Below are 48,310 nucleotides of genomic sequence, written 5' to 3'. Positions count from 1 at the left end.
TCCGGTGGTGTGGGAGCCCTGACGGGTGCAATCCCGTCAGGGCCACCCGATCTTTCCAAACACTGTCTAATCTTCCATCAGCTTCACCGCCAGGCGGCGCATGAACTGGCGTTCGGGGAGCAAAACGAGGCGTTCGTAGGCTTCGTCGAGATTGCGCAGGATGCGCAGGAGGGTGGCTTCGGCGGTGGCGGGCTCGTGGATGAGGTCTTCCATGCCGGGATTCGCGGCGGGGTGGTGTTTGGCCACATCGGCGGCCAGCATGAAGCGCCCGCGGTTGAAGCAATCGACGAGCCAGGTCTTGTCGCGGTATTGGACGCGGGAGAGGAAATGGCCGGGGAAATTGCAGCCTTCGATTTCGAGGCCGAAACGGTGGCCCAGCAGGCGGTAGAGGCAGCAGAGGCTGATGGGATTGCCCAAGCCGGTGTTCAGCACCCAGAACAGATTGCTGTTCGCGGGGGAGTAGTAGTCCTTGCTGTTGCCACGGAAACGGGTGACGCCGTTGTTGGAGGCAAAGAGCCACTGCGCCAGTTCATGGGCATCCATACGGCCTTTTTCGGCGAAGGCTTCTTCTGTGAGTGCATCCAGGCGTTTTGCCAGATCGGCGGACTGAGACTTCCAGCCGTTTAGGTAGGCGGAAAGCTGGCTGAGCCCCTCTTCAAGCTGCGCGTCCGGACCTTCCATCCAGCGCCAGCGCATCCAGGTCTCTTCGAGTTCGTTGCGGCGGGCGGGCTCGAGCAACTGCGCCACCAGCTTTTCCTCGTCGGCAGACAGGGGAGTCTCCAAGGTCTCGATGTGCTGCGGCAGCTCGCGGCGCATGCCGGTGAGCTCATGCCGCACCGCGTGACGGACGACTTCAGAGTCGTCGTCGAGCAGTTTGATGAGATGGCTCAGGTGAGCGGTAGCGGGCATTTGTAGGTGATAACACGTCCCCAACGCCGGAGGCAATCATGATCTTGCACCTAGAGGCGGATTTCCATCGCCTTGGCGGCGCGGTGGGCTTTGGCGCGGGCTTCGTTGATGGTTTCGGCGCGGGCGAGGGTGACGGCCATGCGGCGCTGGCCGCTGACGCTGGGCTTGCCGAAGAGGCGGACCTGGGTGTCGGGCTCGGCGAGGACTTGATCGAGGGCGCCGAACTGGACTTTGGCGGATTCGCCTTCGACGAGGACGGCGCAGCTGGCGCTGGGACCATGCTGACGGATGTTGGGGATGGGGAGGCCGAGGATGGCGCGGACGTGGAGGGCGAACTCGCTCAAATCCTGGGAGATGAGGGTGACGAGGCCGGTGTCGTGCGGGCGGGGGGAGACTTCGCTGAAGATGACGTCGTCGCCTTTGATGAACATTTCGACGCCGAAGAGGCCGCGACCGCCCAGAGCTTCGGTGATGGCACCGGCCATGTGTTCGGCGGCATCGAGGGCTGTTTTGGACATGGGGTGCGGCTGCCAGGACTCAACGTAGTCGCCCTTGATCTGGGTGTGGCCGACGGGGGCGCAGAAGGAGGTGCCGCCGGCGTGGCGGACGGTGAGCATGGTGATCTCGTAGTCAAAGTCGACGAAGCCTTCGACGATGACTTTGCCCTTGCCGGCGCGGCCGCCTTCTTGGGCGTATTTCCAGGAGTGGGCGATGTCATCAGCGGTTTTGACGACGCTCTGGCCCTTGCCGGAGCTGCTCATGATGGGCTTGACGACGCAGGGCATGCCGATTTTTTCAATGGCGGCGCGGAATTCCTCCTCGGTGGCGGCAAAGATGTAGGGGGAGGACTTGAGGCCCAGTTCCTCGGCGGCGAGGCGTCGGATGCCTTCGCGGTTCATGGTGAGCTTGGCGGCGCGGGCGGTGGGGACGACGCGGAAGCCTTCGTCTTCGAGTTCGAGGAGGGTGTCGGTGGCGATGGCTTCGATTTCCGGGACGATGCAGTCGGGTTTTTCGATTTCGACGAGGCGGCGGAGGGCTTCGCCATCGAGCATGGAGATGATGTGGCTGCGATGCGCGACCTGCATGGCGGGGGCGTTGGCGTAGCGATCCACGGCGATGACTTCACAGCCGAGGCGCTGGAGTTCGATGACGACTTCTTTGCCAAGCTCGCCGGAGCCGAGAAGCATGACCTTGGTTGCGGAGGAGGAAAGGGGGGTGCCGATGCGGGACATGGCTGCATTTAGGCTTGCAGTTGGCTGGCTTCAAATCGCATTTAGGATGAGTCATGTCCTTTCCCGGCCCTCCAGATCCATCGCGTGTGCAGCAGCTGCTGCTGCCGGTATGGCGTGCGTGGGTGGACCTGGTGTATCCGCCGCTGTGCTGCGTGTGCAAGGTGCCGGTGGAGGAGGGGTGGTTTTGCGAGGGGTGTGCTGATGCGCTGCCGCTGGTGGAAGCGCCGTACTGCATGGTGTGCGGTGAGGTCTATGAGGGTGCACTGACGAACGAGTTTCGCTGTGCGAACTGCAGCGGCCGGCGGCTGGAGTTTGAGTTTGCCGTGGCGGCCTGCCATGCTGAGGGGGTGATGCGGGAGCTGATTCACAAGTTCAAGTATGAGCGCCGTCTGCAACTGCGCGGGGCGCTGGCCCACCTGATGCTGCGGACCTTGGCTGAGCCCCGGCTGGCGCGGGAAGATCTCGCGGAGTGGCTGCTGGTGCCGGTGCCGCTGCACCACAGCCGGGAGGTGGACCGGGAGTACAATCAAAGCTGGGAGCTGTGCGAGCGGCTGTCGCGTTTGACGGGGATTCCTGCGGCGAAGGCGCTGCTGCGGACGCGGGAGACGGATTCGCAGGCGGGGCTGCACCGTGAGGAGCGGCTGAAAAACTTGCGTGGGGCGTTTGCCGTACGGCAGCCGAGGCGCTGGCAGGCTCCAGTCAACCTGCAGGGGCGGCGCATCCTGCTGGTGGACGATGTTTTTACTACGGGGGCAACGGCCAGTGAATGCGCGCGGGTCTTGCGACGGGAGGGGGGAGCAGAAAAAGTGGTGGTCATCACCACAACACGCGGCTAGGATTGCTTTCGCGTCCGACTTTGGCCGGGCCTGACAGTGTGAACGCCGGGTGGAATTCCTCCCTGCAACTCCTGCGACATGCAATTCGAGGAGGCGCACCCACAGGCCTGATGATGCCGGATGCCTTACCGACTGACCTACCATGGGATTTTTCAAAAAACGCAACGTTAATGATTTAGGCGAAAAGAAGCGCGACATGCCGGAAGGCCTTTGGACGAAGTGCCCTTCGTGCAATGAGAGCCTCTTTGAGCAGGCGCTGGCCAAAAACCTGCGGGTCTGCACGAGCTGCGGCTACCACTTCACCATCGCTTCGGATGAGCGCATCGCCAGTCTGGTGGATGAGGGCAGCTTTGTGGAAATGGACAAGAGTCTCGATTCCGTGAACGCTCTCGGCTTCAAAGGCTATCTGGACAAGGTCAAGGCCTACCAGGCGAAGACCGGGCTGACCGAGGCTGTCGTTACCGGGCGTGCCGTGATTGAGGGGATTCCCGTTCTGGTGGCGATCATGGATTTCCGTTTCCTCGGTGCCAGCATGGGCAGCGTGGTGGGTGAGAAGATCACCCGCGCCATTGAGGCCGCAACGGCGGAGCGCAAGCCGGTCATCGTTTTTTCCGCCTCTGGCGGTGCGCGTATGCATGAGGGTATTCTAAGCCTGATGCAGATGGCGAAGACGAGCGGAGCACTGGCGCGGCATGCCGAGGCACGGCTCTCCTACATTTCAGTGCTGACGCACCCGACGACGGGTGGTGTGACCGCGAGTTTCGCGACGCTGGGAGACCTCATTATTGCGGAGCCGAAGTGCATGATCGGGTTTGCCGGTCCGCGTGTGGTGAAGGAAACGACGCATGCGGATCTGCCGCCTGGGTTTCAGACGGCGGAATTCATGATGCAGCACGGGCTGGTGGATATGATCGTGGACCGCAAGGAGATGCGTGGGACGCTGGCCAGAGTGCTGCGGTATATGGGTGGGGCGAAGTGAACCCCGCGCAGTTTTTTGTGCGCAACTAAGTTTTATCGTAGAAGCCGTCCGGCTCTGAAGGGGGCTGGTTTACAATCCAAATGTGAGCCAGAGGACGAGGTGGAGGAGGCCGACGTAAACGAGCCAGGTTTGGGCGAGGCCATAGACGAGGCTGCCGCTGGTTTCGCTGGGAGTGTCGGTGGAGCGGCCAAACCAGCGGTTTTGATTGCGGAAGAGGAGGATGCCGAGGGGGATGAGGATGATCAGACCGAGGATGCCGATGATTTTCAGGCCGAGGAGTCCTTCTGGGCTCATGACTGCGAACAGGGGAGTGAGGTGGGGGGTCATGGGGCACCTTCTCACGTACTCGAATGGCGGCCAGATACAGATGGTGGGATAGGCGACCGGTACAGAGGTTTGCAGTGGCTGAACGGTTGTTGGGGAAAGGGGCGGAAAACTGGCCGGGCTGCTGGGAAGCCGCGAAGCGAACTCCGAACTAAGTGCACAGTGAATGGCGAAGGAAGAGCGGTGCCTGGACAACAAGGGTCAACGACCGGCCAATCCGATGGCGGGGCTCTTGGGCTTTGCGGAGCGGAATGATCGAGGACGAGTTCGAGGACGAAGGCTCAGGGGGCGAGTTGTCGGTTACTGAATCTGCCGCTTTGCGAGGGTGCCCAAGGTGCGGATGGCGGCGGCGAGGCGGGGAGACCAGGGCTCGCCGCAGGAGATGCGGATACAGTGGGTGTAGTGATGCTCCAACGAGAAGAGGTGGCCGGGGGCGATGCTGATGCCTTTGGCGAGGGCGCGGTCGTAAAGGGCTATGGCATCGACCTGAGGGGGCATGGTGACCCAGAGCAGGAAGCCGCCCTGAGGCATGGTGACGGTGGTGCCGGCGGGGAACTCTTCGAGGATGGCGCGCCTCATGTGGGTAATGTTCTCTTTATAGGTAGCGCGGACGCTGCGCAGCCAGTGGTCGTAGCCGCCCTCGGCGAGGAAGCCGGCGATGGCGAGCTCGGGAAGGGTGGCGGTGGCGAGGGTGTGGGTGAGCTTGGCCATGCGGACGGCGTGATAGTAGCGGCCGGGGATGACCCAGCCGACGCGGTAGCCGGGGGCGAGGGTCTTGGAGAAGGAACTGCAAAACAGGACGAGGCCGGAGTCATCGTACGACTTGCAGGTGCGGGCGCGTTTGGGGCCGAAGGGGAGCTCGCCGAAGACGTCGTCTTCGATGAGGGGGATTTGGTGCTTTTGGAGGAGGGCGACGAGTTGCTGCTTGGCGTCATCGGACATTGCGGCTCCCAAGGGGTTGCTGAAGGCGGGCAGGGCAATGCAGGCGTGCACGGGCTGATTTTTTAATACGTGCTCCAAGACATCGAGCCGCATGCCGTGCTGGGGATCGGTGGGGATTTCCAGTACACGCAGGGACAGGGCCTCAAGGACGTGGAGAATGCCGAAGTAGGTGGGGGATTCGACGGCGACGACGTCTCCCGGTTTGGTGACGGCGCGGAGGCAGAGCATGAGGGCCTCCGTGGCGCCGCAGGTGGTGATGATGTCTGCGGGGGCGACGACGGCACCGCCTTTGAGCATGCGTTTGCTGATCTGGCGGCGCAGTGCTTCGGACCCTGGCGGCAGATCATACATGACGCCACGCGCTCCTGCGTGGCGTGCTTTTTCAGCCAGTATGCGGTTGAGCTTCACGGTGGGAAGCATGTCTGCACCCGGTACAGCGCCGCCGAGGGCGATCAAGTTTGCCGAAACGACGGCATCAAAGAGGCTGGCGTGCCGGTTGCCGAGGCTGCCGGACATGGGGACTCGGGGAGGGCCGGGGAGATCGAAGAGGGCCTGTGGCGGGGCTTTGACGAAAAAGCCGGACTTGTGGCGGGGCTCGACGAGGCCGGACGATTCGAGTTCGACGAAGGCCTGCACGGCGGTGCTCATGCTGACGCCATGCTGATTGCAGATGGCGCGCAGGGAGGGGGTGCGCTCGCCCGGCCGGAGGACGCCGTCATGGATCATCTTGGCGACGGTGTCGGCGATGTGTTTGTAAAGCGGCTGCGGGGCCGCGCGGGAGGCGGGTGAGGGCATGGGGGGAGACTACGGCCAGTGCTGAAAATTGGTATTGTGCTATTTTTGATTTTGCCTGCCATTTGTGCCCTGATTTCGGGGGTGGTGGGCCAAAAGAGGCGGCTAGCCCGAGCGGGGTATGGGGAACTACCCGCAAAAATGGCTGTAAATGTGCCTTTCCGCATTTGCACTCGCAACGAATGGGAGCATTTTGCCCGCCCCCTACATGAGTGCTACATTGCCGTACCGCGCAAACGCGGATTTCCTCGAGTCCAAATATGAGGACTGGAAAAAAGATGCCGGTTCCGTCGAACCGCTTTGGTCGTCGTTTTTTGAAGGTTTCGAACTGGGCATGGCCCGGCTCGTGACAAAAGGCGCGGAGGTAGCCGGTGGTGGAGGTGCTCCGCTTTCGGAGAAGACGCTGAATTTCCGCATGCGTGTTTCGAACGCGCTGCAAAGCTTTCGTGCGCTGGGCCACACGGCGGCGCATCTTGATCCGCTGGATGCGGCGGGGCCGGAAGTCCCCGGGCTGACGCTGGCGGGCCTGGGCTTTACTGAGGAGGACCTGGAGGAGGAGGTGCAGACGCATCTGTTCCGCAACGGGCAGCCGATGAAGCTGAAAACGATGCTGGCGCAATTGCAGCGTACCTATTGCAGCAAGACCGGCTTTGAGTTCATGCACATTCATCATCCCGAAGTGCGTGCCTGGCTGCTGGAACGGATTGAAGGCCATGACATGGATGCCAAACCCGTCGTCCAAGACCAGCTTAACGCGTTGCGCTGGCTGCTTGAGGCTGAATCGTTTGAGCGCTTCCTTCACCGCCGTTTCGTGGGCCAAAAGCGCTTCTCCGTCGAGGGCGGGGAGTCGATGCTGGTGGCGCTGGAGACGATTCTCGAAGCCATGCCTGCCGCTGGCGGCAAGGAAATCATTCTCGGCATGGCGCATCGCGGGCGTCTCAGTGTGCTGGCCAATTTCCTGCGCAAGCCCCTCGAATACCTCTTCTACGAGTTCAGCGAGAACTACGTCCCGAACATGGTTTCCGGTGATGGCGATGTGAAATACCACCTCGGCTTTGAAACCGTGCGCCAGACCAGCGGCGGCGAATCGATCGGAGTGGTGCTCGCGCCGAATCCGAGCCATCTTGAAGCCGTCGATCCCGTCGTTGAAGGTATGGCGCGTGCCCGCCAGCGGGCGTTGAATGACACCAAGGACCGCAAAATGGTCATCCCGGTGCTCATCCACGGCGATGCAGCTTTTGCGGGTCAGGGCCTTGTGGCCGAAGTGCTGAATCTCTCGCAGCTTCCCGGCTACCGCACGGGCGGCACCATCCACATCATCGTGAACAACCAGATTGGTTTCACCACGATGCCGGAAGATGCCCGCAGCTCGGACTACTGCACCGACGTGGCGAAAATGATCGAGGCGCCGGTCTTCCATGTGAATGGGGACTGCCCGCTGGAAGTGATGCACGTGACGAAACTCGCGATTGAATTCCGCCAGACCTTCGGTCGTGACGTCATCATCGACATCGTCTGCTACCGCCGCTACGGCCACAACGAAACTGACGAGCCCGGATTTACGCAGCCGAACATGGCACGCGCCATCGCCGAGCATCCGTCCACCGCGACGCTGTTCCGCCTTGATCTGGCCGCTGCCGGTGTGCTGGATGAAGCCGGCTCCGCCGCGCTGCAACGCGAGCTGGATGATGAACTTGAGGAAGGTGTCACGACCCTGGCGGCGCGTGACAAAAACGCCGCAGGCGGCAATCCTTTTGAAGGCAGCATGGCGACGCCGCAGGCGGCCTATGATTATGAACCTGTGAAAACAGGGGTTGAGCTGGTGGCGCTGAAAAAGGTCGGCGAGGGTTTGCTCGAAGTGCCGGAGGAATTCAACCTGCACCCAACGATCGCGAAACGCTTCCTCGCGGCGCGCCGGAAAGCCATCGAGGCCGGAGAAGGCATCGACTGGGCCTATGCGGAGTCGCTGGCGTTTGGCACCTTGCTGACGGAAGGCCACGGTGTGCGCCTGAGCGGGCAGGATGTGCGACGCGGCACTTTCAGCCAGCGGCACAGTGTGTTTTATGATTCCCAGACCCGGGAGCGGCACATTCCGCTGAACAATCTTTCGGCTGATCAGGGGCGTTACTGTGTGTACAACAGCCTGCTGTCTGAGGCGGCGGTGCTGGGTTTTGATTACGGCTACTCGCTGCTGACCAGCAATCTGCTGGTATGCTGGGAAGCGCAGTTTGGCGACTTCGTGAACGGTGCGCAGGTCATCATCGACCAGTTCATTGCGAGTGCGGAGAGCAAATGGCAGCGCCCGAGCCACATCACGCTGCTGCTGCCGCACGGGTATGAAGGGCAGGGGCCGGAGCATTCCAGTGCAAGACTTGAGCGCTTCCTGCAACTCTGCGCCGGTGGCAACATGCAGGTGTGCAACTTCACCACGCCTGCACAGTATTTCCATGCGCTGCGCCGCCAGCTCAAGCGCAGCACGCGCAAGCCGCTGATCGTGATGACGCCGAAGAGCCTGCTGCGGCATCCGAAGTGTGTGTCCAAGCTCAGTGAAATGGCCGAGGGCACCACCTTCAAGGAAGTGCTGGATGACGAACATCTGCTGGCTGCGCCGGAGCGCATCACGCGTCTGATTCTCTGCAGCGGCAAGGTTTATTATGACCTGCTCGCCTTCCGCGAAGAGCACAAAATTAAGAACGCCGCCATCATCCGCGTGGAGCAGCTTTACCCGCTGAACTACGAGATGCTGAAGGAGATCGTGGCGAAATATCCGCGTGCGCAGAAGAAGTGGATCTGGTGCCAGGAGGAGCCGCGCAACATGGGCGCCTTCTACTACATCCGTCCGCGCCTCGAAGAGCTCTCCAACCACAAGGTGCGCTACTCCGGCCGGGAGCGCAGTTCCAGCCCTGCCGCCGGTTCCAAAGCCATCCACACTCTCGAACAGGAAAATCTGGTCGAGGGGGCGTTCAGCGTGTGATTCGTCCAGTCCAAGATTTTTTCCCAATACCCCGTCATGCCCTCAGACATTAAAATACCCGCACTCGGCGAATCCGTCGCCGGTGGTCAGATCGCCAAATGGCACTTCAATGAAGGTGACCTCGTCAAAACTGGCGACATCCTGCTCACCCTCGAAACCGACAAGGTCGCTGCTGAAGTGACCGCCGAAGCCAGCGGAGCGCTGCACATCGGCAAACAGGCCGGTGAAGATGTTGAGGTGGGCGCAGTGGTGGGTCAGATCGACGAAAACGCTGCCGCACCTGCTGCCAAGGCCGAAGCTCCCAAGCCTGCGCCAGCCGCTGCTCCCGCACCTGCTGCCAAGGTTGAAGCTGAAAAGCCTGCGAACGTGACGGAATTTAAAGTGGTGCCAAAGCCTGAGCCTACGCCGGCACCCGTGGCCAAGACTCCGGCTGCTCCGGAAGGCCGTGTCACGCGCAAGAAGATGAGCCCGCTGCGCAGAAAGATTGCGGATCAGCTCGTCACCGCGCAGCGCACCGCCGCGATCCTCACCACATTCAACGAATGTGACATGAGCAACGTGATGGCGCTGCGTTCGAAGCTGCAGGACAGCTTTGTGAAGAAGAACGGTGTGAAGCTTGGCTTCATGAGCTTCTTCATCAAGGCGGTGGTGGAAGCCCTGAAGGCGGTGCCGCAGGTCAATGTGCGTGTTGAAGGTGAAGAAATCGTGCAGCAGCACTTTTATGACATCGGCGTGGCCGTGGGTACCGAGCGTGGTCTGATCGTGCCGGTGCTGCGTGATGCGGATCAGCAAAGCTTCGCGGAGCTGGAGAAGGATATTCTCGGATATGCGGCCAAGTCCAAAGAGGGAAAAATCCAGGTCAGCGACCTTACGGGCGGTGTTTTCACCATTTCCAACGGCGGTGTGTACGGGTCTCTGCTCAGCACTCCGATCATCAATCCGCCTCAGAGTGCGATTCTGGGAATGCACAGCATCCAGCAGCGCCCGGTGGCGGTGGACGGTCAGGTAGTCATCCGCCCGATGATGTACCTCGCGCTCAGCTACGACCACCGCGTGGTCGATGGCAAGGAGGCGGTGGCGTTCCTGATTCGCGTGAAAGACTGCATTGAAAACCCGGCGCGCATGCTGGTGGGAGCGTAATACTGCGAGAGTGCAGATTATTGCTGAACATTGCTGCTGCCATGCGTTCTCATCTTGAGCGAAGTTGTTTTTAAATGGCACTTGATCCCCCCAATACAAATCCAATGCCCGAGGCGCCTGCGCCGAAAGGCTGGGGTGTGTGGCTGCGGAACAAGTTCCTGGCCGGCCTGGCGCTGGCGCTGCCGCTGATCATCACGTTTTGGATCTTGTTCTTCGTCTATGACTTGCTGCATGCGTGGAGCAAGCCGGTGCTGGCTCAGGTGGTGAATTTGGTCAACGAGTTCTCCGAAGAGCCGTTGCTGGACATTGCGGATCCGAATCTGGACAGCCTCACCAACTTCATTGGCTTCCTGTTTTCGGTGCTGGCCATTTTGGGGCTTGGATTCATGGCCACCAACGTGATCGGCGTGCACATTGTCACCGCCGTTGATAAACTGTTGCTGCGCATTCCCCTGGTTGCGGTCATCTACCGGCCGCTCAAGCAGGTGATTGACGCCTTTCGCAGCCTGGGAGGCGGGACGAAGCAGAACTTTAAGCGGGTCGTGTACATCGACTACCCCGTCCCTGGGATGCGCATGATCGGTTTTGCCACCGGTCAGTATTGTGATCCGCAGACGGGAAAGGCGATGACCTGCGTTCTGCTGCCCACGGCGCCGAGTCCGATGACCGGCTTCCTTCTTGTGGTGGATTCGGACAAGATCACGGATGCGCCTATAACGATTGAAGAGGCGATGAAGATGATCATCTCCGGCGGGCTGGTTTCGCCGCTCAATGGCATGGCGCCGCTGAATCAAAAGCCCACCACGACACTGGTGCCCGAACCGGTGCCGGAACCTGAGCCTGAGTTCGAGCTGCCTGCTGGTCTTCCGCGTGCGGAGGATTTTGACGCTGGCGACACAGAGATCCTGGCGCAAGCCATGGACATCAAGAGTGGAAAACGCTGGCTGCGTGCCCTGCCATGGAAGAAACGCTGACCCCAGTGAGCATCGACTGGAAAACATGGCAGCCCGGGGTTCGTGCGACCCTGATGTTCGTCATTGATGAGGCAAAGCGTGAAGTGTTGCTCATTCGCAAAAAGCGTGGACTGGGCGCTGGCAAAATCAATGGACCTGGCGGTAAAATAGACCCCGGTGAAACCTCGCTGCAATGCGCCGTACGTGAAACGCAGGAGGAACTGGGCGTTACCGCTCTGAATCCTGCCCACCACGGGGAGCTTTGGTTTCAGTTCGTGGATGGCCTGTGCATGCACGTCGATGTTTTTGTCGCGACCCAGCATGAGGGAGTGGCGGTTGAAACGCCCGAGGCTGTGCCCCTCTGGACCTCGCTGGATGGGCTGCCATTTGATGAAATGTGGGCCGATGACGTCCACTGGCTGGCGCAGACTTTGGTGGAACGCCGGCGTTTCATGGGGAGATTTGCTTTTGATGACGACACCATGCTGTCCCACGAAGTGAAGTGGCTGTGATTTTCTGATTCCAGAGCGGTGATGATCAAGGGTATGATTGCGGCATGAAATGTCTTTTGCTCCTGTGCGGTGTTCTTGGACTCCAGATGACTTGTGCGGCCGCGCCGATTGAACCGCCGAACATCGTGCTGGTGATGGCGGATGATCAAGGCTGGGGTGACATGGGCTACAATGGGCATCCCCATCTGAAGACGCCGAATTTTGATGCGCTGGCGAAGGAGGGGATTCGATTTGACGAGTTTCATGCTGCCGCGCCGGTGTGCTCCCCAACGCGCGGGAGTGTGATGACGGGGCGTACGCCCAACAGGTTTGGCTGTTTTTCCTGGGGGCATTCGTTGCGACCGCAGGAAATCACGATTGCGGAGGCGCTGAAAACGGCTGGCTATGCAACCGGCCACTTTGGCAAATGGCATCTGGGATCTGTGCAGAAGGCCAGCCCGGTCAGCCCCGGAGCCAGTGGATTCGATGAGTGGGTTTCCGCGCCCAATTTCTTTGATCTTGATTCGGTGCTCAGTGTGCAGGGCAAGGCCACTCAGTTTCAGGGGGACAGTTCAGACATCACCGTGGATGAGGCGCTGAAGTTCATCCGGAGTAGCGCGGCCAAAAAGCAGCGATTTCTCGCGGTGGTCTGGTTTGGTTCCCCGCATGACCCACACCAGGCGCTGGAGTCAGACCGGGCACCGTATGGGGGGCTTCCCAAGAAGCAGCAGCATTTCTATGGCGAGATCACTGCCATGGACCGCGCGTTTGGCAGGCTTAGGGCGGAGCTGAAGGAACTCGATCTGCGGGAGAACACTCTCTTATGGTATTGCAGCGACAACGGGGCGCTGCCGAAGGTCGGCTCCACGGGGGGGCGCCGGGGTTTCAAAGGCCAGATCTACGAAGGTGGCCTGGCGGTGCCCGCTTTGCTGGAATGGCCGGCGGTGTTTCATGAGCCCAAAGTCATCAAGGCGCCCTGCGTGACCTCAGACATTTATCCCACCGTGCTGGCACTCACGGGCGTGAGCATGGAAAAGCAGCCTCCTTTGGATGGCATCGACATCATGCCGCTGCTGACGGGGCAGGAGCAGAAACGTTCGCACCCCATAGGTTTCTGGGACTCGGGGGACAAAGGCATCAGGACGCCGTCCAAAGAATGGATGGACGAGCTGCTCGTGGAACAGACGAAAGGTGAAGAACCTGCGGATCCGGCACGTCTGCGCGCAGATGCGGCGGCAATCGGTGAACCCGTCTCTCTAACTGAGTTCCCCGGGCATGCCGCTTGGCTGGACTGGCCGTGGAAACTTCATCGGATCGAAAACAAAAAGAGCCATGACGTGAGCTGGGAGCTTTATCATTTGGCCAGGGATCCTGATGAGAGCACTGTGCTGCTGGCAGAGCAGCCCGAACGAGTGCCTGAAATGCAAAAAAACCTCGAAGACTGGCTCGAAAGCGTGGCACGGAGCTTGAATGGAGAAGATTATTCGGGTGAAAAAGGCGTGGTTGAATAAAAGTGCCCCCGCCCTGGCTCTTTCGAGGCTCGTCAGCAAACGGGCAAGGGGTCAGATAAAGTCCTTTTAGTACACGCTTGCCAGTTCATTATTGAGTGCTAATCAGTGAGCGGAATTGAGAGTATCAATCTAGAAACATTCAGAAATGTAAGTCATCAGCAATTCTGGAATTTCAAAATTATTACATTTAATTCTAAAAAATATCTTGCGGCAGTAAGATATTTCGTGTTACTATAACTTCAATTGCGGGTATAGCTTAGTGGTAAAGTTCCAGCCTTCCACGCTGGCCATGTGGGTTCGATTCCCACTACCCGCTCTGAGGATAACCACGTCAACATCTGTAAATATACATTTAACTGCCGCCTATGAAAACTGTCCCCTTTTCACGTCTTGTGGGCATTACCGTTAGTGTTTTATTGCTGACGCTTTCAGGTGTTTCGGCGCAGATGACGACGAATTGCACTGAAATTTCGAATGATGTGCGGATCGCTGTCGAAAAGGACCCCTCCAAAGTGCTCATGGTTGTGGAAGATGCACTGGTTATCAATGAAGGCTGTGCGGGAGACATTGTGAGAACGGCGATCATTGCCTCCAAGGCAGACGCAACGCTGGCTAGTCAAATCGTTCAGACCGGCGCTTCAGTGGCACCCAAAATGGCTGCCGTGATCAATGACGCGGCTCTCTCTGTGGTGCCTAGTCTTGCGACGGTTGCACCCGTGTCTGAAATCGAGCGACCCATTATGGTGTCTGCCAAGAATCCCAAAAACCCCATCTACGTTGATAAGAATCCTATCATTCCGACTTCGGAACCGGATTTCTACATTCCATCCAACATCCGTGGAGTGTTCCTTATCATGCCGCCCATATCCGGCCCGCTGCCGCCACGGATCATCACCATTCCGGTGTCTCCTTCCACTGCGCTTCCGTGATCTTCCGAGATCATACAAAGCCGGACATCCAACCCTGATATTCGAAATCTCTCCTGATTTTCATGCGCTCTAAACTAGTAATGCTTATACTGGCCGTCGCTGCCCTCAGCCCAGCCGCATTGCGTGCGCAGGGGTTGGTGGGTATCCAAAACTACTCGGCGGATTTTAGAAACGAGGAGCCACTGACCTTCTCTTTGACCGGCAGTTCCGGTTATGATGTGCTTAAGTACAAGGTGCCTACGGCCCAGTTGAGCAACATTGAGTCTTGGTACGGGCAGGTCGGTGCCGCGGCGTCCTATACCCATGCCGACCAGACCACGCCTTACAGCTTCAGTCTTGAGGCCAGCGTGCTGGAATATGTGAATGGGGTGCCGACTTATGGCAGCACTTTTTACAATGGCCGGGCGACCTTCAATTTTGAGCACCAGTTTTCTGAGCGGCTCAAGATGAGCAATAATTTCTATCTCACGTACGGGACCAATCCCAACAGTGCGTTTGGCTACGGTGCCACCAGCGCGCTGTGGAACGGACAGTTTCTGTATGGCTATAACAACTTCAATGTCAGCTACGCATGGTCGCCGCGGTTCTCGACCACAACGTCCTATACGTTTGACGGGATCGCCTACGAGAACTCTGCGGTGGCCACCTCTCAGGATCGCTACTCGCATCTGATTGCGCAGCAATTTGCGTATAAGGTTGGGAAACGGACCAGTCTGACGGCAGAGTATCGCTACCGTCTGACGGATTACACCAAGAGCGGGTTCCAAAACTACCGTTCACATTTCGCCCTGGTTGGAGTCGATCATGCGTGGAGCGAGAACATGTCCACATCAGTGCGAGGCGGTGCGGAACTCTACGAAAACGCCCAAGGGCGGCAAACGAAGCCTTATGCTGAAGGCGCACTCAACTATGCAGTGGCAGAACAGACACAGATCCGCTGGTTTGCGATGCTGGGTTTCAATGGCGCTTTGATCGGCAACTACCGCAGCAGCTATGGGGTGAACACGGGAGTGCAGGTGAACCACCAAGTCTCCAAACGCTTCAGCGTCAACGGTGGGGTGAGTTATGCGCATTCGGTACTTTCGGGCGGACCCATTCCGGATCAGACGCAAGACTCGGTGTTCCTCAATGCAGGCATTGGCTATCAGCTGATGGATAACCTCAATCTGAATGCCAATTATTCTTTCTCCACGCAACTGTCCAACGACCCTGTGGTCGAATTCAATCGTAATCAGGTTTCAGTCGGAGCCACGGCCACCTTTTAGTCCCAACAGCCAAAACGACAATCCGCCGGCGGGCAGATTCGGACCCCACGAATCTCCCGCTGGCGGCATTTCAAGACCGCTTTCTTAACCTCTCCTAATAATTAAAACCGAGCAGTCATGAACGAGTCCGGCACCGAACTGCAGAAGCATGCGATGGACACCTGGCAGGTGGTCAAGAATCGCTTTGGACTCATCTCGCTCTCGTTCATCCTCATCTTCGCGGCTGCGGCGGTGCTCACTTACATCATGCCGCGCAAGTATCGCGGTCATGTCGAAATGACCATTGAGCGCATCACGCAGGACATCAATGTCTTTGACCGCAATCGCAGCGACGGTCTGGCCTTCACGCAGGAATACATCAAAACCCAGTTCGAGACCATTACCAAGCCGACGACGCTATATCCGGTCATCGAAAAACTCGAACTCGCCAAGAAGTGGGAGCTTCCCAATCGCCAGGCCGCACTGGGGAAATTGCGCTCCAATCTGGAAACGCAGTCGATGCTGCGCTCAGATTTTGTCACCATTGATTACTACGATCAGGATGCGCAGCTTGCGGCCATCATTGCCAATGAAGTGTCCAAGAGCTACATGGAACAGCGCAACAACATCGAGAGCGGCAAGAAGCAGAAGGCCCTTGATGTGCTGCAGCAGCAAATTTCCGATCAGGAGTCCCTTCGGGGGCAGGCGCAGGTGCGCTCTCAGGAAGCCAGGCGCAAGGCCGGCATCGTGGGCGACTGGATCGTTGGCGGTGGGAGTTCGCTGAATCCTGGCGGTGAGATGCGCAGTGAAAAAGACTCGATGGTCATCTCGCGCGAGCAGGCGCTCATGATCGCCGATCAGGAAATTCTGACCTTGCAGTCGGAGATCGACCAAGTGAGCAAGCTCTCTCCCGACGAACTCATTGATCAGGCGTCAGGACTTAAACTGGAAAATCAAAACATCACAGCCATCACCATGAAACTGCAGGACCTTAAGGTCGCGCGTGAAGGATTGGTCAATGAAGGGCGGGGACGCCTGCATCCGCAGGTGTTGAGTGTGGACAGTCAGCTGGCTGAGTACCAATCGCTCATCGTGGGTGCTGCCCAGTCGCACGTGAAAGGCCTGCAAAACCGGCAGGATGCGTCGAGGAAGAAGCGCGAAGCCCTCAAGGAATACAATGAGGACGCCAAGCAGGAACTGCAAAACATGTCGTCTCTTTACACCGAGTACAAGACGGCCAAGGACGAAGTCACCTACTTGGAAGAATTGCTAGTGAAAATGCGCTCCCGCTATTTCGAGGAAAAGGCGGGGATCGAACTCGTGAAATCGCCCGCGACCATCTACTCTGAAGCAGAGCCGGAAGGGAAGCCTGCCAAGCCCAATGTGCCGCTGCATCTCGCCCTGGGTGGTGTGCTGGGTCTCATGTTTGGTCTCGGCCTTGCCTTCTTCCTCGAATACATGGACACCACGGTGAAGAACCTGGATGACGTGGAGCGCTATCTCGGCGTGCCCGTTTTGGCGGTGGTGCCGAAGGATGTAGGGGTGCTGCACCGGTCCAGTGGTTTCAATCCTGACGCAGAAGCCTACCGCATTCTGCGCACGAACATTGAATTCAACCGCAAAACGCCGGACGCCAACTGCCTTAGTGTTGTCAGCGGCGGGGCAGGGGAGGGGAAATCCACCACCATGGTGAACCTCGCCTATGTCTGCGCCCAAGGCGGATACAACGTGCTGCTGATCGATGCCGATTTGCGTCGTCCCAGCCTGCACACGCATTTCGACGTCAGCCACGCCACAGGCCTCACCAACTACCTCACGACTGATATCCGGCTGGAAGATGTGGTGCTGCGCACGCCGGTGGAGAATCTATTTTTCCTCCCCAGCGGCCTGCTGCCGGCAGACAGCGCAGGACTGCTGAATTCCCAGCGAATGGTGGATTTGATCACAGAGGTCAAAAGCCGCTTTGATCTGGTCTTGATCGACTCGCCGCCTATCCTTGGGGTCAGCGACGCCTCCGTGCTCGCCAATCTGGCTGACATGACGATGATCGTGGTGCAGCACCGCAAGCTGCCGCGCCAGATGCTGATGCGCGTGAAGCAGAGTGTCGAAAACGTGGGTGGCAAGGTGGTCGGGGTGGTCCTCAACAACGTCGATCTCCGCAGCGATGCGCAGTACCAGTACTACACCAGCTACTACACCTACTACTCGCCGACGAACACGCCCAACGGCGGTTCAGGAGGGAAATCCCGCCGCCGCAAGATCAAAGCCGAAACCACCGCCACCGCATTGGGCAGCTCCCAGACAGGCTCGCGGTTGGATGGGGACGATGTCTTCTAATTCCACTTAAAACGACTGTATGAACACACGCATTCTTTCCTGCATTCTCGCTGTTGGCGCCTTGGCCACTGCGCATGCCCAGAACGGTGAAATCGCCCTCAAGGCTACTAATCGCGTTACGATCTCCATCGGCGGCATCCCCGACAACGAAGTGCCGCAGATCAGCAAGGTGTACACGATCAGCGACAACGGTACCGTCAATCTGCTCCATATTGGGGAAGTGCGCGCCTCTGGCCTCAAGCCGTCCGCACTGCAGCGCACGATTGAGCAGACCTACATTGCGCGTGAAATTTACACCCGGCCTACTGTGACCGTGACCACGGATGACAGTGCCAGCACCGCGCGGATGATCTATGTCGTGGGAGGCATCAAGGGTAACGGAACGGTGCCGTATAGCTCCAGCATGACTGTCCTGAAAGCCATCTCTGCAGCCGGCGGTTTCTCGCCGTTTGCCAAGCCCAGCAAGACCAAGCTGATCCGCAATGGTGTGACCACCGAAATCAACCTCAAGGACATCAGCGCAGACCCTTCTCGGGACATCAAGCTGCAACCTGAAGATCAGATCATCGTGCCGGATTGAGGAATCGAAGGTTGTTTGGTAGAGAGGGATCGACTTGATCCCTCCGTACTTCACCCGTCCCAAAATGGGGATCAAGATGATCCCCTCCTACGAGTGGCAATAATCCACTAGAGTCCGAGATCCGTCACCGCTCCATGGCTCGCATCACTTGTGAGCTTGGCGTACTTGGCGAGGACGCCGCGGGTGTAGCGTGGCTTCGGCTGCTTCCATTTCGCGAGGCGTGCCTTGAGTTCAGTGGCGGGAATGCCGAGGGTGATGGCGCGCTTTTCAGCGTCGATGGTGATGGGGTCGCCGTTTTTGATGATGGCGATCGGGCCACCCACGAAGGCTTCGGGGGTGACGTGGCCGACGACGAAGCCGTGGCTGCCGCCGCTGAAGCGACCGTCTGTGATGAAGGCAACGTCTTTGCCGAGACCCTTGCCCATGATGGCGGAGGTGGGGGAAAGCATTTCGCGCATGCCGGGGCCGCCTTTCGGGCCTTCCATGCGGACGACGATGACGTGGCCTTTCTTGACCTTGTCATTGAGGATGGCTTGCAGTGCGGTCTCTTCGGACTCGAACACGATGGCCTTGCCCACAAACTTGAGACCTTCCTTGCCGGAGATTTTGCCGACGGCACCGCCAGGGCAGAGGTTGCCTTTGAAGATGACGAGGTGGCTGTCTTTCTTGAGAGGATCACTGAGCGGGCGGACGATTGTCTGGCTCTTGGGCCAGACGATCTTGGAGTTCTTCATGTTCTCCTTCATGGTCTTGCCGGTGACGGTGAGGCAGTCGCCGTGCATGAGGCCTTCGTTGATCAGGATGCGGATGAGCGGAACGGTGCCGCCGATCTTCACGAGGTCATTCATGAAGTATTTGCCGCTGGGTTTGAGGTCGGCCAGCACGGGGGTCTTCTTGCCGATGCGCACGAAGTCTTCGATGCCCAGTTTCACGCCGGCGCTGTGCGCCATGGCAATGAGGTGGAGAACGGCGTTGGTGGAGCCGCCGAGGGTGATGATGAGGGTGATGGCGTTTTCGAAGGCCTCCTTCGTCATGATGTCGCGAGGGGTGATGCCCTTCTTGATCATGTGCATGACGGCGGCGCCGGCGTCGAAGCAGTCGATGAGCTTTTCATTGCCGACGGCGGACTGGGCACCGGAGTTGGGAAGACTCATACCGAGGGCCTCGATGGCGCTGGCCATGGTGTTGGCGGTGTACATGCCGCCGCAGCTGCCTTCGCCAGGGATGGCGTGCTCTTCGATGTCGATGAGCTCCTTGTCATTGATCAGGCAGTTGGCGTGTTTTCCGACGGCTTCGAAGACGGTGACGATGTCTGCGTCCTTCTTCTCAGGGCCGACACAGCCGGGGAGGATGGTGCCGCCGTAAACGAAGACGCTGGGGCGGTTTAGACGGGCCATGGCCATGAGGCAGCCGGGCATATTTTTGTCGCAGCCGCCGATGGCGACGAAGCCGTCCAGGCCTTCGCAGCCGACGACGGTTTCGATGGAGTCCGCGATGACCTCACGGGAGACGAGGGAGTACTTCATGCCCTCCGTGCCCATGGAGATACCGTCGGAAATGGTGATGGTGTTGAAGATGATGCTTTTGCCACCGGCAGCGTCCACGCCTTTGGCGGACTCGATGGCCAGGCGGTCGATGTGCATGTTGCAGGGGGTGACCATGCTCCAGAGGGAGGCGATGCCGATCTGCGATTTCTGGAAGTCAGCGCGCTTGAAACCCACAGCGTGGAGCATGGCGCGGCTGGCGGCGCGATCCACCCCATCGACCACGATGGCGCTGTGTTTGCGATGGAGGTCTGACTTTGCGGCGGAGGCTTTCTTGGGCATAAAGGGGTGGTGTTGAGAAAACGCAAAATGGCAGGCCTGAACCGTCACGCAAGCGGCCTTTAAAGCAGGCTAGGCGCAGGATTTGGCAAACATGGGGTGGCCATGCGGCGACTGCTGTTCAACGGTGGACCGATGAGGTGTCTGCCTGCAGCTTTTTTGATCATGCTGGGTTCCCTGCTGCATGCGGAGGCGGCCGATGGTGGCGTGGCGCTGGACTTCAATCTCTACATGCAGGGGAAGTATGTGTATGAGCGCAACTGCATCGTCTGCCACGGTCCGCGTGGCGATGGCAATGGCGAGCTGAGTCCGACGCTGAAACCGAAGCCGCGCTCGTTTCGTGAAGGCATGTTCAAATTCCGCACCACGCCGTATGGGATGCTGCCGACGGATGCGGATCTGCGGAGGACGATCACGCATGGGCTGAGTGGGACCGCGATGGGCATGTTTGGCCATTTGCAGGCGGACGAGGTGGAGGCGGTGATCGCGTATGTGAAGTCGTTTTCGCGGCGCTGGAAGAAGCGGGAGAACCATGCGGATGCTTTGAACTTTTCTCCGCCACCGGAATGGTTCAAGGCAGCAGATACGCTCAAAACTCATGCGCAGGCGGGGCAAAAGCTTTTCGGGGTCAACTGTGCCGCCTGCCATGGTGAAAAGGCGGATGGCAAAGGCCCTGCGGCGGTCAGCCTGAAGGATGTATGGGGGGCGCCTGCCGCGCCGTCCGACCTGCGGCAGGCGCATCTGCGCTGCGGGGACTCTCCCGCCGATATCTTCCGCGTGCTGGCCACGGGCTTGAACGGCACGCCTATGGTGAGCTTTGAGGCGACGCTCAATGAGGAGCAGCGCTGGGACATCATCGCCTATATTTTGAGCATTCGACTTCCTTCAGGGCCGGTGCTGTAGCCTGACTGAGTGATGTCTGATGAATCAGCATTTGCCTCGGCAGGCTGATCCTCTAGCCTTGAGGTTGTATGAGCCAAACCTCCCGTACTCCTGAAAGCATCGAGACATCCTTCGCCCCTTTTCGTCAAAAAATGCAGGCGGAAGGCCTGAGCGAGTCCGCCATTCGTGCGTTTCGTGGCAGCTATGCGGCGCTGCTGGCGGGTGAGACGGGGATGATTCCTGAAGACACCATTTCACCGGCGCAGGCCCTGCCCTGTGCGGATGCGCTTCCACCTCCGGCAGTGGATCGTGCGGCGGAATTGCTCAAGCAGACGGTGGTCATCAAGCTCAATGGCGGTCTCGGTACGGGCATGGGACTGGAGAAGGCGAAGTCGCTGCTGCCAGTGCGTGGCGAGGACACGTTTCTCGATTTGATCGCCCAGCAGATTTTGCTGCTGCGTTCCCAGACTGGTGGTGAAGTGCCGATGTTCATGCTGATGAACAGTTTTAGTACTTCGGCAGATTCGGCGGAGCATCTCGCGAAACGTTTTCCGCAACTGGGCGGACGCGAAACGTGGGAGCTGATGCAGAACAAGGTGCCGAAGGTGCTGGCCAGTTCGCTGGAGCCGGCGACTTCACCTGACAGCCCTGATCAAGAATGGTGCCCGCCGGGGCATGGCGACATCTATGCGTGCCTTGCGGGTTCGGGCTGGCTGGAACGTCTGCTCGGCAGTGGCGTGAGGTATGCTTTTGTGTCGAACTCGGACAACCTGGGGGCCACGCTTGATCCGGCGATTCTCGCGTGGTTTGCGGACAGCGGCATGCCGTTTGTGATGGAGGTCACGCGCCGTACCGAGTCGGACAAAAAGGGCGGGCATCTGGCGGTGCGATTGAGCGATGGGCGCTTTCTGCTGCGTGAGTCGGCGCAGTGTCCAAAGTCAGATGAGCATCTGTTTCAAAACATTGATGAGCATCGTTATTTCAACACGAACAACCTGTGGATTGATCTGCAGGCGCTGAAGGCTGCGCTGGAAGCGAATGATGGGCTGATCCCGCTGCCGCCGATCATGAACAAGAAGACGGTGGATCCGCGTGATGCAGCTTCGCCTGCGGTGGTCCAGCTGGAAACGGCGATGGGAGCGGCGATCGAGTGCTTTGCTGGAGCTGGTGCGATTGAGGTCTCGCGGGTGCGGTTTGCGCCGGTGAAGACGACGAGTGATCTGCTGGCGGTGCGCTCTGACGCGTACGAACTTACCGAGGACTTCTGCCTGCGGCTGCACCCGAGCCGCAACGGACAGCCGCCGCATCTGCATCTTGATCAAAAACTCTGCAAGCTGGTGGACGGGCTGGCGCAGAACTTCCCACACACACCCAGCCTGCTGCATTGCCGCAGCCTGCTGGTGCATGGTCCGGTGCAATGCGGTGCCGGTGTCGTTTTTAAAGGAGATGCGGTGATTCACAACCACACGCAAGCGCCGGTGAAACTGCGTGCGGGTGTGCATGAGGGGCCGATCAGTGTTGGCTGAGTGGGCGGTAAAACATGCCGCGCATTCCAGCTCGTTAACTGGCAGGCAGAAAAGTGAACGGATTTTCTCTTTTATGCTTTCCAAAGATCTTCGCCATAGCTCCAGCCATCGCGCACAGGTTCCTTGATCCAGGCGTCGAATTCGGGTGCGCCTTTGACCGTCATGCTGGCGGAGTCCCATTCGATGGTTTTGCCGGAGCGGATGGCCAGCACGCCGGTGTTCACGAGTTCGGTGAGCGGGCAGGCGTAGTCGAAGTGGGAGCCTGCGTGTGGGATGTCGCCACGGATGGCGGCGAAGAGCTCGCCGATGGGCTCTCCAGCGACGGAACGCAGCAGCGGCTTGCGGCGCAGGATGTCGATCAGCGGTGTCATGCGTTCACGCGGCCAGAGCTGCGGGCTCTGCACGCGCATGCCATCTGAGAAGAGTGTCTCCTTACTGCCTTTCATGATCATGCCGTTGTCCGGCAGACCTTTCGTCATGCCCGGCAGCGCCTCGGGAAGCAGGCCACCTTCATACCAGTGAATTTGCACGGCAGGCATTTCGCCGCGTGCGGCAAAGTGGAATATGATGTGGGATGCCGGAGCGGTATAGGCGCGGTGCTCCCACTTTTCCTGCTCCACGACTTCGACTTTCTCCGGCATGCCTAGCTGCAGCGTCCAAAACGGGGCGTCGAGGCAGTGGCAGCCGATGTCGCCCAGGCCGCCGCAGCCGTAATCCCACCAGCCGCGCCAGAATTGCGGCAGATACTCCGGACTGTACTCGCGCGGTGCCACAGGTCCCTGCCAGAGATCCCATGAGAGACCTTCCGGCACGGGAGCCGTTTTCGCGGGCTGCGCTGGCGGTGGATTGATGAAACCCACCTTGCCCTTGGGCCGGTCCGTCCAGCAGTGGACTTCGCGCACTTCACCGAGGACTCCGGCTTCGAACCATTCCTTCACCAGCCGGATGCCTTCCCAGCAGTGGCCTTGATTGCCCATGACGGTCTGCACGCCGTATTTTTTGGCGGCCTTTTGCAGGGTGCGCACCTGCCAGATGTTGTGCGCCAGCGGCTTCTGTACAAAGACATGCTTCTTCGCCTCCATGGCGGCCATCGCGGCGGCGAAATGCGTGTGATCCGGGGTGGAAATGAGGACAGCGTCGATTTCGCTGCCTTTCTTGTCCAGCATCTCGCGGAAGTCGGTGAACTTGGGGACCGTCGGGTGCTTCTTGGCGATCTCGGCGGCACTGCGGCCGCCGAGATCGCGCCAGTCCACATCGCAAAACGCCACGATTTCTTCATCGCGCGAGCCGCTGACTGCGCCATTGCCCATCTGGCCGATGCCCACGCATGCGACGCGGATTTTCTGTTTTGATTCAGCCGCACGTAGGATATTCGGCCCGGCGATGGCGCTCAGGGCGGCGGTTTTAAGGAAATGGCGGCGGGGAAATGTGGACATCACCTTTTAACGGCGAATGAGTGGTCAGATTTCAACAGTTCCCGCGTTAAAAATCTGTTCATGAAACCTTGGTGGCTCCTTATCCTCTTCTCTCCGGCTGTTTTCGCCGAGCTGCCTCAGCCGCTGCCTGCGTTTCTGGATCAGCATTGCGTCGATTGTCATGATGCGGACATGAAGAAAGGCGGGCTGGATCTTGGCGCGCTGCCATTTGATCTTGCGAATGCGGATGCGTTCCAAAACTGGCAAAAAATCTTTGAGCGTGTGCGCGATGGTGAAATGCCGCCCAAAAAGAAGCCGCAGCCAGCGAAAGCTGACGCGGAGAAATTTCTCGCGAGTCTCAAGCCTGCGCTGTTGAAGGCAGATGCTGAAGACATTGCCGCCAACGGTCGGACTCGCAGCCGCAGACTCACGCGCACGGAGTATGAGAACACGATGCATGATCTGCTTGGCATCGACATGCCGCTCAAGGTGCTGCTGCCGGAAGACCGTGCGTCCTATGGATTTGAAACGGTGGCTGCAGGGCAGCAGCTCTCACAGCACCTGTTGGCGCGGTACCTTGATGTGGCCGACCTCGCGCTGACCGATGCTTTTCAGCGTGCGCTGAAGGGCGACGAAACTTTCAAGGAGCACTACACGCCAGAAATGCTGACCAAGAATCGCGGGGGTAACTATCGCGGGCCGGACCTGCGTGATAGCAGGAGCATCACCTGGCCGATGACCTTGCAGTTTTTTGGCCGCACACCGACGTTTGTGCCTGAGAGCGGGTGGTATCGCATCACGCTGCACGATGTTCAGGCCATCAATCCGGGCAGCGACGGCGCGGTGTGGGGGACGCTGCGCTCCGGTGAGTGTGAATCGAATGCGCCCATGCTCTACATGATCGGCCTCGTGGAGGCCACAAGCACGCCACGAAACATGGTCTTTGAGGGATGGATTCAGGAGAAGCATCGGCTCGAACTCAAGCCCAACGACGCCACCTACAAGCACCCTCAGAGCGGTGCGAAAGGGGGCAATGTGTCCTTCGTGGGACGTGATCTGGCCAAGGAAGGTTTTGCAGGCATTGCGCACACGGGCATCGACATTGAGCGCATCTATCCCAATGCGGATCGTGCGGCGTTGCGGAAGAACCTGTTTGGCGAGGCCGATGTGCAAACGGCGGATGCGGCCACAGTCGACAAACTCGTCACCCGCTTTGCGCGGCGTGCTTTCCGCCGGCCTGTGACGGAGGAGCTAGCTGTCGCCTATCGTGACATCGCCCGCAAAGCGCTCGCTGATGGAGATCCGCCAGCCGAGGCGCTGCGCAGCGCCTATCGTGCCATTTTGTGCTCGCCGCGTTTCCTGACTTTTATTGAAGCTCGGGGGACGCTGGATGATCACGCCATTGCCTCGCGTCTCAGCTACGCGCTCTGGGTGTCCATGCCGGATTACAAGCTCATCCAACTCGCGAACGATAAGCAGCTGCATGATCCGCAGGTGCTGGCCCAGCAGGTGGACCGCATGCTGGCGCATCCGAAGTCGAAGCGCTTTGTGACCAGTTTCACGGACCAGTGGCTCAAGCTGAAGGAGATCGACTTCACTACGCCCGACTCACGTCAGTTTCCCACGTTCGATTCCGTGGTGCAGGAATCCATGTTGCAGGAGACGCGCACCTATTTCGCCGAGATGATCAAACAGGATCTGAGCATCACGAATCTCGTGGAGTCGGACTTCGCCTTTCTCAATGGCAGACTGGCGCGGCACTATCGCACCGAAGCGGCCGTCAAGACCGGCGAAGGAATGCAGAAAGTGGCGCTGACTGACAAGGACATTCGTGGCGGACTCGTCACGCAGGGGGCGATTCTCAAAGTCACGGCTGACGGCACCAGCACTTCGCCGGTGGTGCGCGGGGTGTTCATCAATGAGCGCATTCTGGGCAATCACATCCCGCCACCCCCGCCCGGCATTCCTGCCATCGAACCCGACATTCGCGGTGCCACCTCCATCCGCGATCAACTGGACAAGCACCGAAACAATGAGAGTTGCGCGAGCTGCCACCAGACCATCGACCCGCCCGGGTTCGCGCTCGAAAACTACGATCCTGTCGGCGTCTGGCGCACTGGCTACGGCAAAAACAATCGCGGAGCCAAAGTAGACCCGACTGGCGTGACACCCGAAGGGCAGACCTTCACTGACATTCATTCCTGGCAGCACATTTACACGCAGCATGCCGATCAACTTGCGCGTGGTTTTGCCACGCATTTCCTTACCTATTCCACCGGCGCTCCGCTGCGCTTCAGCAACGAGGATGCGCGTGAGAAAGTGATTTCCGCGACCGCGCAAAACGGATACGGAATGCGCTCTCTAGTTCGCGCTGCAGTTCTGAGCGAGATTTTTCTTAGCAAGTAACCGTTCCCATTCCCATCATGAAAAACGTCTATTTCAACTTTGGCGCCAGCATCTCCCGTCGTGCCATGCTGCGTGGTGCGGGCATCTCGCTGGGGCTGCCCCTGCTGGAGGCCATGACGCCGGCGTTTGCGGCGGTTAAGGAATCAAAGCAGGCGAAGCGTTTTGTCGGGGTGAGCATGGCACTCGGGCTGCACAATCCGAATCTCGTTCCTGAAGGTGCCGGACGTGACTACAAGCCCTCGCGCTATCTGAAGAGCATCCAGGATCTGCGCAACGACTTCACGGTGGTGTCCGGCTCCTCGCATCCGGGCGTCAATGGCGGGCATACGGCGGAGGGCAGTATTTATACGGCCTGCCCCAATGCGCGCGGTGCCACCTCACGCAACACCATCTCGCTGGATCAGCTCATGGCGAAGCAACTGGGCCACGAAACGCGATTTCCTTCGCTGGTGCTAAACACGAACAGCCAGACCAGCCCGTCCTACACGGAGAATGGCTCCATGATTCCCGCTGAGAACAATGCGATGCGTTTGTTTACGCGTCTGTTTGTCAATGACACGCCCGCCGAGCAGGAGAGGCAGGCGGAGCTGATTCGCAGCGGGCGCAGCGTGATGGATGTGGTGGGAGCTGAGGCGAAGATGCTGCAGCGCGAACTCGGGGCGGGGGACCGTGACAAACTCGACGCGTGGTTTACGAGCGTGCGCGATCTCGAAACGCGGCTGGCCGCCAATGAAGCCTGGACGCACAGGCCCAAGCCGAAAGTCGCGATGAAACCGCCGGGTAAAATTCCCCGTGACAACGAAGTCGCGGTGGATGGCATCTTTTTGGACATCATCCACATGGCGCTGGCCACGGACAGCACGCGATTTGTCACGCTCCACATCACTGGCAACAACGTGCAGGGCCTGGAGGGTGTGGAGGAGAGCTATCATAACCTCAGCCATCATGGCATGGATGAGGAGAAACTCGCGCAGCTCGCCATCGTGGAGCAGGGCGTGGTTGATCAGTGGGGGCATTTCCTGCGCAGGCTCAAGGGCGACAAGCTGCTGGATGATACGATGGTGCTGCTCACCTCCAATCTGGGCAACGCCTCCGCGCATGATAACAAGAACATGCCCGTGCTGTTTGCCGGTGGCGGGTTCAAGCACGGGCAGCACCTGGCGTTTGACCAGAAGGACAACTACCCGCTGCCGAATCTCTACATGAGCGCGTTGCACCGCCTTGGGCTGCAGGATGAGCGTTTTGCGACGAGTGAGTCGGAGATGGACGGTCTGGCTGCGGTGTAAGCGGTGCGATGCGCGCCTTTGCGTTTGACCGGCGGACGATTGGGCGGCAAAAGTCGCGTCCCCCTTGGCGCTTTCGGAAGCGCCGCCACCTCTAAAACTCGCATACTTATGGAAACAACTCTCGTCTCAGTCGGCTCCCACGTGCCCGACTTCGAAATGGAAACTTACGAACCCTCGCATGGTGATTTCGGCAAGGTCTCCCTCGCTGATATCAAGAAGGCTGGCAAATGGACCGTCCTCGTGTTCTACCCGGCTGATTTCACCTTCGTCTGCCCTACGGAACTGGCCGATCTCGCTGATCAGCAGGTCAAACTTGCCGAACTCGGCGCGCAGGTGGTCGCCGTGTCCACGGACACCAAGTTTGCCCACATGGTGTGGCGCAACACCGAAGGCCTGATGAAGAACGTGAAGTACACTCTTGCATCGGACACCACCGGCGCGGTGAGCCGTCTCTTTGGCGTGTATGACAGCGGCACCGGCCTCGCCCTACGCGGCACCTTCATCATCAACCCTGAAGGCAAGCTGGTCACCTCCGAGGTGAACTTCTACAATGTGGGCCGTGATGCTGGTGAACTCGTCCGCAAAATGGAAGCCAATGTGCACCTGATGGCGAACCCTAGCGAGGCCTGCCCTGCCAAGTGGACTCCGGGCTCCAAGACGCTCAAGCCGGGCAAGGACCTCGTCGGCAACGTGGCCGCAGCGATGGCTTCTTAATCGGTCAAGCCGATGTTTTACACAGCCTTGCGGACGCAATCCGCAAGGCTGTTTTTATTTTCCACTGCTCATTGCACATCAATCATGGCAGAAGTCCGAGCCGTGGTGCGTTGAGTGAGGCATGAAATCTGCCGCAATTCTTTTCGCCCTGTTGTTTTCGATTGTCTCCGCCAGTGCGGAGATCACGATTGGCAGGTTTGACATGGCATCGATCCGCGACACCGGGACGCTGGAAACGAAGGTGATTGCGGACTGGCATCTAAATCCGAAAGATGCGTCGATTCGGCAGAAGCTCGTCGAGATCACGGTGTGCGAATGGTGGCCGGGGATGAAGGTGCGGCTGCCGGTGACCTTTCTGGCTCCCGCCACTGGGGTCTGTACGAACGTGATCATCGAGAACACGGGACTGCAGTTGAAGCCTGCTGCTGCGGCAGGTGCGAAACTGCGTCTGCTGAAGGAGAATGGCGTTGGCCTTGTTTTCATTGGCATGGTGCCCATTGATGGGATGGAGCCGGTGGGGAAACTTCATCTGATGATGGAGGAGCGCTTCATCCAGACCAAGGACACGCGTTATACGCCGGCATGGATCTGGGGGATCAGCGACATGCGTGCGCTCACCGCAGCCGTGGCCGAAAAGGATGTGTTTCAGCCGAAGAAGGTGCTGGCGACCGGGGGCTCAAAGCGCGGGGTGGCCACTGCGGCGGCGGGCATTGCGGATGACCGCGTCACCGCGATCATGCCCGTTGTTGCACCTGTGATCGAGAGTCCTGGTGGTCCTTACGTTGAAGGCATGCTGCCTGCGGAGATCACGAAGATGAACGAGGACTTCATCGCTGCGATGACCGATCCGGTGGGGCGCGAAAAGCTGCTGGTGCGGCAGAAGGCGCGCTCGGACGAACGCATCACGATGAAAATGGTGCGCGATGCCGGCTGGAGTGATGCCGAGATAAAAAGCGCGTGCAATGCCGCCTGGGAAGCCTGCCGCACGACGAACTACCTCGAAGAGTTGAAGAAGCGCGGCACCGAAATTTTCTACAACCAAGGCTCCAATGACAACGTCAGTCCCGGTCTCGTCGAACTTGGCCGTCGCTTCCCACAGCTGCCCGTTTACATCGTTCCAGGTGGCCAGCATGGCGGCGCGAAGGAGGCGGGCTTTGTCAAATCCGTCGGCGGACTGCCGGAGGTAGATGAGAATCTGCGCGCCTTTGCCCTGCATCACTTCTTTGGCACACGGCACATGGTGGCACCGCCGCAGGTCGGCACGCAGTGGGACAAGGCGACGCACCGGCTCGCGGTGAAGGTCGTTTTTCCTGATCACAGCGAGCCGCAGGACAATGCCGTGTGGTGGTCGGTGAACCGCCATCCTGATTATTCCATTGCCATGGAATTTGATGAATGGGCATCAGCCCCGCTGGAAAAAACCGGTGCGGCCACCTACAGCGGTGAAATCAACGTCGAGGGTGATGTGAATATGCTCGATGTCATCACCGTCCACGCCCAGGAGGAAAGCGGCTCCACGCTGACCGTTTCTAGTCCTGAGATACGTCTCGAATAAGAGGCTCAGCGCATGCGGCCCTGAGCGGGCTTGGGGCCTGAGACGCCGCCGAGTTGATTGCGAAACTCATATGCGTCACTGCGATAGAGCGTCTCTTCATACCAAAGGGGGACGCCGCCTTCGAGAAAGCCGGTGGCGATGACCAGCAGGCATGCGGTGTTTGGCTTGATGCCGAGTGCCGAGGCTTGTGCGGGTGAGGCGTTGACGGCGCGGATGGATTCGTCGGCGCCGGAGATGGTCAGCCCACACTTGGTCGTCCAGAAGTCGTAGAGTGAGCCTTTGGCATAGGCCTTGTTCATGCCGGCGCAGAAACGTGCGGTGACATGTCTGCGTTCATAAATGACGGGCTGAGCATCCGCCAGACGAATGCGTTCGAGATAAAACAACGGTTCAGAAGAAGCTGCTTTCAGTGCTTGAGCTGCTGCGGGTGCCTCGGCAGCAGAGAGCTTTTGCAGGGCGATGACCTGCGTGCCGGGCTTCTTTCCTGCGGCTTTGGCCTTTTCGGTGAAGCTCACGAGATGTTGCAGATCGTAATCCAGCACGCTGCCGCGCACGAAAGTTCCCGCGCCGTGGCGGAACTCCAGCAAGCCGGTGGAGACAAGACTGCTGAGGGCTTTGTTGGCGGTGGGGCGGCTGGTGTCGAAGCGTTCGGCGATCTCGCGTTCGGTCAAAAATTTGGCACCGGGGACGAACTGGCGGCTGCGGAGGAGTTTCCGCAGCTTTTCGATCAGTTGTTCGTGAAAGGATGCTGATTTTGCCACGGCGAGACTTTGCGAACAAACCGGGCTTTGACAAGTGGCTAAGCCAATTTAGGAATTGGCTTAGCCACTTATGAAATACAGCTACTCCGACCTCGCCAAGATGATCGACCACAGCCTGCTGCATCCGACGATGACGGATGCGGATCTGGAAGCGGGCTGCAAACTGGCGGCGCAGTACCAGGTGGCCTCGGTTTGCATCAAGCCCTACGCGGTGAAGCAGGCGGTGGAATGGCTGCGTGGGTCCGGTGTGCTGGTTGGCTGCGTGATCGGATTTCCGCATGGCAACAGCGCCACGGAATCGAAGCGCTACGAGACTGAACTGGCCTGCAAAGACGGCGCGAACGAGATCGACATGGTGGTGAACCTTGGCAAGGCACTGGGAGGTGACTGGAGCTACGTGGAGTCGGACGTGAAAGCGGTCTGCGACGAAGCGCACAAGCACGGGGCGAAGGTGAAGGTGATTTTTGAAAATGATTATCTGACCAACGGCGGTGCGGGTCTCAGCAGCGACGACTTCAAGCGCAGGCTCTGCGAAATCTGCGAACGCGCCGGGGCCGATTGGGTGAAGACGAGCACCGGTTACGGCTTTGTGAAGCAGGTGGATGGCAGCTACAACTACAAAGGAGCGACTGAACATGATCTGGCTCTGATGCGTGCGAGTTGCGGACCCAAGGTGCAGGTGAAAGCGGCGGGTGGGGTCCGTGATCTCAATGGGCTTATCAAGGTGCGTGACCTCGGCGGAAGCCGCTGCGGTGCGACGGCGACGGCGGCGATGATGGACGACTACCGCAAGCGGGAAGCGGCTGGCACGCGCGATGCCGCTGGTGGTAAAATTGGCGCCGGGGGATATTGAGCGGGGCGAAAAATAATTGTTTACAGATGTAGGCGTTATTGCTTACAGTTGTAAACATGAGCAAAAAACATGTTCAAAAAACCGCGCCTCCGGCACCTGAGGCTGTCGCTATCACCGAGGCGGAGTGGGACATCATGGAACTGCTGTGGGAGAAGTCCCCGCGCACTTCCCAGGAGATTGCGACCCTGCTGGAGGAAGGCAGGGGATGGAAGCGGGCGACGGTGGTGACGCTGCTGGCGCGGCTTACCGCGAAAGGTGCGCTGGCGACAGAGCCGCAGGGGAACCGCTTTCTCTACACGCCCGCCGTGGTGCGCTCCGCGTGTGTGGAGGATGAGACGCGCAGTTTCTTGGACCGCATGTTCGGCGGCGCGCTGCAGCCGCTTGTCGCGCATGTGGCCGAGCATCATTCACTGACGAAGAAGGACATCGCTGAACTCAAGGCACTGCTGGACCAGATCAAACCCAACTCCTAAATTTTTTATGAATGCACTCATCGAATTCGTCGAACTCTGGCTGCAATCTCTGGCGCTCTTATCATCGAAGGGCACGCTCCTGGCACTGGTCGCCGGGCTGGTCCTGCTGGTGCTGCACCGGCACCTTTCACCCGCATGGCGGCATGGGCTGTGGCTGCTGGTGCTGCTGCGCTTCATGGTGCCGGACCTTGGTCATTTCTCCTTCTCTCTGCATGGGCTGGCCGATGTTCCGGCGCTGTTTGAGCCAGCGCCTGCGGTGGTTGTTGAGGAAGAGGTGGCGGCGGAGGAGCCTGCTGTGAGAGTGCTGTCCCTCAGCCCTGCTGTGCCTGTGCCGGAAATGCCAGGTGTTGTCAGACCTGTGGTGCAGCTTCCTGCGCCCATGGCGGAGGCTCCTTCCTGGTCTTTGCAGAGAAGGCTTTCCATTTTGTGGCTCTGCGGAGTGGCGGCGGTGTTCAGCGTGATGATCGTGCTGCATCTGAGGTTGCAACGCCGGATTCGCCGAGATGCCAGCGAGGCCTTCAGCGAAATCAGCGACCTTTTAGAGGAGGCCTGCCGGCTTGCCCATGTCCGGCATGTGCCGAGGCTGATGGTGACGGATGCTGTTCGCGCGCCTTCCCTTTTCGGAGTGCTGCGACCTGTGATCCTGCTGCCCAGGCAGGTCGCGGTGGGGAAGGATGCGGCTGCTTTAAAGCTCGTCCTTCTGCATGAACTTGCACACCTCAAAAGACATGACCTGTGGGCTCAGATTTTTTCATCCTGCGTGATCGCCCTGCATTGGTTTAATCCGATGGTGTGGATCGCAGCAAGACGGCTGCGCGCCGAGGCAGAGATGGCGGCGGATGCGCATGCGCTGCGCTGCACCGATGCCAGCGAGGCACACCGGTATGGGGAGATGCTGCTCGGTTTTTCACGTTACGCGACCGCCGGGTGGATGGTGTGGCTGGCCTCCGCCACGCTGCTGGGCATCTCGGAAAATAAGAAGGATCTGCGCCGCCGCATCGAGGGTCTCATGGACATTGCACGGGGACGACGAACACGGTGGGGGATTGGAATGGCGGCCTTCATGGTGATGGCGGTCATCGGTCTGAGCAGTTCACCTGCGGAAGAAGGAAAGAAGCCTAGCAAGGCTGACGATGATTCGGCGACGACGAGCGTGACTGGCATCGTCGTGGATGACGAAGGCAGGCCGGTGAAGGGGGCGAAGGTTCGGATGTCCATCAACATGCGCAGCGGATCGGACAGGAAAGAACAACTGACGGGTGAAGAGGGGAAGTTCAGTTTTGAAGAGATCTTCAAGTCAGCCTCCTTGAATCTGCGCGCCGAGCACGGTGACTTTGCCGAATCAAACGTGCTCATTTTCCAAGGGATCACGCAGAGCGAAGAACGTCGCCTCGTGCTGCCCCAAGTCTCCTGGATCGTGGGTAAAATAACGGACAAGCGCGATGGCAAACCCATCAAAGATGCACGCGTGTTTTTCGGCATAGAAAACAAGATGACCTTCATCAGCCGTTTTGAGTGGAAGCATCCTTTCGCCCATACCAATGAAGCGGGGGAATACCGGCTTGCTGTGAAGGTGCGTGATTTGAATGAGATCATCGTGCGTGCATGGGCTCCCGACATGGCTGTTCAGTCCAAGGTCATGAAAGTTACGGAACGCGAGACGACGTTTGACGCAGCCTTGGAGGCGGTGGAGCGCATCCAAGGCAAGGTGGTGAATTTTGTGGGTGAGCCTGTCAAAGATGCCATGGTCTGGGTGGTGGAGGATGCGGTGAGGCTGGTGGAGAGCTTCAAACCAATCACGCTGGAGATGATGCGGTCGAGAGACCGGGTGAACATGGCCTCTGGCAATTTCTTGATCAGCCTGGACTACTCGAAAGAAGACGGTGCAATCAGGTTGCCTGATGTGGAACCCGTGCTGAAGGACAAGCTATGGATCGTGGCCATGCATCCCAAGGCAGGCTTTGCACGGATGCGGGCACGAGATCTGAAGCCGGGTGTTGTCTTCAAACTGGAGCGCTGGGCATCCATGAGCGGACGCATGCTCCGCAATGACGGCAGCCCGGTTGCGGAAGCGACGGTGGTCATCAATGCCAGAGGAGATGCCGATCTCGTTTCCAACCCCGAAACGCTCAAGATCACTCACAGCATTAAATTTACCACGGACAAGAATGGTGGCTACAAGATCGACCATCTGCTGCCGGGAGCGAGCTTTAGCGGAGTCGCGATTGATGGAGTAGGGATCAAAAAAGAATATCTGTCGACCACGCAGGTGACAGTAGGGACAGGGCCGCAGAGCGCCAGACAGATGATCCTCGGAAACTTCCTGCGCCAAAGCCAGGTGGGCGGGGTTCGTGCTGTCCAAGGCCGGATCATAATGCCGGAAGGGTATGGATTCCGCAGCGATGCCTACTCCATTTTCTTTAACATCACCAGCAATGGGATGCCCGTGCCCAGCATGCGGCAGCCGGACCCGGATGGACGCTTCATCACCGAGGCGCTGCCGCCTGGGAACTATGAACTCAATGTCAGCGTCATGCCAAGAGGGCCCGGCATGGATCTGCCGCGAGATGCTGGAAGATGGATGCGCTTCCAAGTGGAGGCGGGAGGCAATGCATCACCCATGCGACTTGAAGACATTATCCTGGAGAAAGAGGATCTCACTCCCAAGCCGCGTGCGGATCCATCTGCTCTATCACAGCCTGCCGTCTTCGTTGAAGGGGCAAACGGCAAAATCGAGATCACGACGATGGATGCCGATAAGAAACCTGTGGCAGGAGTGAAGATCGAAGTCCTCGATTTTGTCGATCATGCCCAAGCTCCCATGGGCCTGGGCAAGGCGCTGGCTCAGGCCGTGATGGCAACCAGTGATGAAAAGGGCAGAGCCACGCTGATGTTTCCACGCATGCCAGTCCCTGGTCGCCAAGCATCCGGAGTGCAGATCATCGGAATCGCGCCGGATGGGTCCAAGTCTCGCAAAACCGAGCTGATGGATGGCAGAAAGGCTGAGGTCCGGATTTATCCTGAGACAGCGGTTAATATCACGATCGCGAACCCGATTGTGAAATGGTCAGCCAACAGCAGTGCAGGGATGATCGCAGAGAACCAGCTTCTTCAGGGGGGAGAACTGAGGACGCAGCTGGCACTGGAGCATGGCACCCACTTTCTCCTGCAAGGCACGACGGCGGAGGGCCAGGTGCTGTTCTCCAAAGCTATCGGCGCGAGCAAGGCTCCTGGTCGGGAAGTCAAAATGGCGGTGACACTCCTGCCTGGAGTCGAGATCGAAGGAAAAATCGAGGGAGTACCGGCTGACTATGACGGCACCGGCGGTGTGGTGGCGAGGGTGTATGTCAAATCCGAAGGAGAATTGAACCAAATTGCAAAAGGTTATCCGCCCACTGTTCCCTGGACGGTCTGGGCACCCGTGGGACGTGATGGCCGTTTCCATTTTACGGGTATACCGCGTGGAATGTTGAACCTGGCGGGTCTCGGCAAAGGCTGGACCACTCGGGGTCCTCTCAGTATAGACAGCTCCACTCTCGTCAACATCGCGAACTCGACTGTAAAGGAAAGTGTCACCCTGAGCGCGAGGCCTTGTGTCACAAGAACCATGCGTATTCTTCTTCCAGATGGCAGTCCAGCCGCTGGAGCCACCGTTCAATTTGAATGGCCTGGACTTAGCATGATGGGCTATAGCCGAATGAATATGCATGCAGAAGACGCGGAGAAGTACGCGCAGTTTAAAAAGGAACCATGGACTGCCAGGCAGGCCGTGGCGGATGATCAAGGCCTGGTCACCCTGGGGAACCGGGTGTCAGGCAAGACCCATTGCCAGGTGTTCTGGACCGATCCGAAAACGCTGCACCCGCACTCAGGAACTGCCTATTATTCCATTGAAGAACAGGCGACGAAGACGCCTTTGGATATCCAGGTGACTGAAAAGTAGAGACCTGCCTTTCTGCTGGCTGATCCGGCTCGTACGTGTCTTGTGGTCAGAAAATGCCTGCTCACGGCGTTTTTATTCACCGTAATGATACGCCACGCTTTTCTATTCTGCCTTGCTCTGCCCGCCACTGGATTCGCCGTCGATTTCAACCGTGACGTGCGGCCCGTGCTCGCGCAGCATTGTTTCAAATGCCACGGCATGGATGAACACGGGCGCAAAGGCAAGCTGCGGCTGGATCTGCGTGACTCGGCCATGGGAAAAGGCAAGTCGGGTGAACTCGCCATCGTGCCGGGCAAGCCGGACGCCAGCGAACTCATCAAGCGCGTCTTCTCGACCGATGAGGATGAGGTCATGCCGCCGCCGCACACGAAGGCCTTCCTTCCGGAAAGTGCGAAAAATATTCTGAAGGCATGGATCGCTGAAGGGGCGCCGTATGAGGCGCACTGGGCCTATGTACCGCCGAAGCAGGTGCAGCTGCCCAAGGCCGGCATTCATCCTATCGACGCTTTTATCCAAGATCGTCTGAAGAAGGAAGGCTTGCAGCCCTCGGCTGAGGCGGATCGCTACACGCTCGTTCGCCGTGTCTATCTCGACCTCATCGGTCTGCCGCCGACACCTGCGGAGGCGGATGCGTTTGTGAATGACAAGTCGCCTGATGCCTATGACAAGCTCGTGGATGCGTTGCTCGCATCCAAACAGTACGGCGAGCGCTGGGCGCGGCGCTGGCTGGACCTCGCACGCTACGCAGATACGAACGGCTTTGAGAAAGATCGCCCGCGCCAGATCTGGCCCTACCGCGACTGGGTGGTGCGTGCGTTGAACGCTGACATGCCGTTTGATCAGTTCAGCATCAAGCAACTCGCCGGAGACATGCTGCCGAATGCGACGCCGGAGGATCTCATCGCGACCGGGTTTCATCGCAACACGATGCTCAATGAGGAGGGCGGCATTGATCCCAATGAGTACCGCTTTTATGCGATGGTGGACCGAGTTGGCGTCACCGGCACGACATGGATGGGGCTGACGATGAACTGCTGTCAGTGCCACACACACAAGTACGACCCCATCCTCCACACCGACTACTATCGCACGCTGGCGCTGCTGAACAACGCGAGCGAACCCACCTATTTCATTCCAACGCCTGAGATTGAAGCGCAGCAGAAGGCCCATGCCGAGAAGATTGCCCAACTCGAGGCCGAGCTGCCCGCGAAGTTCCCCGGCGGTACGGCTGCCATGGAAAGCCGTTTTGCGGGATGGTTGGAAGGCGAATCCCATCGCGCATCGAAATGGGAGGTCATTCGCCCCACAGGCATGAAGACCACCATGCCGCATCTGGAGCAGGAGGCGGATGGCTTCATCCTCGGCAGCGGTGACATCTCGAAGAGTGATGTCTATGATCTGAGCTTCAAGGCACCCATCAAGGGTGTGCGTGCTCTCCGCATTGAGGTGACCTCACATCCCAGCCTGCCGAACGACGGTCCAGGACTCACCAACTACGAAGGACCGCTCGGCGGCTTCTTCATGAGTGAACTGCAGGCTTCGCAAAACGGCAAGGGCGTCAAAATTGCCCGGGCTGAAGACACGAACGATGACGAGGATGATCGCATCAGTGATGCGAGTGCTCCCAAGGCAAAAGCTAAAGCCGCAGCGAAGCCGAAGAAAAAGAACAACGCCAGCGCCACGCTCGATGGCGAGATGTCCAGCGGCTGGCAGGTGCTGGGCGGTTATGGCGTGCAGCATGCGGCGGTGTTCCATTTTGATCAGCCAGTCGATCTCACAAGCGGCTTTGATTTGAAGATGCTGTTTGAAAAGCACTTCGCCTGCCCGCTGGGACACTTCCGCATTTCCGTCACCACCAGCGACCACGCGGAGGCCACGGGACTTCCGGCGGAAGTCGAGGAGGCGCTCGCCAGCGATGACAAATTAAAACGGGCCATGTTGCTGCAAAGTTTTCTCGAGAGCGCCCCTGAAATGGAGAAGGCCGCCAAGCCCTTGCTGATCGCCCGCAAAACGCCGCCGCGTGGTCAGGCCACGCTCGTGATGAATGAGCGCCCCGCGAACAACCCGCGCATCACGCACCGCTATCATCGTGGCGAGTACCTGCAGCCGAAGGAGGCGGTCTCACCCGGCGTGCCCGCGTTCCTGCCTGCGCTGCCGAAGGATGCGCCTGCGAATCGTTACACTTTTGCGAAGTGGCTGTTTGCACCTGAAAATCCGCTCACCGCACGCGTGACGGTGAACCGCCAGTGGCAGGCGTTCTTTGGTCGCGGCATCGTGAAGTCGCTCGAAGACTTCGGTTATCAGAGTGATCCGCCTTCGCATCCGGAGCTGCTCGACTGGCTTGCCGTTGAGTTCGTGAAGCAGGGCTGGTCAGTGAAGAAGCTGCATCGACTCATCGTCACCAGCGCGACTTATAAACAGGGCAGCCGCATTACGCCTGAGCACGCACAAAAAGACCCTGAGAACATCCTGTTCGCACGTGGCGCACGCTTCCGGCTCGATGCCGAGGTCATTCGTGATTCCGCGCTGAAAGCCGCCGGGGTGCTGTCACCGAAGATGGGAGGTCCGGGTGTCTATCCGCCACAGCCTGTCAGTGTCACCTCGGAAGGCACCTATGGCAAATTTGAATGGAAGACCAGCGAAGGGGAGGATCACTTCCGCCGCAGTCTTTACACCTTCACCAAACGCACGGCACCGTTTGCGATGGCCACCACCTTCGATGCGCCCACCGGTGAATCCTGCCTTGCCAAACGCGAGGTCTCCAACAGTCCGCTGCAAGCCCTCACGCTGCTCAATGACCAGATGTTCATGGAAGCCGCGCAAGCGATGGCGAAGCAAGTCATCGCTGAATCCCAGAGTGATGATGAGCGCCTGCAAAACATCTTCCGCCGCGTCGCGACCCGGCCTGCGGCACCCGACGAACTGGCGATGCTGAAAGCCTTTTTGCAAAAGCAGCGCGACAAGAAACTCGCCGATGAAGCGCTCTGGACCGATGTGAGCCGCGCTGCACTGAACCTCGACGAAGCCATCACGCATCCATGAACACTTCCAACATCACCCGCCGTCACTTCTTCCAGGACTGCGCCGTCGGCACCGGCAAGATCGCGCTGGCTTCATTGCTGGCGGAGTCGGCCTATGGCGCGGGGCAGAGTCCGAATCTCTCCGCGCCAACACACTTCCCGCCGAAGGCCAAAGCGGTCATCCACATGTTCATGGCGGGCGCGCCTTCGCAGCTTGAGTTGTTCGACAACAAACCCATGCTCACGAAATACGAGGGCAAGCCGTTGCCACCTTCGATCATCGGTGGGCAGCGCTATGCGTTCATTCGGCCTGATGCAGCGGTGCTGGGGCCGCGCTATCAGTTTGCGAAGCACGGGCAGAGCGGTGCGGAGCTTTCCGAAATGCTGCCGCATCTAGCCTCGGTGGTGGACGACATCGCCATCGTAAAATCCTGCCGCACGACGCAGTTCAACCACGCACCGGCGCAGATTTACATGAACACGGGCTTCTCTCAGCCGGGGCGGCCCAGCATGGGCTCATGGATCACCTATGGTCTCGGGGCCGAGACGCGGGATCTGCCGTCGTTTGTCGTGATGAGCACCGGCAGCGGCATCAGCGGCGGGGCGGCCTGCTGGAGCAGCGGCTTTTTGCCCAGCCTGTATTCCGGCACGCGCTTCCGCAACACGGGCGATCCCATTTTGAATGTGAGCACGCCGCAGGGCATCGAGGCCGGCACCCAGCGCGACACGATTGAACTCATCAACGCGATGAACCACCGCCGCCTCAAACTCGATGGCGACAGCGAAACGGGCACGCGCATCGCGAATTACGAAATGGCTTACCGTCTGCAAAGCTCCGCACCAGAACTGATGGACCTTACCAAGGAGGACGAGGCCACTCTGAAAATGTACGGCTGCGATCCGAAGGTCCCGTCTTTCGCCCGTGCCTGCCTGCTGGCACGGCGCATGGTCGAGCGCGGCGTGCGCTTCATCAATATCTACAACGAAGGCTGGGACGCGCACAGCGATGTGGCGGGCAATGTGAAGAAGAACTGCGGCATCACTGACCAAGCCAGCGCCGCGCTGGTCAAAGACCTCAAGCAACGCGGCCTGCTCGACAGCACGCTGGTTGTGTGGGGCGGTGAATTCGGCCGCACACCGATGGTCGAAGCCAGCGTCTCTCTCGGTCGCAGCCTAGGGCGCGACCACCATCCGCAGGCCTTCAGCATGTGGATGGCCGGTGGTGGCATCAAAGGCGGGGTCACCCTTGGTGCGACGGATGAGATGGGCTTCAACATCGTCGAAGACGAAGTTCACGTCGCCGATCTGCAGGCGACGATTCTTCACTGCCTGGGCATTGATCACGAACGTCTCACCTTCAGCAAAGCGGGGCTCGACTTTAAGCTGACAGGCGTGGATCCGTGCCATGTGATCAAACAGATTTTGGCCTAGCATGATCCCAGCCACCATCGTTCAAGGGCACCGCGTGGCCTCCGGCTTGAATGGCAATCCGCGCTTCCCCGGTGGCACGCTGCGCATGCAACTGCCATTCTTTGCGGCGCTTGGACTTGATCTGAGCGCGTTTTATCCCGGAACTCTGAACGTAAGCATTGCACCGCTGAGCTATCGTGGGGTGAAGCCCCGGCATATGTTTCGTGCGCTGAAGTGGCATCCTGAAGATCCGGCGGAGGATTTTTCGTTTTTCGATGTCACCGTGCATCGTGAGGACGCTGAGCCGGTGCGTGGCTTGATATACCACCCGCATCCTGAGACGAAGCCGGTGCATTTTCAAAAGCCGGATGTGCTGGAACTGCTGCTGCCGTGGACGGAAGGGCTGGGTTATGGCACAAAAATCAGATTGGAAGTGCCGGAGGAGCAGATGATGTTCGGGCCATGATGAAGTTCCTTTTCCCTCTGATTTTACTCAGTTCGGCAGTGCTGGCGGACACCCAGGCGGACATCGAATATGCGAAGGTGGGTGAAACCTCGCTCAAGCTGGACCTGCATCGTCCGCAGGGAGAGAATCCACCGTTGATCGTGTATGTGCATGGCGGCGGATGGCGGGCGGGATCCAAGAAGGACGTGCCGATCGCCGATTTATACGACAAAGGCTTTGCCATCGCGAGCGTGGAATACCGGCTGTCCACGCAGGCGGTGTTTCCCGCACAGGCGCATGACATCAAAGCAGCGATTCGATTTCTGCGGGCCAACGCAGGGTTGTTTCACCTCAATGCGACCAAGATCGCCATCATCGGCTCCTCGGCCGGAGGTCATTTGGCAGCGTTGGTTGGCGTCACCAACGGGAGCAAAGAACTCGAAGGCAAGCTCGGTGAGCATCTGGATCAAAGCAGCAATGCGCAGGCGATCGTGAGTTATTACGGCGCTTCGAATCTGGCAACGATCCTCTCCCAGAGTACTCCGCAGGGCCTCGATTTCCGCATTCCTGCGCTGAAGCTGCTGCTGGGAGATACACCGGACAAAAAGCCCGCACTGGCGAAACTGGCGAGCCCGGTGGACCACCTCGACAAAAATGACCCGCCGCTGCTGCTCATTCATGGCGATGCCGATCCGCAGATGCCACCGCAGCAGTCGCAGGAACTGGCCAAAGCCTATCAAGCCCTGGGCTTGCCAGTGACTTTACTCCTGCTGCCCGGCAGCCTGCATGGTGGCTCGGAGTTTTATAACGACGAGCGCACCTCCCTCGTTGCCAAGTTCCTCGACAAGGTGCTGCGTTGAGTCAGAGTGCCGGTTCATGCCGAAACCACTCATAGCAATCACCATGGGCGACCCTGCGGGGGTCGGTCCTGAAATCTGCCTGCAACTGCTCGCCAACGAGGAGGTGTGCTCACTTCTCACGCCCGTGGTGTTTGGTGATGCACGGCTGCTCTCTCGCTGCGCACGGCAGACGGGTCTCCCAGCTCCGAAACGCATCATCAGCGAGATCGAATGGGCGGAGAAATGTGCGGGTATCGACGAGCCGGCGGTGCTCGATCTCTTTGGCTTTGATGCGGAAAATTTCACGCCGGGCGTCGTCAGCGCCAGGACGGGTGCCGCAGGCTATCGCTACGTGGAAAAGAGCATTCAGGCCGCTTTGGCGGGACAAGTCGCCGCCGTAGCCACAGCACCGCTGAACAAAGAAGCGCTGCATGCCGCAGGCATCAAGTATCCCGGCCACACCGAAATGTTTGCTGAGAAGATGCAGGCAGAGCGCTCCTGCATGACTTTTTTCTCCGAGGAAATGATCAGCAGTCTGGTGACCGTGCACATCGGTTATCAGGATGTGGTGCCCGCCTTGACGACCCAGCGCATTCTGGATGTCATCGAGCTGACCGCCGAGGCGGTGCAGCGTGTGCGTGGCAAAAAACCGCGCATTGCAGTCTGCGGGCTCAATCCTCATGCGGGCGAGCATGGCCTGTTTGGTCGGGGTGAGGAGGAGGCAATCATTGCGCCTGCTATTGAAGCGGCACGGGCAAAGGGCCACACCGTTGAAGGCCCGCTTCCGCCTGACACTGCTTTCATTGCGACGAAGCGCCGGACAGTGGACGCCTACATTTGCATGTATCATGACCAGGCGCTTATCCCGCTGAAGGCGCTGGCGTTTGACACCGCCGTGAACACCACGCTGGGACTGCCGGTGCCGCGCACGAGTGTGGATCACGGCACCGCGTGCGACATCGCCTGGCAGGGCAAAGCCAACGGGCGCAGCCTCGTGGAGGCTGTGCTGCTGGCGGCCAAGATGGCAAAGTAGCCCTGTTCCTGCGGAGCAGGAGTCTTGGAAAGCGTTCTATTTGCGCTCAGCCACCCAGCGTGGCACGCAGCCCTGATGGGCTTGAGTCACCGTGGCGGCGAAGTCAGCGAGGTAGCCGAACTGATGGCTGACGGGGAATATCGTCTGAGTGCGGGCATCAAGATCGGCATTGACGTGAATGGTGCCTGCGAGCAGGTCGAACTCGATTTCATCGCCATCTTCCACCACCGCAATCGGCCCGCCCACGGCGGCTTCCGGGCTGCAATGCACGCCCACGGCACCGCCAGAGACGCCTGAGACGCGAGTGTCTGAAAGCAGGGCGACTTTGCCATAAAGCTCAGGCACTGCGAGGGCGGCGCTGGCAACATGCATTTCCGGCATGCCAAGAGCCACCGGACCGCAGCCACGGATGACCACGATGTGGCCGGGCTGGATGCGACCAGCGGCGGCTGCATCTGAGACGCCTTTGGAGTCGTGGAAGCAGATGGCTTTGCCGCGGAATTTTGGTTCGTCCAATGAGGAAACTTTGAAGACGATGCCGTCGGGAGCGAGGTTGCCAAAGCAGATCTGGATGTCCGCGAACTCTTTGAACGGTGCCTCGATGGGAGCGATGAGTTCATTGGGGAAGGGGACTTCAGCGGCGTTGGCGAGATTTTCCGCCAGCGTTTGCCCTGTGACAGTGATGCAGGAGCCGTCCAGCAGCCCGGTTTTCATGAGGTGCTTCAGCAGCATGGTGGTGCCGCCGAGACGATACAGATCCACCATGGTGCCGCGCCCACGTGGGGCGAAATTGCACAGCACAGGGGTGCGGCGGCCAATGGCCTGTACATCGCGCAGGGTGAAATCGACTCCTGCCTCACGAGCGACGGCGAGAATGTGCAGCACGCCATTGGTGGAGCCACCGATCGCGCAGATGGCGGTCATGGCATTGGTGATGGAGGCCTTGGTGATGATGTCGCGGGGGCGAAGGTTCATCTCCAACAGGCGGCGCACGGCTTTGCCGACGCGCAGGCATTCCTCACGTTTGCCCGCTTCGATGGCTGGCATGGAGGAGGTGTCCGGCAGGCTGAGTCCCATGGCTTCAAGCGCGATGCCCCAGGTGTTGAAGGAAGCAGCGATGCCGCAGCCACCTGCGCCAGGGCAGGCGGTACGGATGATCTGCTCGGACTCTTCGTAGCTCATCGTCCCTTGTTTTTCCTTCGCGGCGGCGTCATAGACGTCGAGAATCGAGGTGGAGTGTCCTTTGTGGCAGCCAGGCATGATGCTGCCGCCGTTGACGATGAGACCCGGGTAATTGGTGCGTGCCAGGGCCATGGCAAATGCCGGGCCGTTTTTGTCGCAATGATGCAGGCCGATCAGCGCATCATAGCAGTGCGAGGTGCAGATCATCTCCGCACCATTCGCCATGAGATTGCGCGAGCAAAGGGAGGCCGCACCGCCGACATTTCCCTGCGTGATGTTGTCGCTTACCGGCGAGACGCCGAAGGGGAAACCAATGAGGCCTGCCTCTTTGCAGCCTTGGGCGATGAGCTGGGCGAGCTCGTGAGCGTGGACGTTGCAAATGTTGCCGTCGAGCAGTGGCGTACCGATGCCGATCTGCGCCTTGTCGAAATCTTCCGGCTTAAAACCCAGGCCCCAGAAGAAGGCGTTGACGCCGCGCTGCCAGCCGTGGGTGAGATTGTTCGAGTTCCAGTTGAGCTTATGTTCAGTCATGTGTTGTGAGCGGATGCTAGACGGAAAGAGGTTCCACGCCAAAACAAAAGCTCCCGACCAGTGAACGAGCTGGTCGGGAGCTAAACCTAATCAGATATGTGAGGCGTAAAGCCCGGTGTAATTAGAACGCGAAGCTCAGCTTGGTTCCCCAGAAGACTTCGTTCTGAGTCGTGTTGAGGGAAGCACGCAGCTTTTCGCTGTGGTTCAGTGCAACGTAGCTCGTCCATGTCACTGCCTTGGTCAGTTTGACCGGGACGGCGAGGGTGTAGAGAACGTGGGTCATACCGGAGGTCGAAGCGTTTTGCAGGCTCTGACCTTTGTTGCCAACCACGCCGCCACCAGCGATCGAGCCGGAACCGTTGCCGGTGTAGTAGTCGATGCCGTAACCAGCGGTGACGGAAGGCACAATGCTCAGCCAATCAGTGACTGCGAATGTGTAATCAGCACCGAGGGAGAAGTACTGACCGCTGATTCGGAGGTCATAGTAGTAGCCTGCATAGATGTTGAAGGCCTGAATTGGCACTGCAACGGTGAAGCCTAGTTCACCAGCATCTTTGAGTGCGAATTCTGGGTCAGCGAGGGCATTTGCCCCACCATTGAAGCTGCCACCGTAAGTATCTGGATAGAAGTAGTGTTGATACTGCATTCCGAACTTGGCCCATCCTGCGTCGAAGGACAGATTGGTGATAGCGTCGATTTCCGTATATTGGAAGCCACTCTTGGAACCAGCAAAGGGAGTGCCAGCAGTGTTGATGTAGGCAGCTCCGATGCCCCAAGTCAGCTTGTCAGTGATTGGCACGCTGAGGTTGAGTGCGGTCCACATGATGTTGTCAGCGAACCAAAGACCGCGGAAGTAGTAGCGGCTGTCGTAACCGGCATCGAAGGTGGCTCCGATGGAGTCGAAGAGAGCTCCTGATTCTTCCACCACGGGAGGGGCGGGGTTTTTAACGGGTGCGGTGCCAGCGGATGCGTTCAGCGCTGCACAGGCAGCAAGAACGGTCACCGACTTGGCAATGAATGATGTCATGCTTTTGGGCTTCATGTGTGGGTCGAGTTTAGTTATTGGTGGTGTTGAGGCGCTGACCAGCCGGGAAGGCCGTGCAGCTTACTCACCAATACATAGCAGGGGGCATGCCAACTTTGAGGGAATGCCGATCAATCTGGCTTCGGGTTTTTTTCTGAGCGGGCTTCGCGTCACTGCTTTCTGAGTGTTCCCTCAGCGGGGACCTTGATCCTCCTTGCTCTGTATCTTGTTGAGTTGGCTGAGGTTGGGTATGAGCGCTGGTAGTGGTTCAGCGCCTATTCAGCCAAGGCTCACACACGTTGCTTTATTGCCGGGTTCTTAAGCGTTGCGGGATTGACGATCATTTGAGTTGGGCACGCGGCTTGAGGTGAGTCAGGCATCGAAAGAACTGACTGCAGTGGCTCCTGACAGGTGCCTGTTTGCGGCCTCCAACCTGATGAAGGGGATCGGTAGCCTGTTGAAAACTCCAGCAGGAAACTTTAAGGCCTTGGAGCTTGGCTGGCTGGAGAGGAATCATCCTCGTCCCCCCGGTTTGGATTGATGCGACAGCGCCGTGCGTTGTAGAGCGTCACGACCCTCTGGGGTGAGAGACCCCGCCATCTGGAACCGTGTTCGGGGTGAGAACCTAAGGTAACTGCGTCGCCACGAGGAGTGTGGAGAGGAACAAAATTAGAACCTGACAGACAACCACGAAAGTGAACACGATTCGACCAGAACAATACGGCGAGCCTGCGAGAGAAAGGCGAAGTTCAGGCTCGTCAAGCGCCGGACCAGTGCGTGGATACGGAACCTACGCTCGAGAATGCTGGGGTGGCTGGTGGTCGTATGTCAGGGAAGGATGGTGCCGTGAACAACCGGAGCGAAGCGGAGATAGACAGCAAAGCAACCTAGGCACGACCGTAGAGCAAAGGATGACAGGAAAGAAGATCATCTCAGCAAAGGACAAAGCGAAGTCCCGCCAACGGGTAAGCAAGATAAAGAAGCCCTGTGGCAGCGCTACAAGGCCAACGCGCTGTCTGGAGCGAGAAGTGCTCATGGCCCTCGAAAGAGGGATCAAAGGGGGTAGTCTGATCGTCAGCCGAGCGTAGCGAGACAACCAGCGAAGCATCATCTAAAAATAGCTGCCAACATCTGTGCTGAAAGCACGCTGCAACAGGCCTGGGAACAGGTGCAGTCCAACGCAGGGCCCTGCGGCGTGGACGGTATCAGCGAGCGCACATTGAAAAGACGGCCATGCGCGGGTGCTCGCGCTGATCGAAAGCTTCCTCCAGCAGGGCATCATGGAACAGGAGGGAGTGATCGAGTCGGAAGACAGGGGGGCACGCCACAGGCGGAGTCGTTTGACTGCGCTACGTTTGCCCTGCGTGCAGCTCGTTCCTCGCTGTCTGTCTCACTTCGTTCGGCTGACCGCTTTTGGCCAATATCCACATCAACCCGCTGGACCATCTGATGAGCAGGAACGGATTGGAGATGGTGCGCTACGCGGACGACATGGTCATCTTGTGTCGTGATGTTCAGGAAGCCCTGGCCACTTGCAAGCTTTGCCAGAGTGGGCAGCCCGAGCCGGGCTGGAACTGCACCCGCAGAAGACGAAGTTCGTGGACATGGGGCAACCCAAAGCTCATCCCAAGACCTTGAAGAAAATGGGGGGAGGCACTCAAGCCGTTCACACGGCGCACCAGCGGGCAGAGCATGAGCGCGATTGCTCAAATGCTGAGGCCCAGACCGGAGGGGTTCTTCAACGAGTGGCCAGTTTCAGAGATCGAAAAGAGTTTATAGCGTTTTCCAAAACGGATTTCCGGATAGCGGCGCATGGCCACGCGTCTGCCCAGCGCTGGTAGGGCTGGCTGTCCTCAGCCAGCCGCCATCGACCTGTCCTTCGTAGCTCGACGCAGGAGAGCGAAGAAGGAAGCCCATGATCTGCGATCAAGAAACAGCCTGCTAAACGGAAATGAGTTTTGCGAACCGCTATACCGGGTGGCGATGCGAAGCGTTGCTCTAGCGCACTGAGATCCCCTTGCTTTGATGCCTGTTCCCTCAGCAGGCTTCATTGGCGCGCAACGCATAACGAAAAACCTCCCGGCTTGCGCCGGGAGGTTAACCTTGAAGGGTTGAATCGTTCAGAGAACGACGGGTATTAGAAGCGGACGCTGAGGGTCACGCCGTAATAAACGATGTTGGTGAAGGGGGTGTCTGGGCCACCGCCGATACCAAAGCCGTAGTCACGAGTAGCCGAGGCAGCCAGATTTTCCATCGGGCCCATTGGCACGTTGGCAGCAACGTAAGGGGTCAGGGTCGCACGGCTGTTGAGCTTGATTGGGAAATCAATGCCAACGGTGAGTGCGGTCCAACCGGAGATGCCGCCCTGAGCTGCAGACTGGCCGAAGAGGCCGCCGCCGCCGACGAGGTTGCGGGAAGCCTGGGTGAAGCCAGCGTTGTAGTTCAGGCCATAGCCCAGACCAGCGTGTGGGACGATGCTGAAGGAATCAGTCACAGCGATGGTGGACTTGGCGGTGAGGTCGAAGTACCAGCCACCGTTGAAGAGGTCATAGTTCGCGCTCGAAGCCAGATTGATCGGGCCAAGGTCGGTGTTGACGCCCAGAGTGAGCTGCTGGATATCGTTCATGCCGTAGCCGTTGCCGTTGCCGAAAAACGGGAGCTGATTGATACCGCTGCCATTGGCAAGGTCGCCCATGTTGTGGATGAAGCTGTAGCCGAAGCTCACCGCGACAGGACCAAGGTCATGCGAGATGGCTGCACCCAGCTGAAGGCGCTGGAAGGATGCGGTGTTCTTGATGCCGGTGAAAGCAGGAAAATTCGGGGAGAAGCTGTCCTGGTCACCTGCGAGGGAGCCGTAGTTCACATCCCAGAGGAGGGAGGTGCTGCCAGCGCCGTCTTCAGCGGCACCGCCGACGAGGAGGATGGCACCGTTAAGGCCGGCACGGACCCAATGCTGGCCGTAGTTGATGCCACGCCACACGTAGTTGGAGTCGTAACCGATGGAGGCGGTGATGCC

35 protein-coding genes and 1 tRNA gene are annotated in these 48,310 nt (G+C 59.0%); 26 read left to right on the top strand and 10 right to left on the bottom strand.

All coding sequences use genetic code 11. The features are described 5' to 3' along the window. Positions 1-66 precede the first annotated feature (66 nt). Together PSV43_RS10360 and purT are read right to left on the bottom strand one after the other, a co-directional pair. The gene (locus PSV43_RS10360; protein ID WP_300196460.1) at positions 67-909 is read right to left on the bottom strand and encodes a transglutaminase-like domain-containing protein; all 843 of its coding nucleotides are present in this window, start codon (positions 907-909) and stop codon (positions 67-69) included. A 50-nt stretch (positions 910-959) separates the two neighbouring features. Beyond that, positions 960-2,141, bottom strand: coding sequence for a formate-dependent phosphoribosylglycinamide formyltransferase (gene purT / locus PSV43_RS10355; protein WP_300196458.1), 1,182 nt, complete (start codon positions 2,139-2,141; stop codon positions 960-962). Between the two features lie 53 nt (positions 2,142-2,194). Between purT and PSV43_RS10350 the strand changes: the two genes are divergently transcribed. Together PSV43_RS10350 and accD are read left to right on the top strand one after the other, a co-directional pair. Beyond that, the gene (locus tag PSV43_RS10350; RefSeq protein WP_300196456.1) at positions 2,195-2,977 is read left to right on the top strand and encodes a ComF family protein; all 783 of its coding nucleotides are present in this window, start codon (positions 2,195-2,197) and stop codon (positions 2,975-2,977) included. A gap of 142 nt (positions 2,978-3,119) precedes the next feature. Continuing rightward, positions 3,120-3,956, top strand: coding sequence for an acetyl-CoA carboxylase, carboxyltransferase subunit beta (gene accD, locus PSV43_RS10345; protein ID WP_300196454.1), 837 nt, complete (start codon positions 3,120-3,122; stop codon positions 3,954-3,956). Between the two features lie 69 nt (positions 3,957-4,025). Here accD and PSV43_RS10340 read toward each other — a convergent pair whose 3' ends face one another. Together PSV43_RS10340 and PSV43_RS10335 are read right to left on the bottom strand one after the other, a co-directional pair. After that, a complete protein-coding gene (locus tag PSV43_RS10340) occupies positions 4,026-4,250 on the bottom strand; it encodes a hypothetical protein (protein ID WP_300196452.1) in 225 nt (74 codons plus the stop codon). 330 nt (positions 4,251-4,580) lie between these two features. Continuing rightward, positions 4,581-6,017: a PLP-dependent aminotransferase family protein gene (locus PSV43_RS10335; RefSeq protein WP_300196450.1), complete on the bottom strand. Its 1,437-nt coding sequence runs from the start codon at positions 6,015-6,017 to the stop codon at positions 4,581-4,583. 205 nt (positions 6,018-6,222) lie between these two features. Between PSV43_RS10335 and PSV43_RS10330 the strand changes: the two genes are divergently transcribed. The 10 genes from PSV43_RS10330 (at position 6,223) to PSV43_RS10285 (ending at position 18,173) form a co-directional block, all read left to right on the top strand. After that, positions 6,223-8,988: a 2-oxoglutarate dehydrogenase E1 component gene (locus PSV43_RS10330; RefSeq protein WP_300196448.1), complete on the top strand. Its 2,766-nt coding sequence runs from the start codon at positions 6,223-6,225 to the stop codon at positions 8,986-8,988. A gap of 36 nt (positions 8,989-9,024) precedes the next feature. Beyond that, on the top strand, positions 9,025-10,128 hold the full coding sequence (gene sucB, locus PSV43_RS10325; protein ID WP_300196446.1) for a dihydrolipoyllysine-residue succinyltransferase: 1,104 nt from the start codon (positions 9,025-9,027) through the stop codon (positions 10,126-10,128). 104 nt (positions 10,129-10,232) lie between these two features. Beyond that, positions 10,233-11,102, top strand: a complete 870-nt coding sequence (locus tag PSV43_RS10320; RefSeq protein ID WP_300196444.1) for a DUF502 domain-containing protein — start codon at positions 10,233-10,235, stop codon at positions 11,100-11,102. Beyond that, complete coding sequence (locus tag PSV43_RS10315) at positions 11,087-11,593, top strand: 8-oxo-dGTP diphosphatase (RefSeq protein ID WP_300196442.1); 507 nt, start codon at positions 11,087-11,089, stop codon at positions 11,591-11,593. The genes PSV43_RS10320 and PSV43_RS10315 overlap by 16 nt, the downstream gene beginning before the upstream one ends. Positions 11,594-11,637: 44 nt before the next feature. Next, positions 11,638-13,083, top strand: coding sequence for a sulfatase-like hydrolase/transferase (locus tag PSV43_RS10310; protein ID WP_300196440.1), 1,446 nt, complete (start codon positions 11,638-11,640; stop codon positions 13,081-13,083). A gap of 245 nt (positions 13,084-13,328) precedes the next feature. Beyond that, a tRNA-Gly gene (locus tag PSV43_RS10305) sits at positions 13,329-13,399 on the top strand. Between the two features lie 49 nt (positions 13,400-13,448). Beyond that, positions 13,449-14,012, top strand: coding sequence for a hypothetical protein (locus PSV43_RS10300; protein WP_300196438.1), 564 nt, complete (start codon positions 13,449-13,451; stop codon positions 14,010-14,012). Positions 14,013-14,074: 62 nt separating this feature from the next. Continuing rightward, positions 14,075-15,277 (top strand): outer membrane beta-barrel protein, encoded by a 1,203-nt coding sequence (locus tag PSV43_RS10295; protein WP_300196436.1) that lies wholly within the window; start codon positions 14,075-14,077, stop codon positions 15,275-15,277. A 117-nt stretch (positions 15,278-15,394) separates the two neighbouring features. Next, on the top strand, positions 15,395-17,593 hold the full coding sequence (locus PSV43_RS10290; protein ID WP_300196434.1) for a polysaccharide biosynthesis tyrosine autokinase: 2,199 nt from the start codon (positions 15,395-15,397) through the stop codon (positions 17,591-17,593). 19 nt (positions 17,594-17,612) lie between these two features. After that, complete coding sequence (locus tag PSV43_RS10285; protein ID WP_300196432.1) at positions 17,613-18,173, top strand: polysaccharide biosynthesis/export family protein; 561 nt, start codon at positions 17,613-17,615, stop codon at positions 18,171-18,173. A 107-nt stretch (positions 18,174-18,280) separates the two neighbouring features. Here the strand turns inward: PSV43_RS10285 and ilvD are convergent, their stop codons facing one another. Next, positions 18,281-19,999 carry a dihydroxy-acid dehydratase gene (ilvD, locus tag PSV43_RS10280; protein WP_300196430.1) on the bottom strand — a complete coding sequence of 573 codons (1,719 nt, stop codon included), beginning with the start codon at positions 19,997-19,999 and terminating at the stop codon, positions 18,281-18,283. Positions 20,000-20,161: 162 nt separating this feature from the next. Between ilvD and PSV43_RS10275 the strand changes: the two genes are divergently transcribed. Both PSV43_RS10275 and PSV43_RS10270 read left to right on the top strand, forming a co-directional pair. Continuing rightward, positions 20,162-20,899, top strand: coding sequence for a cytochrome c (locus PSV43_RS10275; RefSeq protein WP_300196428.1), 738 nt, complete (start codon positions 20,162-20,164; stop codon positions 20,897-20,899). Positions 20,900-20,967: 68 nt separating this feature from the next. Continuing rightward, positions 20,968-22,404 carry a UTP--glucose-1-phosphate uridylyltransferase gene (locus tag PSV43_RS10270; RefSeq protein WP_300196426.1) on the top strand — a complete coding sequence of 479 codons (1,437 nt, stop codon included), beginning with the start codon at positions 20,968-20,970 and terminating at the stop codon, positions 22,402-22,404. 71 nt (positions 22,405-22,475) lie between these two features. On the opposite strand, the gene PSV43_RS10265 is transcribed toward PSV43_RS10270, so the two are convergent. Beyond that, positions 22,476-23,840 carry a Gfo/Idh/MocA family oxidoreductase gene (locus PSV43_RS10265; protein WP_300196425.1) on the bottom strand — a complete coding sequence of 455 codons (1,365 nt, stop codon included), beginning with the start codon at positions 23,838-23,840 and terminating at the stop codon, positions 22,476-22,478. Between the two features lie 60 nt (positions 23,841-23,900). Here PSV43_RS10265 and PSV43_RS10260 point away from each other — a divergent pair, with 60 nt between their 5' ends. The 4 genes from PSV43_RS10260 (at position 23,901) to PSV43_RS10245 (ending at position 29,780) form a co-directional block, all read left to right on the top strand. Beyond that, positions 23,901-26,225: a DUF1592 domain-containing protein gene (locus tag PSV43_RS10260; protein WP_300196423.1), complete on the top strand. Its 2,325-nt coding sequence runs from the start codon at positions 23,901-23,903 to the stop codon at positions 26,223-26,225. 17 nt (positions 26,226-26,242) lie between these two features. Then, the gene (locus PSV43_RS10255; RefSeq protein ID WP_300196421.1) at positions 26,243-27,511 is read left to right on the top strand and encodes a DUF1552 domain-containing protein; all 1,269 of its coding nucleotides are present in this window, start codon (positions 26,243-26,245) and stop codon (positions 27,509-27,511) included. Positions 27,512-27,619: 108 nt separating this feature from the next. Then, a complete protein-coding gene (locus PSV43_RS10250) occupies positions 27,620-28,225 on the top strand; it encodes a redoxin domain-containing protein (RefSeq protein WP_300196419.1) in 606 nt (201 codons plus the stop codon). 121 nt (positions 28,226-28,346) lie between these two features. After that, positions 28,347-29,780, top strand: coding sequence for a PhoPQ-activated protein PqaA family protein (locus PSV43_RS10245; RefSeq protein ID WP_300196417.1), 1,434 nt, complete (start codon positions 28,347-28,349; stop codon positions 29,778-29,780). Between the two features lie 5 nt (positions 29,781-29,785). Here the strand turns inward: PSV43_RS10245 and PSV43_RS10240 are convergent, their stop codons facing one another. After that, on the bottom strand, positions 29,786-30,541 hold the full coding sequence (locus tag PSV43_RS10240) for a GntR family transcriptional regulator (protein WP_300196415.1): 756 nt from the start codon (positions 30,539-30,541) through the stop codon (positions 29,786-29,788). Positions 30,542-30,611: 70 nt separating this feature from the next. Between PSV43_RS10240 and deoC the strand changes: the two genes are divergently transcribed. The 8 genes from deoC to pdxA all read left to right on the top strand — a co-directional run bounded on the left by deoC (position 30,612) and on the right by pdxA (position 42,557). Next, the gene (gene deoC, locus PSV43_RS10235) at positions 30,612-31,394 is read left to right on the top strand and encodes a deoxyribose-phosphate aldolase (protein ID WP_300196413.1); all 783 of its coding nucleotides are present in this window, start codon (positions 30,612-30,614) and stop codon (positions 31,392-31,394) included. A 56-nt stretch (positions 31,395-31,450) separates the two neighbouring features. Continuing rightward, positions 31,451-31,867 carry a BlaI/MecI/CopY family transcriptional regulator gene (locus PSV43_RS10230; protein WP_300196411.1) on the top strand — a complete coding sequence of 139 codons (417 nt, stop codon included), beginning with the start codon at positions 31,451-31,453 and terminating at the stop codon, positions 31,865-31,867. 7 nt (positions 31,868-31,874) lie between these two features. Beyond that, complete coding sequence (locus PSV43_RS10225; protein ID WP_300196409.1) at positions 31,875-35,810, top strand: M56 family metallopeptidase; 3,936 nt, start codon at positions 31,875-31,877, stop codon at positions 35,808-35,810. 84 nt (positions 35,811-35,894) lie between these two features. Next, on the top strand, positions 35,895-38,852 hold the full coding sequence (locus PSV43_RS10220) for a PSD1 and planctomycete cytochrome C domain-containing protein (protein WP_300196407.1): 2,958 nt from the start codon (positions 35,895-35,897) through the stop codon (positions 38,850-38,852). Then, positions 38,849-40,261, top strand: coding sequence for a DUF1501 domain-containing protein (locus tag PSV43_RS10215; protein ID WP_300196405.1), 1,413 nt, complete (start codon positions 38,849-38,851; stop codon positions 40,259-40,261). Before PSV43_RS10220 ends, PSV43_RS10215 begins: the two co-directional genes overlap by 4 nt. Position 40,262: 1 nt before the next feature. Continuing rightward, positions 40,263-40,706, top strand: a complete 444-nt coding sequence (locus PSV43_RS10210) for a hypothetical protein (protein ID WP_300196403.1) — start codon at positions 40,263-40,265, stop codon at positions 40,704-40,706. Next, entirely contained in the window at positions 40,703-41,545 is an 843-nt protein-coding gene (locus tag PSV43_RS10205; RefSeq protein ID WP_300196401.1) for an alpha/beta hydrolase, read from the top strand. Before PSV43_RS10210 ends, PSV43_RS10205 begins: the two co-directional genes overlap by 4 nt. A 16-nt stretch (positions 41,546-41,561) precedes the next feature. Further along, positions 41,562-42,557 (top strand): 4-hydroxythreonine-4-phosphate dehydrogenase PdxA, encoded by a 996-nt coding sequence (gene pdxA / locus PSV43_RS10200; RefSeq protein WP_300196399.1) that lies wholly within the window; start codon positions 41,562-41,564, stop codon positions 42,555-42,557. Between the two features lie 36 nt (positions 42,558-42,593). On the opposite strand, the gene PSV43_RS10195 is transcribed toward pdxA, so the two are convergent. From PSV43_RS10195 to PSV43_RS10185, 3 genes are all read right to left on the bottom strand, one after another. Next, complete coding sequence (locus PSV43_RS10195; RefSeq protein ID WP_300196397.1) at positions 42,594-44,270, bottom strand: dihydroxy-acid dehydratase; 1,677 nt, start codon at positions 44,268-44,270, stop codon at positions 42,594-42,596. Positions 44,271-44,391: 121 nt separating this feature from the next. Further along, complete coding sequence (locus tag PSV43_RS10190) at positions 44,392-45,312, bottom strand: hypothetical protein (RefSeq protein WP_300196395.1); 921 nt, start codon at positions 45,310-45,312, stop codon at positions 44,392-44,394. Positions 45,313-47,431: 2,119 nt separating this feature from the next. Then, on the bottom strand, positions 47,432-48,310 hold an 879-nt coding region (locus tag PSV43_RS10185; protein ID WP_300196393.1), incomplete at its 5' end, for a hypothetical protein.

The sequence above is a fragment of the Prosthecobacter sp. genome (assembly GCF_029946185.1).
Classification (GTDB): Bacteria; Verrucomicrobiota; Verrucomicrobiia; order Verrucomicrobiales; family Verrucomicrobiaceae; genus Prosthecobacter.
This window is presented reverse-complemented; position numbering and strand designations above follow the sequence as displayed.

Bases quoted from the DNA above. Each gene is read 5' to 3' on its own strand.
- PSV43_RS10250 (WP_300196419.1), top strand. From the start codon at position 27,620: ATGGAAACAACTCTCGTCTCAGTCGGCTCCCACGTGCCCGACTTCGAA.
- PSV43_RS10300 (WP_300196438.1), top strand. From the start codon at position 13,449: ATGAAAACTGTCCCCTTTTCACGTCTTGTGGGCATTACCGTTAGTGTT.
- PSV43_RS10245 (WP_300196417.1), top strand. From the start codon at position 28,347: ATGAAATCTGCCGCAATTCTTTTCGCCCTGTTGTTTTCGATTGTCTCC.
- PSV43_RS10360 (WP_300196460.1), bottom strand. From the start codon at position 909: ATGCCCGCTACCGCTCACCTGAGCCATCTCATCAAACTGCTCGACGAC.
- accD (WP_300196454.1), top strand. From the start codon at position 3,120: ATGGGATTTTTCAAAAAACGCAACGTTAATGATTTAGGCGAAAAGAAG.
- PSV43_RS10330 (WP_300196448.1), top strand. From the start codon at position 6,223: ATGAGTGCTACATTGCCGTACCGCGCAAACGCGGATTTCCTCGAGTCC.
- PSV43_RS10290 (WP_300196434.1), top strand. From the start codon at position 15,395: ATGAACGAGTCCGGCACCGAACTGCAGAAGCATGCGATGGACACCTGG.
- PSV43_RS10230 (WP_300196411.1), top strand. From the start codon at position 31,451: ATGAGCAAAAAACATGTTCAAAAAACCGCGCCTCCGGCACCTGAGGCT.
- PSV43_RS10350 (WP_300196456.1), top strand. From the start codon at position 2,195: ATGTCCTTTCCCGGCCCTCCAGATCCATCGCGTGTGCAGCAGCTGCTG.
- ilvD (WP_300196430.1), bottom strand. From the start codon at position 19,999: ATGCCCAAGAAAGCCTCCGCCGCAAAGTCAGACCTCCATCGCAAACAC.
- sucB (WP_300196446.1), top strand. From the start codon at position 9,025: ATGCCCTCAGACATTAAAATACCCGCACTCGGCGAATCCGTCGCCGGT.
- PSV43_RS10215 (WP_300196405.1), top strand. From the start codon at position 38,849: ATGAACACTTCCAACATCACCCGCCGTCACTTCTTCCAGGACTGCGCC.
- PSV43_RS10260 (WP_300196423.1), top strand. From the start codon at position 23,901: ATGAAACCTTGGTGGCTCCTTATCCTCTTCTCTCCGGCTGTTTTCGCC.
- purT (WP_300196458.1), bottom strand. From the start codon at position 2,141: ATGTCCCGCATCGGCACCCCCCTTTCCTCCTCCGCAACCAAGGTCATG.
- PSV43_RS10265 (WP_300196425.1), bottom strand. From the start codon at position 23,840: ATGTCCACATTTCCCCGCCGCCATTTCCTTAAAACCGCCGCCCTGAGC.
- PSV43_RS10285 (WP_300196432.1), top strand. From the start codon at position 17,613: ATGAACACACGCATTCTTTCCTGCATTCTCGCTGTTGGCGCCTTGGCC.
- PSV43_RS10340 (WP_300196452.1), bottom strand. From the start codon at position 4,250: ATGAGCCCAGAAGGACTCCTCGGCCTGAAAATCATCGGCATCCTCGGT.
- PSV43_RS10335 (WP_300196450.1), bottom strand. From the start codon at position 6,017: ATGCCCTCACCCGCCTCCCGCGCGGCCCCGCAGCCGCTTTACAAACAC.
- PSV43_RS10275 (WP_300196428.1), top strand. From the start codon at position 20,162: ATGCTGGGTTCCCTGCTGCATGCGGAGGCGGCCGATGGTGGCGTGGCG.
- PSV43_RS10255 (WP_300196421.1), top strand. From the start codon at position 26,243: ATGAAAAACGTCTATTTCAACTTTGGCGCCAGCATCTCCCGTCGTGCC.
- PSV43_RS10315 (WP_300196442.1), top strand. From the start codon at position 11,087: ATGGAAGAAACGCTGACCCCAGTGAGCATCGACTGGAAAACATGGCAG.
- PSV43_RS10320 (WP_300196444.1), top strand. From the start codon at position 10,233: ATGCCCGAGGCGCCTGCGCCGAAAGGCTGGGGTGTGTGGCTGCGGAAC.
- PSV43_RS10310 (WP_300196440.1), top strand. From the start codon at position 11,638: ATGAAATGTCTTTTGCTCCTGTGCGGTGTTCTTGGACTCCAGATGACT.
- deoC (WP_300196413.1), top strand. From the start codon at position 30,612: ATGAAATACAGCTACTCCGACCTCGCCAAGATGATCGACCACAGCCTG.
- pdxA (WP_300196399.1), top strand. From the start codon at position 41,562: ATGCCGAAACCACTCATAGCAATCACCATGGGCGACCCTGCGGGGGTC.
- PSV43_RS10195 (WP_300196397.1), bottom strand. From the start codon at position 44,270: ATGACTGAACATAAGCTCAACTGGAACTCGAACAATCTCACCCACGGC.
- PSV43_RS10270 (WP_300196426.1), top strand. From the start codon at position 20,968: ATGAGCCAAACCTCCCGTACTCCTGAAAGCATCGAGACATCCTTCGCC.
- PSV43_RS10210 (WP_300196403.1), top strand. From the start codon at position 40,263: ATGATCCCAGCCACCATCGTTCAAGGGCACCGCGTGGCCTCCGGCTTG.
- PSV43_RS10205 (WP_300196401.1), top strand. From the start codon at position 40,703: ATGATGAAGTTCCTTTTCCCTCTGATTTTACTCAGTTCGGCAGTGCTG.
- PSV43_RS10225 (WP_300196409.1), top strand. From the start codon at position 31,875: ATGAATGCACTCATCGAATTCGTCGAACTCTGGCTGCAATCTCTGGCG.
- PSV43_RS10220 (WP_300196407.1), top strand. From the start codon at position 35,895: ATGATACGCCACGCTTTTCTATTCTGCCTTGCTCTGCCCGCCACTGGA.
- PSV43_RS10190 (WP_300196395.1), bottom strand. From the start codon at position 45,312: ATGAAGCCCAAAAGCATGACATCATTCATTGCCAAGTCGGTGACCGTT.
- PSV43_RS10295 (WP_300196436.1), top strand. From the start codon at position 14,075: ATGCGCTCTAAACTAGTAATGCTTATACTGGCCGTCGCTGCCCTCAGC.